Below are 57,671 nucleotides of genomic sequence, written 5' to 3' on the forward strand. Positions count from 1 at the left end.
ACCGGCCGCGGGCGGACGGCCGAAGGGAGGTTTCCCGTTCCTTCTCCGGTGTTACGCGTACAGGGCGGCGACCGCCGTCCAGGACCGAACCTCAGGAGGCACCCGTGACCACCACGGTGAAGGACATGCTCGACGCCTTCCCCGCCGATCTCGGCGAGGTGGACCGCGAGAAGCTCGTCCGCTGCGTCGAGGCGTGCCTCGCCTGCGCGCAGGCGTGTACCGCCTGTGCGGACGCCTGCCTGTCCGAGGAGATGGTCGGCGAGCTGACCGCGTGCATCCGCACCGACGCCGACTGCGCCGACGTCTGCGCCGCCACCGCCGCCGTGCTCTCCCGCCGCACCGGCCACGACGCCCGCGTCACCCGAGCGGTCCTGGAGGCCTGCGCCACCGTCTGCGGGGCCTGCGCCGAGGAGTGCGAGCGCCACGCCGGCCGGCACGACCACTGCCGCGTGTGCGCCGAGGCCTGCCGCCGCTGCGAACGGGCGTGCAACGACCTGATCGCCTCCCTGGCCTGACGGGCCGGACGACCGGTGCCGAGCGGGAGGAACGACATGGCCGTACCCGAGGACGGTCCCGTTCTGGTGGCCGACGCGGGATCGTCGAGCCTGCGCCTGACCGTGTTCGGCGGCGACGGCGAGGTCCTCGCCGAGCACCGCGACGACGGCCCGCCGGACGAGGGCGCCCCGGACGCCCTGCGGCGGCTGCTCGACGGGGCGCCCGCCCCGGTGGCCGTCGGCCACCGCATCGTCCACGGCGGGCCGGAACTGCGCGACCACACCCGGGTCGACGACGACGTCCGCGCCCGGCTGGACCGGGCGGCCGACCTGGCGCCGCTGCACGTCCCGCCGGCCCTCGCCGTCCTGGACGCGGCCCGGGACCTGCTGCCCGACGTCCCGCACGTCGCCTGCTTCGACACCGTGTTCCACCGCGGACTGCCCGCCGCCGCGCGGGAGTACGCGGTGCCCGCCGCGTGGCGCGAGGAGTACGGGCTGCGCCGCTACGGCTTCCACGGACTGTCCTACGCCTGGGCGCTGGACCGGGCCGCCGAACTCCTCGGCCGCCCGCCCGAGCGGCTCCGCCTGGTGATCGCGCACCTCGGCGGCGGTTGTTCCGCCTGCGCCGTGCGGGACGGGCGCAGCGTCGACACGACCATGGGGTTCACCCCGCTGGAGGGCCTGGTGATGAGCCACCGCAGCGGCAGCGTCGACCCCGGCGCCCTGACGTGGCTCCAGACCCGGCACGGCCTGACCGCCGACGCCGTCGAGGACGCCCTGAACCACGAGTCCGGACTGCTCGGCCTCTCCGGCACCTCGGACGACACCCGCGACCTCGTCCGCGACCGGGCGGCGGGCGACGGGCGGGCCGCGCTCGCCCTGGACGTCTTCACCCACCACTGCCGCCGTGGCATCGCCGCGACGGCCGCGTCCCTGGACCGGCTCGACGCCCTGGTCTTCACCGGCGAGATCGGCGAGGACCAGCCCGAGGTGCGCGAGGAGGTGTGCGCCGGGCTGTCCGTGCTCGGCCTCACCGGCGGTCTGCGGCCGCTCGTCGCCGAACGCCCCGAGGTCGTCAGCGAACCCGGCGCCCGGGTCCCGGTCCTCGTCGTGCCCACCGGGGAGGCCCGGCAGGTCGACCGCGAGACCCGGGCCCTCCTGGACCGCCGCTGAGCGGGACGACGGCGGGCGCGGGCGCCGGAGCCGAGGGGCGGGGAGGGGCGTGAGCGACGGAGCGCACGCCGTCCCCGCCCACGGGAAGCCGTACCGCGCGGCGGTCAGCGCCGGGCGCGGCGGCGGGCGATGAGCAGGCCCAGGGCGATCCCGGCGAGCAGGGTGACCGCGAGGACGGTCCACAGGGGGAGCGTGACCTCGGGGACCCACAGGCGGATGGTGACGGAGCCGGTGTTGGCGGCGATGAACCAGATCGCCAGGGCCGCGAGCAGCAGGAGGCCGAGGGTGCGCAGCCGGACGTCCCGCCCCTTGACCGTCACGCTCGACGGCGGGTGCTCTTTCGCCGTTTTCTCTGCCATGCGTTCAGTATCGGACGGTTTGTCCGGGCGGGCCATCCGGACGCGGCGAGGGCGCCGCCCCGCCGGTTCAGGGCGACACGCGGTCCCGCAGGGCGGTCTGCCAGGCCGGTGAGGGCGGGGCGGGCTCGGTCTCGGGGCGGCGGCCGCCCTGGGCGAAGAAGTCGACCAGGGGCAGCAGGGCCGCGCCGACCGTGACGGCCTCGGGGCCGAGGGTGCCCAGGCCGATGCCGGTGCGGCTGGCCGGGTACCGCAGGGCGTACGCGCGGGCGTAGCCGGTGACGGTCTCCAGGAAGCGGGCGCCGAGCTGGAGTCCGGCCCAGCCGCCGACGAGGATGCGCTCGGGCTGGAAGAGGTTGATGAGGTCGGCGAAACCCGCGCCGAGGAACTCGGCGGTCTCCTCCAGGACCGCGAGGGCGGTGGCGTCGGGACCGGTCCCGGCCCCGGCCGGGTACGCGGCGGCGAGCATCGCCGTCAGGGCCGTCTCCTCGTCCGCGCCCTCCGGGGGCCGCCCGCCCGCCTCCCGCCAGCGTTCCAGGAGCGCCTCCGCGCCGGCGTACGCCTCCAGGCAGCCCTGCGAGCCGCAGCGGCAGCGGCGCCCCCGCACCCGTACGGTCAGATGGCCCCATTCGAGGGCCCGGCCGGGGCCCATGGGGTCGGTGACCACGCAGGCGCCGACGCCGGAGCCGAAGAGCACGACGACGGCGCTGCGCGCGCCGCGCCCCGCGCCGAACCACATCTCGGCCTGGCCGAGGGTCTTGGCGCCGTTGTCGATCCAGTACGGCACCGAGGCGGGCAGCTCCACGTGCTCGCGCAGCAGGCGCTCCAGGGGCACGGCGTCCCAGCCGACCGTCTGGCCGTGCACGACCGCGCCGTCCTCCGGGGTCCGGGCCACGATGCCGGGCACGCCGACCCCGACGCCGAGCAGGAGCTCGGCGGGCACCTCCGCGGTCCGCAGCACCTCCGCGATGCCCTCCCGCAGGTGCGCCACGACGAGGTCGACGTCGTACCGCGCGGTGCGCGGTCCGGAGCTCGCCAACGGGCGCTCGGCGCGCGCGAGTTCGGTGAGGGCGAGGTCGAACAGCTCGATCCTGATCCGGGTCTCGCCGATGTCGACGCCGATCATGAAGCCGCTGCCGGGCGTGATGCGCACGAGGGTGCGGGGGCGCCCGCCGGCCGAGTCGACGCTGCCCGCCTCCTCGACCAGGCCCTCCGCGACGAGTTCGGCGACCACGTTGCTGACCGAGCCGGAGCTCAGCCCGGTCGCGGGGCCGAGCGTGAGGCGGCTCATCGGTCCGTCGAAGTACAGCCTGCGCAGAACGGCGGTGCGGTTCTCGCGCCGCAGGTCACGCACCGTGCGGCCACTTCTCGCGTGCACTCTGGTCCCCGTCTCTCATGTCGTTCGTTTCAACATACCCGCAGTACAAGCCTTGACGCGACCTTCTCATGGGGTTTAACTCACATCCTAAATTAAGCCGATGTCACGGAGAGCGGTCCAGGGGCTCCCCGTACCGGCCCTTCCCTCGTCCCCGAAAGGGCCCAGGAGCCATGCGCAGAATCAGAGCCGCTGTCACCGGTGCCGTCACGCTCTCCCTCGTCCTCACCGCCACCGCCTGCGGCGGGGGAGGAGACAGCGGGTCGTCCCCGAAGACCCTCACCTACTGGGCCTCCAACCAGGGCGCCAGCCTGGAGGTCGACAAGAAGGTCCTGCAGCCCGAGCTCGACCAGTTCGAGAAGGAGACCGGGATCAAGGTCAAGCTGGAGGTGATCCCGTGGTCCGACCTCCTCAACCGGATCCTCACCGCGACCACCTCCGGCCAGGGCCCCGACGTCCTCAACATCGGCAACACCTGGAGCGCCTCCCTGCAGTCCACCGGGGCGCTGCTGCCCTGGGACGCCAAGAACTTCGAGGCCGTCGGCGGCAAGGACCGCTTCGTCGACTCCGCCCTCGGCTCCACCGGCGCCCCCGGCAAGGACCCGGCCGCCGTCCCGCTCTACTCCATGGCCTACGCGCTCTACTACAACAAGAAGATGTTCAAGGACGCGGGCATAGCCCAGCCGCCGACCACCTGGGACGAGGTGGCCGAGGCCGGCAAGAAGCTCAGCGGGAACGGCAACGCCGGCATCGGGGTCGAGGGCTCCAACCTCTCCAACAACATCCACCAGGTCTTCGTCCTCGCCAAGCAGCACGGGGCCGACTTCTTCACCGCCGACGGCAAGCCCGACTTCACCTCCGACGGCGCCGTCGCCGCCGTCAAGCAGTACGTCGACCTCATGGCCGTCCAGAAGATCGTGGCCCCCGGCAACGCCGAGTACTCCCAGAACCAGTCCCTCAGCGACTTCGCCAAGAACAAGACCGGCATGGTCCTGTGGCAGACCCCGTCGCAGACCTTCTCCGCGCAGGGCATGGGCCCCGACGAGTGGGGCGTCGCCCCCGCCCCCGTCCCGTCCGGCAAGCCCGGCCAGGGCAGGCAGACCAACTCGATGGTCGCCGGCATCAACCTCGCCGTCTTCAAGAACACCAAGAACCTCGACGGCGCCCTGAAGTTCGTGAAGTACATGACGAGCGACGAGGAGCAGATCGTCCTCAACAAGGCGTACGGCTCGGTCCCGCCCGTCAAGGGCGCCCAGAAGGACGCCGCGTTCGCCGACCCCTCGCTCACCGTCATCCGCGACACCCTCTCCACCAGCGCCGCCGCCCTGCCGCAGGTCCCCGAGGAGTCCCAGTTCGAGACCGTCGTCGGCACCGCGGTCAAGGAGCTCTTCGCCGACGCCGCCGCCGGCCGCCCGGTCACCACGGAGTCCGTCCGGGCCAAGCTCGAAAAGGCCCAGCAGCAGATGCCCAAGAAGTAGGCCGCCCCACCATGACCAGAACCGCCGTCGCTCAGCCCCCCGAGCAGGCGGTGCGCAAGGCCGCACCCGGAGAGGCGCGCACCCCGCGCCGCTCCGGGCGCCGCCGCGTCGCACTGCCGTACCTGCTGCTCCTGCCCGCCCTGCTCCTCGAACTCCTCGTCCACCTCGTCCCGATGCTCATGGGCATCACCATGAGCTTCCGCGAGCTCACCCAGTTCTACATCCGGAACTGGTCCGAGGCGCCCTGGACGGCGTTCGACAACTACAGCGTCGCGATCGACTTCGACGCCCCCGTCGGACAGGCGCTCCTCAAGTCCTTCCTGACGACCTGTCTGTTCACCGTCCTGTCCGTGGGCCTGTGCTGGCTCCTCGGCACGGCCGCCGCGGTCTTCCTCCAGGAGAACTTCCGCGGCCGGGCGTTCCTGCGGACCCTGTTCCTCGTCCCGTACGCCCTGCCGGTCTACGCGGCCGTCATCACCTGGGCGTTCATGTTCCAGCGGGACAACGGCGTCATCAACCACGTCCTGCACGACCAGCTCGGCATCGGCGACAGCCCCGCCTTCTGGCTCATCGGCGACAACAGCTTCTGGGCCCTGCTGATCGTCTCCGTCTGGAAGGGCTGGCCCTTCGCCTTCCTCACCGTCATGGCGGGACTCCAGAACATCCCCCGGGACATGTACGAGGCCGCCGCCCTCGACGGCGCCGGCGTCTGGAAGCAGATCCGGCACGTCACCCTGCCGTCCCTGCGCTCCGTCAACCAGGTCCTCGTCCTCGTGCTCTTCCTGTGGACGTTCAACGACTTCAACACGCCGTTCGTGCTCTTCGGCAAGGCGGCCCCCGAAGCCGCCGACCTGATCTCGCTCCACATCTACCAGTCGTCCTTCCAGACGTGGAACTTCGGCACCGGCTCGGCCATGTCCGTCCTGCTGCTGCTCTTCCTCCTCGTCGTCACGGGCGTCTACCTCCTGCTCACCACCCGCGGAAGGAAGACCTCCGATGTCTGAGCACGCAGCCCGGCGCACGGCCGTCCGGTCGCCCATGGCGGCGCCCCGCTCGTTCCTCTGGGCCCGGCGGATCTTCCTCACCCTGCTCACCGGCTTCGTCGTCCTGCCGGTGTACATGATGGTCTCCAGCTCCCTCAAGCCCCTCGAGGACGTCTCGGGGAAGTTCGAGTGGATCCCCTCCGGGCTCACGCTCCGGCCCTACTTCGACATCTGGGAGACCGTCCCGCTCGCCGACTACTTCGTGAACTCGATCGTCGTCGCGGGCGCGGCCACGGTGTTCTCGGTGATCGTCGCGATCTTCGCCGCCTACGCCGTCAGCCGCTACTCCTTCCGCGGCAAACGGGTCTTCACGGTGACGGTCCTCTCGACGCAGATGTTCCCCGGCATCCTCTTCCTGCTGCCGCTCTTCCTCATCTACGTCAACCTCGGCAACGCCACCGGCATCGCCCTGTTCGGCTCCCGCGAAGGCCTGATCCTCACCTATCTGACCTTCTCGCTGCCGTTCTCCATCTGGATGCTGACCGGCTACTTCGACTCGATCCCGCGCGAACTCGACGAAGCGGCCAAGGTCGACGGCTGCGGGCCGATCAAGGCGCTGTTCCGCGTGATCATCCCGGCCGCGACGCCCGGCATCGTCGCGGTCGCGATCTACGCCTTCATGACGGCCTGGGGCGAGGTCCTCTTCGCCTCGGTCATGACCACCGACAGCACGCGCACCCTCGCCGTCGGGCTCCAGGGCTACGCCACGCTGAACGACGTCTACTGGAACCAGGTGATGGCCGCCTCCCTCGTGGTGAGCGTCCCCGTCGTCGTCGGGTTCCTGCTCCTCCAGCGCTACCTCGTCGCCGGCCTCACCGCGGGTGCGGTCAAGTGACGTCCCTCTCCACACCGACCACGAAGAGGTTCCCCGTGTCCGAATCCACCGGTTCCCGCCCCGCGCTCGACCTGGACGCCTTCCCGCCGTCCTTCGCCTGGGGCACGGCGACCTCCGCCTACCAGATCGAGGGCGCCGTCACCGAGGACGGACGGGCCCCCTCCATCTGGGACACCTTCTCCCGGGTCCCCGGCGCGATCGACAACGGCGACCACGGCGACACCGCCTGCGACCACTACCACCGCTGGCCCGAGGACGTCGCCCTGATGAAGGAGCTGGGCGCCGACACCTACCGGCTCTCCGTCGCCTGGCCCCGCGTCGTGCCCGGCGGCGACGGACCCGTCAACAAGGCCGGGCTCGACTTCTACGACCGGCTCGTCGACGGCCTCCTCGACGCCGGCATCACCCCCTCCGTCACCCTCTACCACTGGGACCTGCCGCAGGCCCTCCAGGACCGCGGCGGCTGGACCGCCCGCGAGACCGCCGAGCACCTCGCCGCCTACACCACCGCCGTCGCCGAGCGCCTCGGCGACCGCGTCACCCGCTGGGCCACCCTCAACGAGCCGCTCTGCTCCGGCTGGATCGGCCACCTGGAGGGCCGGATGGCCCCGGGCCTCACCGACCTCACGGCCGCCGTCCGCGCCTCGTACCACCTGCTGCTCGCCCACGGCCTCGCCACCCAGGCCCTGCGCGCCGCCGCTCCCGGCGCCCGCGTCGGCCTGGTCACCAACCACTCCACCGTCGCGCCCGCCTCCGACCGGCCCGAGGACCTCGCCGCCGCGGCCCGCATGGACGGCCACACCAACCGCTGGTGGCTCGACCCGGTCCACGGCCGCGGCTTCCCGACGGACATGCGCGAGCTGTACGGGGTCGAACTCCCCGAGAAGCCGGGCGACGCGGACGTCATCGCCGCCCCGCTCGACTGGCACGGCCTCAACTACTACTTCCCGGTCACCGTCGCCGACGACCCCGAGGGACCCGTCCCGTACGCCCGCGAGGTGCGCCTGCCCGACGTGCCCCGCAGCGGCATGGACTGGCAGATCGACGCCGGCGGCCTGGAGGCCCTCCTGCTGCGGCTCACCGAGGACTACGGCGTGCGCGAGCTGTACGTCACCGAGAACGGCTCGGCCTTCCCCGACGCCGTCGGCCCCGACGGAGCCGTCCACGACCCGGAGCGCACCGCCTACCTGGAGGAGCACCTCGCGGCCTGCGCCCGCGCCGTCCGCAAGGGCGTCCCGCTCGCCGGGTACTACGCCTGGTCCCTGCTCGACAACTTCGAGTGGGCCTACGGCTACGACAAGCGCTTCGGGCTCGTCCACGTCGACTACGCCACGCAGAAGCGGACCGTGAAGACGAGCGGCCGGCGGTACGCGGAGATCATCCGCGCCCACCGGGAGGCCACCGCCGGCTGACCCGCGCACCGTCCCGGGCCTCCGGAGGACCGCCCCGACACTACGGGGACGGACCTCCGGAGGCCGACGCGCGTTCCCCCGTCCCTCCTCCCCGCAAGGAGCGCCCATGTCCCGTCCACCGGAGCCCGGCACCGGCACCGACGACGCCGCCGAACGGCTGCGGCACGCCCTCGGACCGGTGACCGCCGTCCGGGACACCGCCCTCGGCGGGGGCCTCTTCAACTCCGTCCGCCTGCTCGAACTCGCCGACGGGCGGAGCCTGGTGCTCAAGACCGCGCCCCCGGCGGGCACCCCCTCCCTCACGTACGAGCGGGGCCTCCTCGGCACCGAGGCGCTCTTCCACCGCCTCGCCGCCGGCGCGGGCGTCCGGGTCCCCGCCGTCCTCCACCACGAGCCCGCCGGCCCCCGCACCCCCGCCGAGTGGCTGCTCCTCTCCCACCTCGACGGCACCACCTGGGACGCCGCCCGCGACCGGATCGCCCCGGCCGAACGCGCCGCGCTCCGCCGCGAACTGGGGGAGGCCCTGGCCCGTACCGCCTCCGTCACCGGTCCGGCCCACGGCTACCCGCGACCGGCCGCCGGCCTCTCCGCCCCCGACTGGCCCACCGCCTTCACCGCCATGCTGCGCGCCGTCCTCGCCGACGCGCACCGGTTCGGCGTCGCCCTGCCCGCCCCGGCCGGTGACCTCGCCGACCTGCCCCTGAGGTTCGGCCGTCGGCTCGCGGAGGTCCGCCGCCCCGCCCTCGTCCACTTCGACGCCTGGGAGGGCAACGTCCTCCTCGGCGGGACCGGGGACGGCGGATGGCGCCTGGCCGGCCTCATCGACGGCGAACGCGCCTTCTTCGGCGACCCCCTCGCCGAACTCGTCGGCCTCGACCCGCTGGGCGCGGCCGAGGACGACCCCGACCTCATGGCCGGCTACCGCTCCGTCGCGCCCCTCCCGGTCCTCGGCGCCGGAGCCCGGATCCGGCTCGCCCTCTACCGGATCCACCTCGCCCTCGTCATGCGCGTGGAGGCCGTCCCCCGGGCCTACGACGGCGGCTTCGCGACCTGGCTCGACACCTGGTCCGCCGGCCGCGTCACGGAACAGCTCGCCCTGCTGGACGCCCTGGCCCCCTAGGGCGTGTGGCCCGCCCCCCGGTGGACCGTTCCGGTCGTCGGGAGCGGGGTGACCTTTCGGACGGGGAACGGGCTCGGCCGGAACCGGATCCGCCGAGGAGTACGGAGCGGGGCTCAGTCGCCCTGCGCCTCGTCCCACTGGGCGCGGGCGAGGTCCGAGTTCGTCCGGACCAGCCGCCAGTCGTCCTCGATCATGAAGAGCGAGTAGCGGCCGGTCGCGTCCAGGGCCTCGAAGACCTGGTGCGCGAAGGCGTCCGTGTCCGTCCGGTGGGCGGTGATCCGGGCCGGGCGGGAGCGGTGGGGCTCGTCCCTGTCCGGAATCGCCGGAACCGAAACGGTCAACCAGCGGTCCCCGTCACCCCAGGTGAAGGACGAGGCGAAGCCGGTGTCGTGGTCGGTGAACCCGATCCCGAAAGCGGTTTCGAGCTCTGCCCGCAGGGCCTGCGCGAGGGCGGAGGCAGGGGCCTCCCGCTCCCGGAACCCGGCGTAGATGTTGTATGCGCTCATGATCGGCCCCAGCGTACGTGACGGGCTTGGCCGTGGCCGTGGCCGTGGCCGATCGGTCGCACGGTCCGCCGGACACCGCCCGGGGCCTGTCGGGCGGGTCACGGCCGACAGGCCCCCGGCGGTGCCCCGGCCGACCCCAGGATCCGTCAGGCGGACTCCCGCACCACCAGGGCCGGTTCGAAGACCTTCGAGGCGGGGCCGGACCGGGCGCCCTCCAGCTCCTCGACCAGGAGCCCGGCCATCGCCGCCGCCATGCCCTCCACCGGCTGGCGCACGGTGGTCAGCCGGGGCCGCGCCCCGCGCGCGACCACCGAGTCGTCGAAGCCCACGACGGCCACCGCGCCGGGGACGTCCACGCCCCGCTCGCGCAGGTACTCGCAGGCGCCCCGCGCCATCAGGTCGTTCGCGGCGAACACCGCGTCGAGGTCCGGGTGCTCCGCCAGCAGCTCGGCCATGGCGGTCCGGCCGCTGTCGACCGAGAACAGGCCCCGTACGACGGGCACGTCCGTCACGCCGCGGGCGGCGAACGCCCGGCGGAAGCCGTCCAGGCGCGCCGCCGCCGCGGGGGCGGTGACCGGCGCGGCGATGGTGGCCGGGCGCCGCCGTCCCGCGGCCCACAGGTGCTCGGCGGCCAGCCGCGCCCCCGCGTCGTTGTCGAGGTCCACGAAGCCGCACCGCTCCCCGCCGCCGGGCCTGCCGAAGAGGACCGTGGGGAGGCCCGCCGCCACGAGCATCGACGGCAGCGGGTCCTCGTCGTCGAGCGGCACCACGAGCGCCCCGTCGGCGGCCCCCTGCCGCAGGTACTCGACGAGCTGGGTCCTGGCCCGCTCCGACTCGGAGACGAGCAGCACCGGCTGGATCGCGCGCTCGCGCAGCACGGGCAGGACGCCGTCCACGACGCGTCCGAAGAACGGGTCGGAGAAGACCCGGGCGGCGAAGGCCCCGTCCGTCGCGGAGAGCACCAGGGCGACGACCCCGGCCCGCCGCGTCACCAGGGAGCGGGCGGCCTGGTTGGGCGCGTAACCGGTGCGCGCGATGGCGTCGCGCACGCTCCGCTGGATGTCGGGGGCCACGTTCCGCACCCCGTTGACGACCCGGGACACCGTGGCGCGCGACACCCCCGCCTCACGTGCGACGTCTTCCAGAGTCGGTACTCGATTCCCCACCTCCGCACTTTAACGGTGTCGCGTGTCCGGTGGGGGAACGGACCGGGTCCGGCTGGAACCCATCCGTGTCGTGACTTAATGAAAGCCAAAAGAAAAGTCGTGTCACACGCCTTGACCGTCAACTCGCCCTGCAGGCAAGGTTTCGGAGAGCGCTCTCCCACGTTTCCCCCATGTATCCCAGAGGAGACCCATGTCCTCCGTCGGGTCCCCGCCGGTCCTCCGGCGTCCCGCCCCAGCCGTCCGACGGGCCACCGTCGGCGCACTCGTCGCGTCCCTGGCCGGCGGCCTGCTCGCCCTCGCCCCCGCGACGACGGCCCAAGCGGCCCCCACCCTGCTCTCGCAGGGGAAGACCGCCACCGCCTCCTCCACCGAAGGCGCCGCCTTCTCCGCGTCCGCCGCCGTCGACGGCGACTTCGGCACCCGCTGGGCCAGCCAGTGGCAGGACGCCCAGTGGCTCCAGGTCGACCTCGGCCGCAGCGCCACGCTCAGCAGCGCCACCCTGAGCTGGGAGGCCGCCTACGGCAAGAGCTACCAGATCCAGGCCTCCGAGAACGGCACCGACTGGCGGACCGTCACCACCGTCACCGCCGGCGACGGTGGCACCGACGACGTCACCCTCTCCGGCACCGGCCGCTACGTCCGCATGAACGGCGTGACCCGCGCCACCGGATACGGCTTCTCCCTCTGGGAGTTCCAGGTGTACGGCACCACCGACACCACTGGCCCCACCCTCCCCGGCGGCGGCGACCTCGGCCCCAACGTGCACGTCATCGACCCCTCCACCCCGAACATCCAGGGCAAGCTGGACCAGGTCTTCCAGCAGCAGGAGTCGGCCCAGTTCGGCTCCGGCCGGCACGCCTTCCTCTTCAAGCCCGGCACGTACGACAACCTCAACGCCCAGATCGGCTTCTACACCCAGATCGCCGGCCTCGGACTGCGTCCGGGCGACACCACCATCAACGGCGACGTGACCGTCGACGCGGGCTGGTTCAACGGCAACGCCACCCAGAACTTCTGGCGCGGCGCCGAGGGCCTGACCCTCAACCCGGTCAACGGCACCAACCGCTGGGCCGTCTCGCAGGCGTCGTCCTTCCGCCGCATGCACGTCAAGGGCGGACTCAACCTGGCGCCCAACGGCTACGGCTGGGCCAGCGGCGGCTACATCGCCGACTCGAAGATCGACGGCCAGATCGGGAACTACTCGCAGCAGCAGTGGTACACCCGCGACAGCTCCATCGGCGGCTGGTCCAACAGCGTGTGGAACCAGACCTTCTCGGGCGTCCAGGGCGCTCCCGCCACCTCCTTCCCGGAGCCGCGCTACACCACGCTCGACACCACCCCGATCTCCCGCGAGAAGCCCTACCTCTACCTCGACGGCAACGAGTACAAGGTCTTCGCGCCCGCCAAGCGCGTGAACGCCCGCGGCACCAGCTGGGCCAACGGCACCCCGCAGGGCGAGTCCATCCCGCTGAACCAGTTCTACGTGGTCAAGCCCGGCGCCACCGCCGCCACCATCAACCAGGCACTGGCCCAGGGCCTGCACCTGCTGTTCACCCCGGGCGTCTACCACGTCGACCAGGCCATCAACGTGAACCGCGCCAACACCATCGTGCTCGGCCTCGGCCTCGCCACGATCGTCCCCGACAACGGCGTCACCGCGATGAAGGTCGCCGACGTCGACGGCGTCCGCCTCGCCGGCTTCCTGATCGACGCCGGCCCGGTCAACTCCCCGACCCTGCTGGAGCTCGGCCCGCAGAACGCCTCCGCCGACCACGCCGCCAACCCCACCACCGTGCAGGACGTCTACGTCCGCATCGGCGGCGCCCACGCCGGCAAGGCCACCACCAGCGTGGTCGTCAACAGCGACGACGCCATCATCGACCACACCTGGGTCTGGCGCGCCGACCACGGCGAGGGCTGGGGCTGGGAGACCAACCGCGCCGACTACGGCGTCCGGGTCAACGGCGACGACGTGCTCGCCACCGGCCTGTTCGTCGAGCACTTCAACAAGTACGACGTCGAGTGGTACGGCGAGCGCGGCCGCACGATCTTCTACCAGAACGAGAAGGCGTACGACGCCCCCAACCAGGCCGCCATCCAGAACGGCTCCACCAAGGGCTACGCCGCCTACCGGGTCGACGACTCCGTGAACACCCACGAGGCGTGGGGCCTCGGCAGCTACTGCAACTACAACGTGGACCCGACCATCGTCCAGGACCACGGCTTCAAGGCACCCGTCAAGCCGGGGGTGAAGTTCCACAGCCTCCTCGTGGTCTCCCTCGGCGGCATGGGCCACTACAACCACGTCATCAACGACACCGGGGCCTCCACCATCCCCGCGGGCACCTCCACCGTGCCCTCCACCGTCGTCTCCTTCCCCTGACGGTCCCGCCGGGACGTGCCCGACCGGCGCGTCCCGGCCCCCCACTCCTTCCGGGCGGCGTTCCAGGTCCCCGCCGCGCCGTCCGGAAGGCCATCCCCTCCACCGCCCGTCCAGGAGCCCCCATGACCACCGCCCCGACCCCACGGAGGCGGGCCCGCACCGCGGCCTCGCTCGTCTCCCTCGGAGCCCTCCTCGCCACCTCCGCCACCGTCCTGACCGCGGCGCCCGCCACCGCCGCCGAGACCCTCCTCTCCCAGGGGAAGACCGCCACCGCCTCCTCGACCGAGGGCGCCGCCTACGGAGCCTCCGCCGCCGTCGACGGCGACCTCACCGGCACCCGCTGGGCCAGCCAGTGGAGCGACGACCAGTGGATCCAGGTCGACCTCGGCGCGAGCGCGGACGTCAGCCGCGTCGTCCTGAACTGGGAGGGCGCCTACGGCAAGGCCTACGACATCCAGCTCTCCGACAACGGCACCGACTGGCGCACCGCCAGGTCCGTCACCGCCGGCGACGGCGGCACCGACGACCTGACGCTCTCCGGAACCGGCCGCTACGTGCGCCTCAAGGGCGTCGCCCGCGCCACCGGATACGGCTACTCCCTGTGGGAGTTCCGGGTCTACGGCAACGGCGGCACCACCCAGCCCGGCCCCGGCGGCGCCGTCCGCGTCACCGGCTCGCAGGGCGACTGGCAGCTGACCGTCGGCGGACAGCCGTACACGGTCAAGGGCCTCACCTGGGGCCCGTCGATGGCCGACGCCCCCCGCTACATGCCCGACCTGAGGTCCATGGGCGTCAACACCGTCCGGACCTGGGGGACCGACGCCTCCAGCAAGCCCCTGCTCGACGCTGCGGCGGCCAACGGCCTCAAGGTGATGAACGGCTTCTGGCTCCAGCCCGGCGGCGGCCCCGGCTCCGGCGGCTGCGTCAACTACGTGACGGACACCGCGTACAAGAACACCATGCTCACCGAGTTCGCCAAGTGGGTCGACACCTACAAGTCCCACCCGGCCACCCTCATGTGGAACGTCGGCAACGAGTCCGTCCTCGGCCTCCAGAACTGCTACGGCGGCACCGAGCTGGAGGCCCAGCGCAACGCGTACACCACCTTCGTCAACGACGTCGCCAAGAGGATCCACTCCATCGACCCCGACCACCCCGTCACCTCGACGGACGCGTGGACCGGCGCCTGGCCGTACTACAAGCGCAACGCGCCCGACCTCGACCTGTACTCGATGAACGCGTACGGCGACATCTGCGGTGTGCGCCAGGACTGGATCGACGGCGGGTACACCAAGCCGTACCTCATCACCGAGACGGGAAACGCCGGTGAGTGGGAGGTGCCCGACGACGTCAACGGCGTCCCCGACGAGCCGACCGACGTCCAGAAGGCCGAGGGCTACACCAAGGCCTGGAACTGCGTCACCGGGCACCGGGGCGTGGCCCTGGGCGCGACGATGTTCCACTACGGCCTCGAACACGACTTCGGCGGCGTCTGGTTCAACCTCCTCCCCGACGGCCTCAAGCGCCTCTCGTACTACGCCGTCAAGAAGGCCTACACCGGCTCCACCACCGGGGACAACACCCCGCCGGTCATCACGAACATGACCGTCAGCCCGGCCTCCGCCGCCCCGGCGGGACGCGAGTTCACGGTCCGCGCCGACATCCGCGACCCCGACGGGGACCCGGTCACCCCCAAGATCTACCTCAGCGGGAACTACGCCAACGGCGACAAGCGGCTCGTCGACGCGCAGTGGCGCTCCACCGGCAACGGCACCTTCGCCGTCACCGCGCCCGAGAAGCTCGGCGTGTGGAAGGTCTACGTCCAGGCCGAGGACGGACGCGGCAACGCCGGCATCGAGACCAAGTCCGTGAAGGTCGTCGCCCCGCCCGTCGCCGGCACCAACATCGCCCTCGGCAGGCCCACCACCGCCTCCTCCGCCCAGGCCTCGTACGGCGACTGCCCCTGCCCCGCGTCCAACGCCACCGACGGCAACGCCTCCACCCGCTGGGCCAGCGACTGGAGCGACCCCCAGTGGATCCAGGTCGACCTCGGCTCGGTGCGTCCCGTCAACCGGCTCCAGCTCGTCTGGGACCCGGCCTACGCCAAGTCCTACGAGGTCCAGGTCTCCGACGACGGCACGACCTGGCGCACCGTCCACACCACCACCACCGGCAACGGCGACATCGACACCGTCGAGACCGCCACCACCGCCCGTCACGTCAAGCTCCGGCTCACCGCGCGCGGCACCGGCTGGGGCTACTCGCTCCACGAGTTCGGCGTCTACAGCTGACGGAGCCGGACCCCCCTGACGGGCGGCGGGGCCCGCCGCTCGGCCCCGCCGCCCCGGCACCACCGCACGGGACACACACCCCACCAGCCGCGTGGCGTTCCCGCGCCCACGCGAAACCACCCCCACGGGCAGGAGATCCCCATGAGATCGAGTCCGAAGCGGCTCTCCGCACTCCTCGTCAGCACCGCCCTCATCGCCGGCGCCCTAGGCATCGGCACCATCGCCTCGGCCTCCGACCCGGCGGCCGGCGTCCCCTCCGCCGTCGCCGCGGCGGCCAACCACACCGGCCACCGGATGGCCGCCTCCACGCAGGCCTCGGGCGACGACGCCGACGGGGACGGCTACATCCCGGCCGTACCCCAGGTCACCGGCGTCGTCCCCTCCACGGCCACCCCGCCCCCGGCCTACCACCACGAGTTCCAGGCCGGCTGCTCCGTCACCCACACCGCGCCGGACGACCCGATCGTCTACCCGGGCCAGTTCGGGAAGTCCCACGACCACACGTTCATGGGCAACACCTCCACCGACGCCGCCAGCACCACCGGCTCGCTCTACGGGGGGAACACCACCTGCAAGGCGCCCGCGGACGCCTCCGCGTACTGGATGCCCTCGCTCTACAAGGGCGACCAGAAGATCCTGCCCGTGGGCCCGCAGGTCATCTACTACAAGGCGGGCGTGACCGACTACCGGAGCGTGCGGCCCTTCCCCAAGGGGCTGCGGTTCGTCGTCGGCAACCCGATGCAGACCGCCCAGGAGTTCCGGTCCCACAAGGGGTTCGTCGAGGGCTGGGAGTGCGGTGACAGCTTCTTCAACACCGACATCCCGGCGAGCTGTCCGAGCCGGCCCGACGTCCAGCTCAACCTGCGCATGCAGGCCCCCAGCTGCTGGGACGGGAAGTACCTCGACACCCCGAACCACCAGAGCCACATGGCCTACCCGGTGGTCAAGCCCGGCACCAACGACAACATGTGCCCGGCCTCCCACCCGGTCGCCCTGCCGATGATCGAGTTCAAGATGGCGTGGCCGGTCAACGGCGACATGAGCCAGGTCCGCCTGGCCAGCGGCCGCGGCTACTCCTTCCACTACGACTTCTTCAACGCGTGGGAGGAGCGCACCCTCAAGGCCCTGGTCGACCACTGCATCGTCGGCGGCCTGCAGTGCGACACCCGGGGCTTCGACCTCTACCGCCCCGAACGCGGTGTCGTGCTGAACGAGGACCACCGCCTGCCCTGACCCGACGACCCGCGCACACACTCCCCGCACGGCCACCGCACGGCCCGGACGCCCGTTCCACGGCGTCCGGGCCGTGCCCGTGCCGGCCCCCGTGCGGCCGGGGGAGGGGCCCGCGCATGATCCAGTACCCCCGGGGCGCCTTTTACGGGACAATTCCCGGTGAGCCGCACGTCGTCACCGGAAGGCTCGTCCCCCATGACACGAACCCGTCGCACGCCCCTCCCCGTCGCGATTGCCGCGGCGGCCCTCGTGGCCCTCGGCTGCGGCCCCCTCCCGGGCGGCCCGGCGGGCGCCACGACCGCCCCGCCCACGGTCCGCGAGCCGACGACGGCCCCCTCCGCCACTCCCCGTACCGGCCCCGTCACGGCGACGACCGCCCCCGCCGAGCCGTCTCCCCCGCCCGTTCCCGAGGCCCGTCCGCGCCGCGCCGAGCTGGACGTCCCCTCCATCGGCGTGGCCGGCCTGCCCGTCCTGCCGTACGAGGGCACCAGCGACGACCGGGCCGGTACGCGGATCCAGGACCGGGGGGTGGCGGCGAGCCCCCACGGCGACCGGGGCGGGGTCGGGCCGGGCGACGTCGGCAACTACCTCGTGACCGCGCACCGGCTCTCGGCCGGCGGGCCCCTGCGCCTGCTCCCCGAGGTCGAGGAGGGCGACACGGTCGTCGTGACGGCCGACGACGCCGTCTACGAGTACCGGATCGTCGACACCCGCTCGACGTCCTTCCGGTCCGCCGGCTCCCTCGCCGAGCAGCGCGCCCCGGTCCCCGGGAAGCCGGGCGAGAAGCCCACCCGGGCGATGATCACCCTCTCCACCTGCGCCACGCCCGAGGACGACGCGGCCGGCAACCACTGGCGGGACGCCCTGGGCAACCCGGAGCACCGCATCGACAAGATCGGCGTCCTCGTCGCCACCCGCCCGCCTGCGGACGGCCCCTAGGGGGTGTCCGTCACGTGCTGCCCGGGCCAGGTGAGCCACGCGTACGCCACCGGCTGGACGGCGTTCCACTCGGACGCCGCCTCCGGGGCGACCCGGACGAAGCCCGCCCCCTCGTAGCAGCGCAGCGCGCCGGTGTTGTCCGGGTGGACCCGCAGGAAGACGTCGTCGAAACCGGCGCCGAGGGCCCGGTCGAGCAGCGCCCGCACCAGCACCCGCCCCACGCCCCGGCCGCGCGCCTCCGGAGCCACGACGATGCGCGCCAGCTCGGCCTCGTCCTCCTCGGCGTCGGTCCACACCTCGCCGTACCCGAGCACGGCCCCGTCGTCCCCGACGAGGACGTGGCCGTGGACCTCCCGGTCCTCCTGCCATCCGGCCACCGTCTCCCCGGTCACCGGAAACTCCCGGCGTCCGCACCACAGGAGGACCTCCCGGGCCGAGGCGGGCCAGCCCGCCACCGCGGCGGCGTGGTCGGCGGAGAAGGGGAGCAGGTCCATGGCGGGTTCCTCGGGGCTTCGGTCGACGGGCGGGCCGACCCTACGCGGTCGCGGCGTCCCGTGCCGGGGCCGGGTCCCTCAGGCGCTGACCAGATGGTCCTCGTGCGACGGACGGGACTCCTCCCCGGCCCCGCCCCGGACCACGAGGACGGCCGTCGTGTCGTCGTCGAGACCGCGGGCGCCGAAGCGGGCCAGGTCCTCCTGGAGGAGGCCGGGGATCCGGTCGGCCGGCTCGGCCGCCCAGTCGCGCATCCGCCGCTCCAGGGGGTAGAAGGCGCCGTGGCGGTCCCGGGTCTCGCTGACGCCGTCGGTGAACATCAGCATCCGGTCGCCGGGGGCGAACGGCACCTCGTCCACGGTGAAGGGCGCGTCGACCGGCACCGGCAGGTGGACCGGCACGGACGGCGAGGACAGCTCGACCGTGCGCACGACCGGGCCGCGCTGGACGACCGGGGCCGGATGGCCGCAGCTCAGGAGCCGTACGACCGGCTCGTCGTCGGGGATCTCGGCGAGCAGGACGGTCGCGAAGCGGTCGGCCGCCGTCGACTCCGGCGCCCTCTCCGCGTAGCGGGCCATGCTCGCCTCCAGGCGCTCCGCGATCGCGGGCAGGCCGGAGGCCGTGTACGCGGCCTCGCGGAAGGAGCCGAGCAGCAGCGAGGCGGCCTCCACGGCCGCGAGCGCCTTGCCCTGGACGTCCCCGAGCATGATCCGCACGCCGCCCCGGACCTTCAGGGCCTTGTAGAAGTCGCCGCCGACGTGCGCGCCGGCCGCGGACGCCTCGTACAGCAGCCGCAGGCCGACGTCGCCGACGCGCCGGGGCAGCGGACGCAGCACCGCCCGCTGGGCGGCCTCGGCGACCTCGCTCACCCGGCGCAGCTCCACCTCCCGCCGCCGGCGGGCCTGGCTGGAGAGGGCCGCGGCCAGGGTGACGACGGCCAGGACCGTCTGGCCGGCCAGGAGGGCGGGGAGGAGCCGGTCGCCCCGGCCCAGGGCGAGCAGCGCGGTCGTCCCCATCGCCAGCGCGCCGACCACGAGCGTCCCCCGGACGCCCCGGGTCACCGCGGCGAGCGCGGGGGCGGCGACGAGGAAGCGGTCGAACCGCTCCTCCGGCGCGGTGAGGACGTCGGCCAGCGGGGCGGCCACCAGCACCAGGAAGGGCAGCGCCCGGCCGAGGAGGTAACGGAACTCCGCCGGGCGGCGGGGGCCGCGGTGGCCGGGGCGGGCGGGTTCGGCCGCACCGGCCCGGCCGGCCGTGTCGGCCGTCCTGGCCGTGCGGACCGCCCCGGCAGCGGGGGGCGCGCCGGTCGTACGGGCCGCCGTACCGGTGGTACGGGCCGCCGTACCGGCCGTGAGCGCCGCCGTGCCGGTCGTACGGGCCGCGTCGGCCGGTCCGGTCCGGTTCGTGTCCGGGCATCCGCGCACCTCGCCGCTCCTTCCTGGGTCTCCGGGGCCGTCGCGCGTGGCATCGGGCCGTCGTGCCCACCTTCCCCCTCCCCGCGGACCCGGCGGCAGGTACCCAGGGCCCCCGGGCCCGGGACCTTCGGACAGGTCCTTCCGGCCCGCCCCGGTCCGGTCAGGGCGCCACGTGGTAGTACCGCGTGCAGGCGAGGACCATGCCGTCGTCGGTGATGCTGAAGAAGTCGACGAAGTGCAGCTCCCGCCCGCCGGCGTCCGGGTCGACGCACCGGCCGGCGGCCACCACGCTGCGGTTCTGGGCCACCAGGCGGTCGATCTCGTGGCGGCCCCTGGGCGGGGTGTGTCCGAGCCGGGCGCGCAGGACCGCCGTACGGCCCCGGACGGGGGGCATGCCGGGCAGCTCGAACACCACGCCGTCGTGCAGCAGGGAGGCGCACGAGTCCAGGTCGCCGGCGTCGAGGTAGTCGTAGACGAGCCGGACGTGGTCGACGCCTGCGGCGGTGACCAGGTCGACCTGTCCCGGCAGACCGAGGGTCGTGTCATCGTGGCGGTTCAACGGCTGAGCCCCTTTCACTCTCGGTGCAGGATTCTGGGGGGCGTCACCAACTCCGGGTTATCACCCCTCTATCTCCGACCGGGATCTTCACGGCATGGACAGAGCGGGGGTGGATGTGGAGACTGTCCTCACTTGGGTCTCAAGTGTCAACTCATTTGTTTCGTGGGGGAATCGGTGGCTGACGGCACAGATGAGAGAGACCCGGGGCTCCCGGACGTGTCGCGCCTTCCCTTCCGGCTCCTCGGACCGCTCCAGGTGCACGGTCCCGGCGGGCCCCTGCGGGTGCCCCCCGGCCGCCAGGAGGTGATCCTCGCGGCCCTGCTCCTCGACGCCAACCGGGTCGTCGGCACCCATCACCTCGTGGACCTCATCTGGGAGGACAACCCGCCGGAGACCGCCCGTACCCAGGTGCAGATCTGCGTGTCGCGCCTGCGGAAACTGCTGGCCGGGGCCGACGGGGAGGCCACGATCACCACCCGGCCCCCGGGCTACGTCCTGCACACCGAGGCGGGCAACGTGGACGCGGCGCTCTTCACCGGCCTCGTGTTACGGGCCCGGCGGCTGCGCGACCGGGGCTCCCCCCGGGAGGCCGTGGGACTGCTGAGGAGCGCGGTGACGCTGTGGCAGGGCGAGTGCCTGTCCGGCCTCGACGGCGGCCCGCTGGCGAACCGGGCGCGCCAGCTCAACGAGGAGCGGCTGACCGCCACCGAACTCCGCATCCAGCTCGAACTCGAACTCGGCCAGTACGACCGGCTCGTGGGCGAACTCCAGATGCTCACCCACGAACACCCGCTGCGGGAGAAGCTGCGCGGCCAGCTCATCCAGGCGCTGTACTGGTCGGGCCGGCAGGCCGAGGCCCTGGAGGCCTTCCGGACCGGCCGGCGGATCCTCGCCGACGAACTGGGCCTGGAGCCCGGCCGGGAGCTCCGCGAACTGGAGTCGGCGATCCTGGCCGGCGCACTGCCCCCGCCCGCCGGTGCCGGTGCCGACGCGAGACCGGCCCGCCCGCCCGCCGGCGCGGCCCCCGGCCGGCCGCACGCCACGGCCCCCGACGCGCCCGTGGCGAACGAGGGGACCGGGGCCCCGGAGCCCGGCGGCCCGGCCGCCTCCGCGCCGGACCCCGTGCGGCACGACACCGTCCCGCACCAGCTCCCCGCCGCCGTGGCGGACTTCGTGGCGGACGGCGCCCGGACCGCCGCCCTGGAACGGGCGCTGACCGGGGGACCGGACCGCACCACCGTGGGGCTCGCCGCCATCACCGGCAAGCCGGGCACCGGCAAGTCGACCCTCGCCGTGCACGTCGCCCACACCCTGGCCGAGACCGGCTTCCCCGACGGACAGCTCTACTGCGACCTGCGCGGCACCACCGGCACCCCGGCCACCCCCGCCGAGGTGCTCGGCCGCTTCCTCCGGGCCCTCGGCATCCCCGGCCAGCTCATCCCGGAGGCCCTGGACGAGCGCGCCGAGATGTACCGCACCCGGCTCGCCTCCCGCCGGGTCCTCGTGGTCCTCGACGACGCGGCCGGCGAGGGCCAGGTGTTGCCGCTGCTGCCCGGCAGCCGGGGCTGCGCCGTCCTCGTCACCGGCCGGGCCCGCCTCACCGCGCTCCCCGGCGCCCACCGGGTCGAACTGGACGTCCTCGACGAGGACATGGCCCTCGAACTGCTCTCCAGGATCGTCGGCCGGGAACGGGTCGCCGGAGAGGCCCAGGCGGCACAGGCCCTGGTCCGCACGGTCGGGCGCCTCCCGCTGGCCCTGCGGATCGTGGCCGCCCGGCTCGCCGCGCGCCCCCACTGGACCCTCGCCTCCATGGTGCAGCGCCTCGCCAACGAACGGCACCGCCTCGACGAGCTCACGCACGGCGAGATGACGATGCGGGCCAGCCTCTCCCTCACGTACGAAGGGCTCGGCCCGGACGACCGCCGGCTGCTGCGGCTCCTCAGCATGGCCCAGGCGCCGACCCTCCCGAGCTGGCTGGCGGGCGCCCTGCTCGACGACCGCCGCCCCTTCCCCTCGGACCTCATGGAACCGCTGGTCGACGTGCAGATGCTGGACGTCGACGGCGTCGAGCGCACCGGCGGCTTCCGCTACCGCTTCCACGAGATCATCCGGGTGTACGCGCGGGAGCAACTCGCCGCGCACCACCCGCCGGAGGTGCGGCGGGAGGCGCTGGCCCGGATGGCGGGCGGCTGGATGCACCTCACCCAGCAGGCCCACCGCAAGGTGTACGGCGGCGACTTCACCGTCCTGCACGGCGAGGCCCCGCGCTGGGAGCCCCCCTCCTCGTACACCGAGGAGGTCCTGGCCGACCCGCTCTCCTGGCTCGACGCGGAGCAGACCGCCCTGTGCCGGATGGTCGAGCACGCCGCCGACGAAGGACTCCACGACCTCAGCTGGGACCTCGCCACCTCCCTCGTCACGCTCTTCGAGGTGCGGGGCCACTACGACCTGTGGGAGCAGACGCACCTCAAGGCCCTGGCCGCGGTCCGCAAGGCGGGCAACCTGCGGGGCACCGCCGCCGTGCGCGCGTCGCTCGGCTCGCTCTACATGAGCCGCAGCCAGTACGACACGGCGCGCCAGGCGCTGACCTCGGCGCTCGACGTCTTCCAGGCGCTCGACGAGCCCCGGGGCGAGGCGCTGTGCCGCCGCGACATGGCGCTCATCGCGCGCACCAACGGCGACGACGCCTCGGCGCTGGAGCTGTACCGCAGGTCCCTGGCGGACTTCGACCGGGCCGGCGACGTGGTGGGCCGGGCCATCGTCCTGACCCAGAGCGCCCACATCCGGATGCGCCAGGGGGAGATCGACGCGGCGCAGACGCAGCTGGACGAGGCGCTGGAGATCTACGAGGGGGTCGGCTACACCGGGGGCAGGGCGCGCACCCTGCGCCGGGTCGGGCAGCTGCTCCTCGAACAGGGGCGGAGCGACCTGGCGGTCCTGACCTTCACCGAAGTGCTGGAACTCTGCCGGGACTCCGGCGACGTGATCGGGGAGGGACACCTGCTGCGCGACCTCGGTCACGCGTTCGCCGTGATGGGCCGCCCCGACCGGGCCAGGGACTTCTACGACCGGGCCGTGGCCGCGCGGGAGGAGATCATGGACCTGAGCGGCGGTGCGCTGGTGCGTCTGGACCTCGCCCGGCTCGTCGAGGAGCCGGGGCGTTCCCGGGAACTGCTCGCTCCGGCCGTCGAGGTCTTCCGGGAGCGCCGGATGGGGCGGGAACTGGCGGAGGCGAAACGATTGCTCGGAGCCGGCTGACACGGCGGGGAGCCGGTGTCGCGGGGGCGGTCGTACGGGGCCGGTGGCGTATCGGGTCGGTGTCTGTACCGGGCCTGTGGCCGTACGGGGTCAGCGGCGTATCGGGTGGGTGGCCGTACGGGGCCTGTGACCGTACCTGGCCGGCGGTCGTACGGGCCGGTGGCCGTCCGGGTCGGTGTCCGCACTGGACCCGTGGCCGTACCGGGTCAGTCCCAGGGGTTGTTGTCGGTGGTGGCCGCGGTGCCCGTCGTCCCCGTGCCCGTGCCGGCGGTGCCGCCGTTCCCGTTCTCGTAGGGGGCCACCGTCGTCGTGCCCGTGGGCTCGTCCGCCCAGCCGGCCTGGGCGCCGACGCCGGTCACGAGCACGATCATCGCGGAGGCGACGGCGGTGCGGAGGGCGGTGCGGGCGGCGGTGGTCTTCGACATCGGATTCTCCCTTGTGGTGAGCGGCGCTTCCTTGTGACCACCACGCTAGGAACGACCGGATTCACGGGACCGTCCGCTGTCTTATCACCCCACTATCACGGACCCCTATCACGGGACTCGAAGACGGCCGGAGCCCGCGCCCGCCGGAGCCCGTTCCGCCGCCACGACACCCGACGCACCGCCCCCACCTGCGGGTTAGTCCGCGGGATGCCCCCTGGATAGCCCCGTCCCCACGATGGAGAACAGCAGACGGCGAGGCCTTGCGCCGGCCGGCGGCCCGACCGGGACGCCGCCAGGGCCCCGCCCCGACCCGACCAGTGGGGGCTTTTCATGGCGACGACCATTCTTTCCCCGGAGGGCACCACCGCGGCCACCGCCGCACTCGGCACCCTCATACGCGGCCACCGGCTCCGCATCGGCCTGACCCAGCGGGAGCTGGCCGACCTCTCCACCATCAGCGTGCGCGCCATCCGCGACCTGGAGAAGGGCAAGGCCCAGCGGCCGAGGACCGACACGGTCCGCCTCATCGCCGACGCCCTGCGCCTCGGGCCCCGGGCCCGCACGGCCCTGGAGGAGGCGGTGCGGCGCGGACACCGGGGCGGCGTCCCGCACCTGCCCCTGGAACGCTCGGCACCGCCCGTACCCCTGCACCCGCTGATCGAACGGCGGGCCGAGGCCGCCGTCATCGCGGAGGAGCTCCGCTCCGGGGCCGAACGGCTCGTCACCGTCGTGGGCCTGAGCGGCGTCGGCAAGACGAGACTCGCCCTGGAGGCGGCGGCCAGACTCCACGACACCGGCCTCCCCGTGCTGTGGCACACCGCCCCCGGGGCGGTCGCCGACTGCCTGCCGACCGACGACGACCCGCTCGCCGCCCCGATCGCCGACTGCGCCGGCTTCCTGCGCGGCGACGGACCGTCCGACGCCGTCCCCGCCGCCCTCACCGGCCTGCTCGGCGACCGCGGGGCGCTCCTCGTCCTCGACGGCGCCGACACCGGACGGCTCGACTTCCAGCGCCTCGGCCGGCTGCTGCGCGAACTGCCCGGACTGCGCCTGCTCGTCACCGCCGACACCCCCTGGAACGTCCCCGGCGAACGCCTCTTCCTCCTCGCGCCCCTGGAGGCGCCCGCCCCGTCCGGCGGCGCCCGCCCCGACGCCCCCGCCACCCGGTTCTTCCTCGACCGGCTCCGCCGCGTCCGCCCCGACATCGTCCCCGACGACCGGGCCCTGACGGACGTCGCGTGGGTCTGCCACCGCCTCGACGGACACCCGCTCGCCCTCGCCGCGGCCGCCTCCTGGCTCACCGTCTGCGACCTGCCCACCCTGCGCGGCATCGTCGAGTCCGACCCCGCCCCGCTCCTCGACCACCTGGCCGACGGCCGCTCCGGCTCCCACCTCAGGGAGAGCGTCGGCCGGACCCTGGCCGGGCTGCCCGCCGGCCACCGGAGCCTGATCGCCGAACTGTGCGCCGCCGACCGCGAGGAGTTCCTCCTGGAGGACGTCGTCCGGCTGACCGGCCTGCCCCTGCCGCACTGCGGGCGCATGGTCCGCGACCTGCTGGTCGGCGGCGTGATCCGGTCCAGCACGGACGGCGGCCGCTCCGCGTTCCGCGTGCTGCGCGTCGTCCGGGCCGTCGCCTCGGCGACCGCGTGCGCACCGGCGGCCGGCGCCCCCGCTCCTGCCGGAACCGCTGCCGCCTGACTGCCGCCGCGCTGCCGAACCGCTCGTGGACCGCCGGAGCAACTGCCGCTCCCGGCCCGCGCCCACGGGTTGTATGGCCACTGCCCCGCCCCCGGCCGCCACGCCCTCTCCCCAGGAGCCCTCCATGCCGTTCGACACGCCCGTCGCACCCGCTCCGGCCGCCGTCCGGTTGCCGCTCTCGGTGGCCCAGCGTGACATCTGGACGGCGCACGCCCTCGACCCGACCGGCGTGAAGTACAACGTCGCCGAGTGCCGCGAGATCCTCGGCCCGGTCGATCCGGAGCTGATGGCGGCGGCCTGGCGCCGGCTCGTGGAGGAGGCCGACTTCCTCCGCATCCGCGGCTTCGAGGACGACGGCGAGCGGGTGTGGCAGCTGCTCGACGCCGACGCCGGCACCCGCGTCCTGCCGTTCACCGACGTGAGCGCGGCCGACGACCCCGAGGCCGAGGCCTGGCGGCTGATCGACGGCCTGATCACCGCCCCCTTCGACCTCGCCCGCCGCCCGCCGGTCCGCTGCGCGCTGATCAAGCTGGGGGAGGAGCGGTACTTCTACTTCTACGGGTTCCACCACCTGGTCGTCGACGGCGTGGGCGTGTCGATGGCCCTCGCCCGCCTGATCGAGCTGTACGAGCGGGCGGTCGCGGGCGAACCCTGGGGGCCCTCCCCGTTCGGGAGCCTCGCCGACCTGCTCGCCGAGGACGCCGAGTACCGCGACTCCGACCGGGCCGCCGCCGACCTGGCCGCCTGGCGGGAGCACCTCGCCGGTGCCCCGGACGCGCCCGCCGGCCTCGTCCGGGGCACCGGCGGGGCCGCCCCCGCGCACGGCGGCCTGCCCTTCGCCCGCCGCAGCGTGCGGGTGTCCGCGGCGGACGCCGACCGGCTGCGGTCGGTCGCCCGCGGCGAACGGGCCTCCTGGTCCGTACTGCTCGTGGCCCTCTTCTCGGTCTACCTGCACCGCGTCACCGGACGCGAGGAACTGGTCGTCGCCCTGCCCGTGACGGGCCGCACGACCCGCCTGGCCCGCAGCACCCCCGGCATGCTGTCGAACGTGGTGCCGCTCCGGCTCCGGGTGCGGCCCGAGGAACCCCTCGGCGCCCTGGTCCGCTCGGCCGCCGCCGCGGTCAAGCACGGACTGCGCCACCAGCTCACCCGGTACGAGGAGCTGTGCCGGGAGGCCGGGGCCGTCGACGGCTCCCGCCGCCTCGCCGCGCCCGTCCTCAACATCATGGGCTTCCACGCGGAACTCACCGTATGCGGCCGGCCGACCCTCAACCACAACGTCAGCAACGGCCCGGTGGACGACCTGGCCGTCGCCGTCCTCGACCTCGGCGCCGAGCACGGGCTGCGGATCGACTTCGACACCCCGGTCGACGGCGTCGACACGGCGGCAGCCGCCGCCCACCAGGACCGCTTCGCCGCCTTCCTCACCACCGTCCTCGCCGCCGACCGCCCGGCCGAGCGCCGGATCGCCGACCTCGACGTCCTCTCCGGGGCCGAGCGCGCCCTGCTCACCGGCCCGTGGGCCGGACCGGTGACGGACACCGCCCCCACGACCCTCGTGGAACGCTTCGAGGAGCAGGCGGCCCGCCACCCCGACGCGACCGCGCTGATCGACGGCGAGCGGACGATCACGTACGCCGAGCTCAACGCCGCCGCCAACCGCTGGGCCCGCCACCTCAACGCACGCGGCCTGGGACGCGGCGACCTGGCGGGCGTCCTCCTGGAACGCGGCATCCGCTTCGCCACCGCCCTCCTCGCGGTACTGAAGACCGGCGCCGCCCACGTCCTGCTCGACCCCGACTTCCCCGACGAGCGCCTCCGCGCGGCGGCCGACGACGCCGGGATCCGCCACCTCCTCACCCGCCCGTCCCTCGCCGGACGCCTCGACGGCCCCTGGGCGACCCACACCGAGGCCCCCGGCGAACTCCTCTCCTACGCACCCGGCGACCCCGGCCTCCCCGTCACCCCCGACGACCCGGCCTGCCTGATGTTCACCTCGGGATCGACGGGCCGGCCCAAGGCCATCCTGTCCTCGCACCGCAACCTGGTGTCCACCCTGATCGGCCAGCCCTACCTTCCCACCGGCCCGGACCAGGTCCACCTCCAGTGCTCGCCGGTCTCCTGGGACGCGTTCAGCCTGGAGCTCTGGGGCGGCCTCCTCCACGGCGGCACCGTCGTCCTCCAGCCGGGACAGAAACCCGAACCGGCCCTCGTCGCCGACCTGGCCCGCCGGCACGGCGTCACCACGCTCCTGCTGTCCGCCACCCTCTTCAACTACCTCATCGACGAGCACCCGGAGGCCTTCGACACCGTCACCACCGCCTTCACCGTCGGCGAGGCCGCCTCCCCGGCCCACGTCCACAAGCTCCAGCGCCTCAGGCCCGGCATCACCGTCCTCAACGGCTACGGCCCCGCCGAGGTGATGATCTTCGCCACCACCCACACCGTCGCACCGGGCGAACGCCCCCACACCGTCATCCCGATCGGAACCCCCCTCGCCGACAAGCCGAGTTACGTCCTCGACCCCCGCCTGAACCTCTGCCCGCCCGGCACCACCGGAGAGCTGTACGTCGCCGGCGAGGGCCTGGCCCACGGCTACCTGGGCCGCCCCGACCTGACCGCCACCCGCTTCGTGCCGAACCCGTTCGGACCCGGCCGGCTCTACCGCACCGGCGACCTGGCCCGCTTCGACGCCGAGGGCCGCCTCGTCTACGAGGGCCGGGCGGACGACCAGATCAAGATCCGGGGCTTCCGCATCGAACCGGGAGAGACCGAGGCCGCGCTCCTGACCCACCCCGGGGTCACCCGGGCCGTCGTCACCGTCCACGAGAAGCGCCTCGCCGCGTACGTCGTCACCGACGGCGCCACCCACCCGGACCTCCACCCCGAGGAGATCCGGCGGCACGTGGCGGACCGCCTCCCCGAACACCTCGTCCCCACCTACCTGACCCTCCTCGACCGGCTGCCCGTCACCCCCAACGGCAAGATCGACAAGCGGGCCCTGCCGGCACCGACGGCCCTCCTCGCCGCCCGGCGCGCCCCGCGCACCCGGACCGAGGAGACCCTCGTCGCCCTCTTCGCCGCCACGCTGGAGACGACGGGCCCGATCGGCATCGACGACGGCTTCTTCGCCCTCGGCGGTCATTCGCTGCTCGCGGCGCGGCTGACGAACCGCATCGCGGACGTGCTGGGTGTGCGGCTGACGATCCGGGACGTGTTCGAGCGTCCGACGGCGGCGGGCCTCGCGGAGCTGGTCGCGGAGCTGCTCGCGGGCGAGGAGGGCGTACGGACGGTCCTTCCGCCGCTGGTCGCGGGGGAGTGGGACGGACCGCCCCCGGCCTCGTACGCGCAGCGGCGGCTGTGGCTCCTCGCGCAGCTCGACGGGGACAGCGCGGCCTACAACGTGCCGATGGTGGTGCGGCTGGAGGGCGGTGGACTGGACCTGGCGGCGCTGGAGGCGGCGCTGGGGGACGTGGTGGAGCGTCATGCTCCGCTGCGGACGGTCTTCGAGACGGTGGAGGGCGAGCCGCGCCAGCGGATCCTGTCACCGGACCGTGCACGCGTGAGCGTGGAGTCGCGCCGGACCGAAGCCGACCTTCTCGATGGCGAACTGGCCGCCGAGGCGGGTCGGGTGTTCGACCTGGCGGTGGAGGTTCCGCTGCGGGCGGTGGTGTTCGACCTGGGTGACGGTCCTGCGGTGCTCCTGCTGGTGGTGCACCACATCGCGACGGACGGCGTGTCGAGCGGCGTGTTCTTCACGGACCTGAGCCGGGCCTATGAAGCTCGGGTCGGGGGAGCGGAAGGGCGTGTGCTGGAGCCGCTGACGGTCCAGTACGCCGATTACGCGGCCTGGCAGCAGCGGGTGCTGGGCGAGGCCGACGATCCGGAGAGCCTCCTGGGACGGGAGCTCGGTTTCTGGCGCGGTGCCCTGGACGGACTGCCGGAGGAGTACGGGCTGAGCATGGACCGGCCCAGGCCGGCGAAGGCGTCTCACCTGGGTGGTCAGGTCGAGGTCGACCTCGGCGCGGACGTGTTCGAGCGGGTGACGGCTTTTGCCCGGAGCGAGGGGTGCACGCCGTTCATGGTGGTGCACGCGGCTCTGGTCGCGGCCCTGACCCGGTTGGGTGCGGGGTCGGACCTGGCGATCGGTTCGCCGGTGGCGGGTCGTGGGGATCGGGCTCTGGAGGAGTTGGTCGGGTTCTTCGTGAACACGTTGGTGCTGCGGACCGACAGTGCGGGTGATCCGACGTTCCGGGAGCTGCTGGACCGGGTACGTGCCGCGGATCTGGACGCGTTCGCGCACCAGGAGACGCCGTTCGACCTGGTCTTGGAGGCGGTGAACCCCACCCGCACGCTCTCGCGCCACCCCCTCTTCCAGATCTGCCTGAGCCTTGAGACCGACGGGCGCCCGGCGTTCGCGCTGCGGGGTGTGCGGACCGGACCCGTCGAAACGGTCTCCAACGGATCCGCCAAGTTCGACCTGGAGTTCTTCCTCCGCACCGACGACGAGAAGTCGCTCCGGGCCACCGTGCTCTTCGCCGCCGAGCTGTTCGACGAGGTGACGGTACGGCGCATGGTGACGGTCCTCGGCGAGGTCCTGGACCAGGTGCTGGGCGAGCCGGGTCTTCGGCTCTCGGGTCTCGATGTCCTGTCCGGTGCGGAGCGCGCGCTGCTGACCGGTCCGTGGGCCGGGGCGACGGCCGAGGTGGGTGACGCGTCGCTGGTCGAGCGGTTCGAGGAGCAGGCGGCCCGGCATCCGGACCGTATTGCCCTGGTCGACGGCGAGCGGACGATCACGTACGCCGAGCTCAACGCCGCCGCCAACCGCTGGGCCCGCCACCTGAACGCACGCGGCCTGAAGCGCGGTGACATGGCGGGCGTCCTCCTGGAACGGGGTGCGGACTTCGCGGCTGCGGTGATCGCCGTGGTCAAGGCGGGGGCCGGTTACACGCTCCTGGACCCGGACTTCCCCGACGAGCGGCTGCGCTCGGCCGCCACCGACGCCGGCATCGGCGTCCTGGTCACCGACGCCCGTCTCGCGGAACGCCTGGAGGGGCCGTGGCGGACCCTCTCCCGCGCGGACGAGGAGCGGGAAGCCCTGAGCGGCGAGAACCTCGGCATCGAGCTGACCGGGGACGACGTGGCGTGCCTGATGTTCACGTCGGGTTCGACGGGTCGGCCGAAGGGGATCTTGTCGTCGCACCGGAATCTGGTGTCGACGGTGAGTGGTCAGTCGTACGGCCGGTTCGGGCCGGGCGAGGTGTTCCTGCAGTGCTCGCCGGTCTCCTGGGACGCGTTCAGTCTGGAGTTCTGGGGGGCGCTGCTGCACGGCGGGACCTCCGTACTCCAGCCGGGGCAGCGGCCCGAGCCGGTCCTGATCAGTGAGCTGTCCCGCCGGCACGGGGTGACGATGCTCCAGCTGTCGGCGAGCCTGTTCAACTTCCTGGTGGACGAGCATCCGGAGGCGTTCGACACGGTCGCGGTCGCCTTCACCGGTGGCGAGGCCGCCTCTCCGGTGCACGTCCACAAGCTCCAGCGGCTCAGGCCCGGTATCGAGATCGTCAACGGTTACGGGCCGGCCGAATCCATGGGATTCACCACGACCCATTCCGTCGAGCCGGGCGAGCGGCCCCACACTGTGATTCCGATCGGGACTCCGCTGGTCAACAAGGGGGGTTACGTTCTCGACGCCCATCTGAACCTGTGCCCGCCGGGTGTGACCGGGGAGCTCTACCTCGCGGGTGAGGGCCTGGCCCACGGATACCTGGGCCGGTCGGATCTGACGGCCACCCGTTTCGTGCCGAACCCGTTCGGACCCGGCCGGCTCTACCGGACCGGTGACCTGGCCCGCTTCGACCGGAACGGTCACCTGCTCTACGAGGGGCGGGTGGACGACCAGATCAAGATCCGGGGCTTCCGGGTCGAGCCCGGTGAGACCGAGGCCGCGCTCCTGACCCATCCCCGGGTCACCCAGGCCGTCGTCACCGTCCACCGCGACCGCCTCGCCGCCTACGTCGTCACCGACGACGGCACCCATCCGGAAGATATCCGGCGGCACGTGGCGGACCGGCTTCCCGAGCACCTCGTACCCACGCACCTCATCGTCCTGGAGCGGCTGCCGCTCACGCCCAACGGCAAGATCGACAAGCGGGCTCTTCCCGAGCCGGCCGTCGTCACCGCCTCCGGCCGTGCGCCGCGCACCCCGCTCGAAGAGACCCTGCTCGCCCTCTTCGCCCGCGTCCTCGACACGGCCGACGACCTCACCGTCGACGACGACTTCTTCCACCACGGCGGTCATTCGCTGCTCGCGGCGCGGCTGACGAACCGCATCGCGGACGTGCTGGGTGTGCGGCTGACGATCCGGGACGTGTTCGAGCGTCCGACGGTGGCGGGCCTCGCGGAGCTGGTCGCGGGCGAGGGAGACGTACGGACTGTTCTTCCGCCGCTGGTCGCGGGCGAGGGCGCCGGCGAGGAGGGCGTACTGCCTCCGGCGTCGTTCGCGCAGCGGCGGCTGTGGCTCCTCGCGCAGCTCGACGGGGACAGTGCGGCCTACAACGTGCCGATGGTGGTGCGGTGGGAGGGCGGTGGGCCGGACCTGGCGGCGCTGGAGGCGGCGCTGGGGGACGTGGTGGAGCGTCATGCTCCGCTGCGGACGGTCTTCGAGACGGTGGAGGGCGAGCCGCGCCAGCGGATCCTGCCGCCGGAGCGGGCACGCATGAGCGTGCAGGAGCGTCGTACCCGGGCCGAGCGCCTCGACGTGGAGTTGGCCGCCGAGGCGGGTCGGGTGTTCGACCTGGCGGTGGAGATTCCGGTGCGGGCGGTGGTGTTCGACCTGGGTGACGGTCCTGCGGTGCTCCTGCTGGTGGTGCACCACATCGCGACGGACGGCGTGTCGAGCGGCGTGTTCTTCACGGACCTGAGCCGGGCCTATGAAGCTCGGGTCGGGGGAGCGGAAGGGCGTGTGCTGGAGCCGCTGACGGTCCAGTACGCCGATTACGCGGCCTGGCAGCAGCGGGTGCTGGGCGAGGCCGACGATCCGGAGAGCCTCCTGGGACGGGAGCTCGGTTTCTGGCGCGGTGCCCTGGACGGACTGCCGGAGGAGCACGGGCTGAGCATGGACCGGCCCAGGCCGGCGAAGGCGTCTCACCTGGGTGGTCAGGTCGAGGTCGACCTCGGCGCGGACGTGTTCGAGCGGGTGACGGCTTTTGCCCGGAGCGAGGGGTGCACGCCGTTCATGGTGGTGCACGCGGCTCTGGTCGCGGCCCTGACCCGGTTGGGTGCGGGGTCGGACCTGGCGATCGGTTCGCCGGTGGCGGGTCGTGGGGATCGGGCTCTGGAGGAGTTGGTCGGGTTCTTCGTGAACACGTTGGTGCTGCGGACCGACAGTGCGGGTGATCCGACGTTCCGGGAGCTGCTGGACCGGGTACGTGCCGCGGATCTGGACGCGTTCGCGCACCAGGAGACGCCGTTCGACCTGGTCTTGGAGGCGGTCAATCCCACCCGTACGCTCTCGCGCCACCCCCTCTTCCAGATCTGCCTGGGACTGGAGGCGGGCACCGCCCCCCGGCTGGACCTGGCCGGTGTCCGGACCTCCGAGGTCTCGGGAGTCGCGAACGGATCGGTCAAGTTCGACCTGGAGTTCCTGCTCCGCTCCGACGACAGCCGGCGCCTGCACGGAGCGGTCCTCTTCGCCGGGGAGCTGTTCGACGAGGTGACGGTACGGCGCATGACGTCGGTTCTGGGCCGGGTCCTGACCCAGGTGCTGGACGGGCCGGATCTTCGGCTCTCGGATCTCGACGTGCTGTCCGGTGCGGAGCGCGCGTTGCTGACCGGTCCGTGGGCCGGGGCGACGGCCGAGGTGGGTGACGCGTCGCTGGTGGAGCGGTTCGAGGAGCAGGCGGCCCGGCACCCGGAACGTACCGCCCTGGTCGACGGCGAGCGGGAGGTGTCCTACGCGGAGCTGAACGCGCTGGCCAATGGTTGGGCCCGCCACCTGAACGCACGCGGCCTGAAGCGCGGTGACATGGCGGGCGTGCTGCTTGAGCGGGGTGCGGACTTCGCGGCTGCGGTGATCGCCGTGGTCAAGGCGGGGGCCGGTTACACGCTCCTGGACCCGGACTTCCCCGACGAGCGGCTGCGCTCGGCCGCCACCGACGCCGGCATCCGCCACCTCCTCACCTGCCCGTCCCTGGCCGCCCGTGTCGACGGGCCCTGGACGACCCATGTGGAGGCCCCGGCGGAGCTCCTGTCCCTCGGAACCGACAACCTCGGTCTGCCGGTCGGCCCCGACGACTCCGCGTGCCTGATGTTCACGTCGGGTTCGACGGGTCGGCCGAAGGGGATCTTGTCGTCGCACCGGAATCTGGTGTCGACGGTGAGTGGTCAGTCGTACGGCCGGTTCGGGCCGGGCGAGGTGTTCCTGCAGTGCTCGCCGGTGTCGTGGGACGCGTTCAGTCTGGAGTTCTGGGGGGCGCTGCTGCACGGCGGGACCTCCGTGTTGCAGCCGGGGCAGCGGCCCGAGCCGGTCCTGATCAGTGAGCTGTCCCGTCGGCACGGGGTGACGATGCTCCAGTTGTCGGCGAGTCTGTTCAACTTCCTGGTGGACGAGCATCCGGAGGCGTTCGACACGGTCGCGGTCGCCTTCACGGGCGGTGAGGCCGCCTCTCCGGTGCACGTCCACAAGCTCCAGCGGCTCAGGCCCGGTATCGAGATCGTCAACGGTTACGGGCCGGCCGAATCCATGGGATTCACGACCACCCACCCCGTCGCGTACGACGACGAGCCGCACTCCCTCGTCCCGATCGGGACTCCGCTGGTCAACAAGGGGGGTTACGTCCTCGACGCCCATCTGAACCTGTGCCCGCCGGGTGTGACCGGGGAGCTCTACCTCGCGGGTGAGGGCCTGGCCCACGGATACCTGGGCCGTCCCGACCTGACGGCCACCCGTTTCGTGCCGAACCCGTTCGGACCCGGCCGGCTCTACCGGACCGGTGACCTGGCCCGCTTCGACCGGAACGGTCACCTGCTCTACGAGGGGCGGGTGGACGACCAGATCAAGATCCGGGGCTTCCGGGTCGAGCCCGGTGAGATCGAAGCCGCGCTCCTGACCCATCCCCGGGTCACCCAGGCCGTCGTCACCGTCCACCGCGACCGCCTCGCCGCCTACGTCGTCACCGACGACGCCGCCCGGCCCGGCACCCGGCCCGAGGACAGCCCCGGCAGCCACCCCGGCATCCATCCCGAGGAGATCCGGCAGCACGTCGCCGAACGGCTTCCCGAGCACCTCGTCCCGACCCACCTCACGTTCCTGGAGCGACTGCCGCTCACGCCCAACGGCAAGATCGACAAGCGGGCCCTTCCCGAGCCGGCCGTCGTCACCGCCTCCGGCCGTGCTCCGCGCACCCCGCTCGAAGAGACCCTGCTCGCCCTCTTCGCCCGCGTCCTCGACACGGCCGACGACCTCACCGTCGACGACGACTTCTTCCACCACGGCGGCCACTCCCTCCTGGGGGCCCGCCTCACCAACCACATCGCCGGTGCCCTGGACGTGCGGCTCACCGTCCGCGACGTCTTCCAGCACCCGACCCCCGCCCGGCTCGCCGCGCACGTCGAGGCGCTCAGGGCCGGCACCGCCCCGGCGAAGAAGGCCCGACCCGCCCTCCGCCGCCGTACCGAGACAGAACGGATCAGCTCATGACCTCCTTCCCGGACTCCGCCCCCGCCCCCGAAGACGTCGTCTGGGACCTCCCCGGAGACGCCCCGCACCGCCTGTCGCTCCTCGTCCTGCCGCACGCGGGAGGCAACGCCCACGCGTACAGCGCGTGGCGCGAGCACCTGCCGGCCGACGTCCGCCTGCTGATCGGCCAGTACCCGGGCCGGGGCGCCCGCTACAGCGAGGACCTGCCCGAGTCCGTCGACGACCTGGCGCTCCCCGTGGTCGACGCCCTCCCCTCGGACACCGGCCCCCTGGTGGTCCTCGGCCACAGCATGGGCAGCCTGGTCGCCTTCGAGGTGACCCGGGCCCTCCAGGCCGGCGGCCGCACCCCGTACGGTCTGATCGCCTCCGCCTGCCGGGCGCCCGTCCTGCCCAACCAGTGCCCGGTGCACCCCGAGCGGCTCGACGACGACCAGCTCGTCGCCGCCATCAAGGAGCGCGGCGGCACCGACGACGGCATCCTCGACGACCCGGAGCTCCGCGAGATCGTCCTGCCGTCCATCCGCGCCGACTTCGCCATCGACGACGTCTACCGGTGCACCGCCCCGAGCGTGCGGCTCGACTGCCCGGTCGCGGTGTTCGGCGGCGACGCCGACCCGATCGTCCCGGCCGACATGCTCGGCGGCTGGTCCCTCGTGGCCGGGCACCCGGTCGAGCCCGAGGTGCTGCCCGGCGACCACTTCTACTTCCAGCAGGACCTGCCCGGCTTCTTCGCCCGGCTGAACCCGGTCCTCGGCGCCCTGCACGCCTCCGCGACCACGGCCGCCTGACCCGCGCCGCCCGCCCCCACCACCCGAACCCCCTTCCCACGGAAGACGAGGAACCCGCCATGACCACCTTCGCCCCCAGCCCGGCCGCCACCGGCGTCACCGTAGTCCGGGAGCCGGGCAAGCCGGCCGTCCTCCACACGCCCGCCTTCGGCACCATGGCCGAGGCCTCCGCGTGGCTGTCCGACCGGCGCGCCGACGTCCAGGCCGAACTGCACCGCTCCGGCGCGGTCCTGCTGCGCGGCCTGCCCGTCACGGACGCGGCCACCTTCGCCGAGGCCCGGGACGCGCTGATCGCCGAGCGCGCGGGCTACAAGGAGAAGGCCACCCCGCGCACCGACTTCGGCGAGGGCGTCTTCTCCTCCACGGACCTGCCCGCCGCCCAGCCGATCCGCCTGCACAACGAGAACAGCTACACCCTCGACTTCCCCGGCGTGCTGCTCTTCGGCTGCGTCACCGCCCCCGAGACGGGCGGCGCGACCACCGTCGGCGACATGCGGAAGGCCCTCGCCGCCCTCCCGAAGGACCTCGTCGACCGGTTCGCCGAGGCCGGCTGGCTCCTCGTCCGCAACTACTCCGACCTCGCGGGCATGCCCTGGCGCAAGGCGTTCTCGTCGGACGAGCCGGCGGGCGCCGAGGAGTACTGCGACGCCCACGCCATCGGCTACGAATGGCTCGACGAGGACACCCTGCGCACCCGCCAGCGCCGCTCCGCGATCATCACCCACCCGGTGACCGGCGAGCGCGTCTGGTTCAACCACTTCGCGTTCTGGAACGCCCGCAGCCTCGACGAGGACGTCCGCGAGGTCCTCACCGACACGTTCGGCGAGGACGGCCTGCCCTTCCAGACCCTCCTGGGCGACGGCACCACCCTCACCGACGCCGAGGTGGACGCCGTCAACGACGCCTACCAGGCCGTCACCGTGCGGGAGACCTGGCAGGCCGGCGACCTGATGCTCGTCGACAACATCCTCTGCGCCCACGGCCGGGAGTCGTACACCGGGGACCGCAAGATCCTCGTCGCCATGGGCGAGCCGGTGCCGCTGTCCGCCTGCTCCCCGACCACCGCCCCCTCCACCGCCCCGTACGGAAGGTGAGCCCCGCCATGACCGCCGTCCTCCCCGAGCGCCCCGCCGCCCTCTCCGCCCCCCTCGCGGGGGAGCACCGCACCGCGGACCCCTGCCCCTGCGGCACGTGCGCCGCCGCCGGCACCGGCGCGGCCGACCTGCTCGCCCGGCTCGCCACCGCGCCCGGCGGACGCACCGCCGTCGTCGCGGGCGACCGCACCCTCACCTTCGACGAACTGCGCGCCGAGGCAGCCGCGTTCGCCACCCGGCTCGCCGCCCTCGGCACCGGCCCGGAGAGCGTCGTCGCGCTCTGCCTGCCGCGCGGCGCCGGCCTCGTCACCGCGATCATCGGCACCCTCACCGCCGGCGCCGCCTACCTGCCGGTCGACCCCGCCCTGCCCGCCGAGCGCCGCCGCTACCTCGTCGAGGACTCCGGCGCCGACCTGGTGGTGACGGACGGCCCGGCCGGTTCCCCCGCCCCCGGCACCCGCGCCGTGACGCTCGCCGGGCTGACGGACGTCCGCGACGCCGCCCCCGTCCCGTACGCGCCCGTCCCGGTCACCGCCGGCACCCTCGCCTACGTCATCTACACCTCCGGCTCCACCGGCCGCCCCAAGGGCGTGGAGATCGACCGCGGCGCCGTCTCCCTGCTGCTGCGGGAGCTCGAAGGGGCGGGCGCCGCCACCGGCGAGGCCCGCCGGGTCGGCTGGAACGCCTCCCCGTCGTTCGACGCGTCCGTGCAGCAGTGGGTACGGCTCTGCCGGGGCGACACCCTCGTCATGATCGACGAGGAGACCCGCCGCGACCCGGCGCTCCTCGCCGCCCTCGTCGACGAGCAGGCCCTCACCGACCTGGACATCACACCGTCGCACGCGGACCCGCTCCTCGACCTGCTCACCCCGGACGGCGGCCCGCGCCCGCTGACCCTGCTGATCGGCGGCGAGCCCGTCGGCCCGGCGCTCTGGAACCGCCTGGCCGCCGCCCACGCCTCCGGCCTCCTGCGCGCCCTCAACGTGTACGGGCCCACCGAGTGCACCGTCGACGCCACCGCCGCCCCGATCGACCGGCCGGGCGAGCCGCACATCGGCACCGCCCTGCCCGATTTCCGGGCCCTGCTCCTCGACGGGGACCTCGCCCCGGTGGAGGACGGCGAGACCGGCGAGCTGTACCTGGCCGGTCCGCGCGTCGCCCGCGGCTACCGGAACCGCCCCGGCCTGACGGCGGAGCGCTTCGTCGCCGACCCGTCCGGCGCCCCCGGCGGGCGCATGTACCGCACCGGCGACCGCTGCCGGCGGCTCCCCGACGGCCGGCTCGTCTACCTCGGCCGTGCCGACGGCCAGATCAAGCTGCGCGGACACCGCGTCGAACTCCCGGAGATCGAGGCCGCCCTCACCCGGGTGGACGGCGTCGCCGAGGCCGCCGTGATCCTCGGCGAGGACGCGGGCGGCACCCCCGGCCTCATCGCCTACCACCGGGGCGGGGACGCCGCCGCGCTCCGCACCGCGCTCACCGCCGCCCTGCCCGCGTACATGGTCCCGGCCGCGTACGTCGCCGTGGACCGGTTCGCCACCACGCCCAGCGGCAAGCTCGACCGGGCCGCGCTCCCCACCCGCGTCGAGGCGCCGGAGGAGCAGGCCGGGACCGACGGTTCCGCCGGGGGGCTGAGCGGCACGGCGGAGGAGCTGATCGCCCGCGTGTGGACCCAGGTCCTGGGCGCCGCGTCGATCGGCCCCGACGACAACTTCTTCAAGCTCGGCGGCCACTCCCTGCTCGCCATCAAGCTGGTCTCCCGGGTCCGGGCCGAGCTCTCCGTGGCCCTGCCCGTCAAGGCGGTCTACGCCAACCCCCGGCTGCGCGACCTCGCCGCCCACATCGAGGGGCTGACGGCCGCGAAGGATGCCTGACCGCGGTCCCCGTCCCCGGCCCCCGCCCGCGCCCCCGGCCCACCCACCCGCCTCCGCCACTCCCGAGGAGCAGCAATCGTGATCCCCCTGTCCTACGCCCAGCGCCGGCTGTGGTTCCTGAGCCGGCTCGAAGGTCCGTCGTCGGCGTACAACGCTCCCGTGGTGCTCCGGCTGGACGCCCGGCCCGACCCGGTGGTGCTGGAAGCGGCCGTACGGGACGTGGTGGAGCGGCACGAGGTGCTGCGGACGGTGTATCCGGCGCGGGACGGCGAGCCGTACCAGCGGGTCGTCGACGCGCCCGACGTGCGGGTGGAGACAGAGCGGGGCCTGACCGTCGGCGAGGCGGAGGCGCGGGCGACGGAGTTCGCCCGGCTCCCCGTCGACGTGACCGATGAACTGCCTCTCCGCGTCCGGCTGTTCGAGGTGGAGGACGGGACGGCGGTCCTGGTGCTGCTGGTCCACCACATCGCCACGGACGGATGGTCGGTGGACTGCCTGCTCTCCGATCTGGACCGCGCCTACCGGGCCCGTGCGGAGGGCCGCGCCCCCGACTGGGAGCCGCTGCCCGTCCAGTACGCGGACTACACCCTCTGGCAGCGGGACATGCTCGGCGACCCCGGGGACCCCGGCAGCACCGCCCACGAGCAACTGGCCTTCTGGCGGCGGGCGCTCGACGGCGTTCCGGTGGAGACGCGGCTGCCCGCCGACCGGCCCCGGCCGGCCGAACCCGGGCGGCAGCGCGGCGCGGTGGTGACCCTGGACCTGGACGCCGGCACCCACAAGGCCCTGGCCGGTCTCGCCCGTGCGCGGCGGGCGACGTTCTTCATGGTGGTGCGCTCGGCGCTGTCCCTGGCCCTGAGGGCGGCGGGCGCCGGATCGGACGTGGTGGTGGGGACGCCGGTCGCGGGGCGGCCGGAGGAGGCGCTGCACGACCTGGTCGGGTTCTTCGTGAACACGCTGGCGCTGCGGACCGACCTGTCGGGGGACCCGAGCCTCGGCGAACTGGTGGACCGGGTGCGGGACGCGGACCTGGCGGCGTTCGCGCACGAGGACCTGCCGTTCGACCTGCTCGTGGAGGACCTGAACCCCGAGCGGTCCCTCGGCCGGCACCCCTTCTTCCAGGTCGTGGTCAGCGCGCGGACCGCGCAGGACGCCCCGTACCGCCTGGGCGGCATCCCGGCCGTCCTCGACGGCGCCGACCTGGCCACCGCCAAGTTCGACCTGAGCTTCGACTGCCTGGAGCGGTTCGGCCCGGACGGCGGCCCGGACGGGCTGCGGCTCGGACTCCAGTACGCGACCGACCTCTACGACGAGGAGACCGCGCTCCTCCTGCTCGACCTGTTCCGGCGCGCCCTCACCGCCCTCGCCGAGCGGCCCGCCGACACGCCCCTCGACGCCGTCCGCCTGCTCACCGACGAGGAGGGCCGGGGGGTCGACCGCCGCCACCGGGCGCTCGCCGAGGCCCGACGGCACCGCGCCGCCACCGGAAGGGAGCCGCGCGACGGCGACCGGGCGCGCACCGCCACGGACCCGCGCGAGGAGATCCTCCGGGGCCTGTTCGCGGAGATCCTGGGCCGGGAGGAGGTGCTGCCCGGGGAGAACTTCTTCAAGCTCGGCGGGCACTCCCTGCTGGCCGGCAAGCTCACCAACCGCGTGCGCGGCGCCCTCGGCCTCCGGGCCGCCATCCGCGACGTGTTCCTCGCCCCGACGCCCCGCCAACTCCTGCGGCGGCTCGGCGAGCAGAGCGCCGGGCCCGACCGCCCGGCCCTGCGGCCGGTGCCGCGGGAGCGGCGGCCCGAGCGCATCCCGCTCTCCTACGCCCAGCGCCGGCTGTGGTTCCTGAACCGCCTCGAAGGCCCGTCGTCGGCGTACAACGCTCCCGTGGTGCTCCGGCTGGACGCCCGGCCCGACCCGGTGGTGCTGGAAGCGGCCGTACGGGACGTGGTGGAGCGGCACGAGGTGCTGCGGACGGTGTATCCGGCGCGGGACGGCGAGCCGTACCAGCGGGTCGTCGACGCCCCCGGCGTACGGGTGGAGGTCGAGGAGCGCACCCCCGTCGGCGAGGCGAAGGCACGGGCGACGGAGTTCGCCCGGACGTCGATCGACGTGACGCGTGAACTGCCGCTCCGGGTGCGGCTGTTCGAGGTGGAGGACGGGACTGCGGTCCTGGTGCTGCTGGTCCACCACATCGCCACGGACGGATGGTCGGTGGACTGCCTGCTCTCCGATCTGGACCGCGCCTACCGGGCCCGTGCGGAGGGCCGCGCCCCCGACTGGGAGCCGCTGCCCGTCCAGTACACCGACTACACCCTCTGGCAGCACGACCTCCTCGGCGCCGAACACGACGTGCTGGAAGGCCGGTCGGCCTTCTGGCGCACGGCGCTCGACGGTGCTCCGGTGGAGACGCGGCTGCCCGCCGACCGGCCCCGGTCGGCCGAGCCCGGACAGCGGCGGGGCGAAGTGGTGACCGCGGAGGTCGGCGCCGACGTGCACAAGGCGCTCGGCGGTCTCGCCCGGGCCCGACGGGCGACGTTCTTCATGGTGGTGCGCTCGGCGCTGTCCCTGGCCCTGCGGGCGGCGGGCGCCGGGACCGATCTGGTCGTGGGGACGCCGGTCGCCGGGCGGCCGGAGGAGGCGCTGCACGATCTCGTCGGGTTCTTCGTGAACACGCTGGCGCTGCGGACCGACCTGTCGGGGGACCCGAGCCTCGGCGAACTGGTGGACCGGGTGCGGGAGGCCGACCTGGCGGCGTTCGCCCACGACGACCTGCCGTTCGACCTGCTCGTGGAGGACCTGAACCCCGAGCGGTCCCTCGGCCGGCACCCCTTCTTCCAGGTCGTGGTCAGCGCGCAGACCGCCGGGGAGGCGCAGGACACGGCCCGCGCGCTCGGCGGCATACCCGGCACCCTCGACGGCGCCGACCTGGCCGCCGCCAAGTTCGACCTCGGCTTCCACTGCGCCGAGACGCTCGGCCCCGACGGCGAACCGGACGGCGTGCTGCTCGGACTCCAGTACGCGACCGACCTCTACGACCGGGAGACCGCGCTCCTCCTGCTCGACCTGTTCCGGCGCGCCCTCACCGCCCTCGCCGAGCGGCCCGCCGACACGCCCCTCGACACCGTCCGCCTGGTCACCGACGAGGAGCAACGGGACCTGGACCGGCGCCACGAAGCCCTCGCCGCCGCCGAGCGGAACCGTGCCGGGGCCGGTACCGGTGCCGGTGCCGGAAAGGGGGCGCGGGACGGGGCCCGTGCCGTCACGGATCCGCGCGAGGAGATCCTGCGCGGTCTGTTCGCGGAGATGCTGGGCCGGGAGGAGGTGCTGCCGGAGGAGAACTTCTTCAAGCTCGGCGGGCACTCGCTGCTCGCGGGCAAGCTCGCCAACCGGATCCGCACGGCCCTCGGCCTCCGGGCCGCCATCCGCGACGTGTTCCTCGCCCCGACGCCCCGCCAGCTCCTGCGGCGGCTCGGCGAGCAGAGCGCCGGGCCCGACCGCCCGGCCCTGCGGCCGGTGCCGCGGGAGCGGCGGCCCGAACGGATCCCGCTCTCCTACGCCCAGCGCCGGCTGTGGTTCCTGAACCGGCTCGAAGGGCCGTCCGCCACCTACAACATCCCCGTGGTGACCCGGCTCCACCGCCCCCTCGACCCGGCCGTGTTCGCCACCGCCCTCGCGGACGTCGCCGCCCGCCACGAGGTGCTGCGCACCGTCTACCGCTCCGCCGGCGGCGAACCCCACCAGCAGGTCCTCGACGGCGCCGTGCCCGTCCTCGAACAGGTCCGGGCCGACGGCCCCGAGGCGCTGCGGGCCGCCGTCGACGAGGCCGCCGGGCACGTCTTCGACCTGGCCGCCGAGATCCCCTTCCGGGCCCGGCTCGTCACCTGCGCCGACGGCGGCCAGGTCCTCGTGCTGCTCCTGCACCACATCGCGGGCGACGGCTGGTCCACCCCGTGCCTCCTCGCCGACCTCGACGCCGCCTACCGGGCCCGTGCGGAGGGCCGTGCCCCCGACTGGGAGCCGCTGCCCGTCCAGTACGCCGACTACACCCTCTGGCAGCACGACCTCCTCGACGGCGAACACGGCCTCTCGGGCGAGCAGTTGGCCCACTGGCGCACCGCGCTCGACGGACTGCCGCCGCTGCTCGCCCTGCCCACCGACCGGCCGCGCCCGGCGGAGAGCGACGGGGCCGGCGCCCTCACCGCCCTCGACGTGAGCGCCGCCACCCACCGGGCCCTGCTGCGCCGCGCCCGGAGCAGCGGCGCCACCCTCTTCATGGTCGTGCAGGCCGCCCTCGCCGCCCTCCTGACCCGGCACGGCGCGGGCACCGACATCGCCATCGGCACCACCGTCGCCGGCCGCGCCGACGACGCCCTGCACCCCCTCGTCGGCTTCTTCGTCAACACGCTGGTGCTGCGCACCGACACCTCCGGCGACCCCGCCTTCACCGACCTGGTGCACCGCGTCCGCGCGACGGGGCTCGCCGCCTACAGCAACCAGGACCTCCCCTTCGACCGGCTCGTGGAGCACCTCAGCCCGCACCGCTCCGCCGCCCACGCCCCGCTCGTGCAGGTGATGCTCCAGGTCCACGCCGCGACCGCCGCGCCCGCCGCCCGCACCCCGAACGTCCTGGACGGCGAACCGGTCGCGTTCCGCGCCGTCGGCGCCAAGTCGGACCTGACCTTCGCGCTCACCGAACTCACCGACGCGGACGGCGCCCCCGCCGGACTGCGCGGCGCCCTCGAATACGCCACCGCCCTCTACGACGAGGACACCGCCCGCCTGCTGGCCCGGCGCCTCGCCGAGACCCTCGACGCGTTCGCCGCCGACCCCGGACTCCCGCTGTCCGGACCGGAGTACGGCCCGGCCGCCCCCTCGGGACCGGAGGCCGTACGGGACGGGAAGGGACGCCCCGCGCCCGTACGGATCCCCGGAGAGGTGTACGCGCCGGCCCCCGGCGGCGGCGCGCGGCCCACCGGCCGGCGGGCCTTCCCCGCCGCCGACGGCAGCCTGCGGCCCGTCGCCGTCCTCACCGCGGGCGGCTACCCGGTGGAGCCCGGCCGCGTCGAGGACGTCCTCACCGGCCACCCCGGCGTGACCGGGGCGGGCGTCGCCGTCCGCGACGACCGGCTCCACGCGTACGTCACCCGCCTGCCCGGCGGCCCCGACGAGACCGCGCTGCGGGAGTGGGCCGCCGAGCGGCTGCCCGAGTACCTGGCCCCCGCCCGGGTCGTCGCCGTGGACCGGCTCCCCGCCCCCGGCGAACACCCCGCCGCCCTCCCGACCGAGGGGGAGGCGCCGGACGCGGCGGCCCCGGACGGCCGGGAGGAGGAGCTGCTCGCCCTCTTCCGCGACGTCCTCGGCGGCCGGGACCTCGGCCGGAACGACAACTTCTTCAAGTCCGGCGGCCACTCCCTCCTCGCCATCAGGCTGCTCAACCGGATCCGCGCCGAACTGGGCCGCGACCTCACCCTGCGGGACGTGTTCCGCAGCCCCACCGCGGCCTCCCTCGCCCGGCGCCTCGCCGACGCGGACCGGACGCCCGCGGACGCGCCGCCCGCGCCCGGCCCGGCGGCACCCCGCCCGCCCGCCGCCCCGGCGCTGCGGCGCCGGACCAGGGCGGGCGCGCGCCAGGGCCGCTGACGGGCCGGCACCGGCAGCTCCGGGCGGCGCCTTCTGCCGCCCGGAGCCGCCGGTCCGACTGCCCCGGGAGCGGGCGGGCCGCGCCTAGCGTGGAGGGCACGGAGGCGAGGGGAACCGTTCGCCCCGGTCTCTCGGCCCCCTACCGGAGGAACCCAGCATGCCCCCCAGCAGAACGGACGACCTGCTCGACGGCGGACCCTCTCCCGCCCCCGCCCCGCCCGTCCTCGACCTGATCGCCCACCAGGTCCGCACCCGCCCCGACGCCCCCGCCCTCGTCCACGCCGACACCCGGCTGACGTACGCGGAGCTCGCCGCGGCCGTGGACGCGAGGGCCCGGGAGCTCGCCGCCCTGGGCGCGGGGCCCGGCCGCCTCGTCGCCCTCCACCGGCCCCGCGGCACCGACGCGATCGTCGGCCTCCTCGCCGTCCTCACCACCGGCGCCGCCTACCTGCCGCTCGACGTCCAGGCCCCCGACGCCCGCAACGCCGCGATCCTCCGGGACGCCTGCGGCGACCTGGCCCCCACCCCGGCGGAGGTCGCCCGGCACGGCGAACTCGTCCTCGAAGGACCCGGCGCGGAGGCGGGCGCCGCCTACGTCATCTACACCTCGGGCTCCACCGGCACCCCCAACGGCGTCGTCGTCGCCCACGACTCCCTCGCCCACTTCGTCGCCGGCGCCACCCCCGCCTACGGCATCGGCCCCGACTCCCGCGTCCTCCAGTTCAGCCCGCTGCACTTCGACGCCAGCGTCCAGGAGGTCTTCCCGACCCTCGGCGCGGGCGGCACCCTCGTCCTGCGCACCGACGACATGCTCGACGTCGGCGAACTCCTCGCCGGCTGCGAGCGCCACGGCATCACCCTCCTCGACCTGCCCGCCGCCTACTGGCACGAGCTCGTCCACGTCCTGACCACCGGCGCCGTCCGCCTCCCGGACCACCTGCGCACCGTACTCGTCTACGGCGAGGCCGTCCTGCCCGAGCGGATCGCCCAGTGGCGCGGCCTCGCCGGCGACCGGGTCCGGCTGCTCAACGGCTACGGCCCCACCGAGACCACCGTCGTGGCCACCGTCGCCGACCTCACCCGGCACGAGTCCGGCCCCGTCCCCATCGGCCGCCCCCTGCCGGGCGTCCGCGCCGCCGTCGTCGGCGGCGAACTCTGGCTCCTCGGCGGCGGCCTGACCCGCGGCTACCTGCACCGCCCCGAACTCAACGCCCGCCGCTTCACCACCCTGGACGGCGAGCGCGCCTACCGCACCGGCGACCTCGTCACCCTCGGCGAGGACCGGCAGATCCTCTACCACGGGCGCCTCGACGACGAGGTGAAGATCGGCGGCCAGCGCATCGACCCCGCCGCGATCGACTCCGTCCTCGCCGGCCACCCCGCCGTCCGGGAGGCCGCCGTCGTCGCGCAGCAGGACGCCGAGGGCGTCAAGCGGCTCGTCGCCTTCGTCGTCACCGAGGGCGGCACCGGCGCGGAGGAACTGCGCGCCCGGGTGCGCGACCGGATGCCGCCCGCCGCCGTGCCCGCCGTCAGCACCGTCGTCGCCCTGCCCCGCACCAGCTCGGGCAAGATCGACCGGAAGAGGCTGCGCACCACCGACCCGCGCCTGCCCGTCGTCCACGAGGAGCCCCTGCCGGCCGGGGACCGGGTGCCGCTCTCCCACGCGCAGCGGCGCCTCTGGCTGGTCAACCAGTTCGACGGCCCGTCCGCCGCCTACAACATGCCGGTCGTCCTCCACCTGGACGCGGTGCCCGACCGCACCGCCCTGGCCGCCGCCGTCACCGACCTCGCCGAACGGCACGAGGTCCTGCGCACCGTGTTCCTCGCGCCCGACGACGAGCCCTACCAGCACGTCCTGGCCCCCGCCGCCGTCCGGCTCCGCACCGTCGAGTGCCCCGCCGCCGAACTCCCCGCCCGGGTCGCCGCCTTCACCGCCGAGACCTTCGACCTCTCCCGCGAACTGCCCCTGCGCGTCGCCCTCTTCGTCCCCGACGAGGGCCCCGGTGCCACCCTCGCGGTCCTGCTCCACCACGTCGCGGGCGACGGCTGGTCCCTCCGGCTCCTGATGACCGACCTGGCCCGCGCCCACGCCGCCCGCACCGGAGGCGAAGCCCCCGACTGGGAGCCGCTGCCCGTCCAGTACGCCGACTACACCCTCTGGCAGAACGACGTCCTCGGCGCCCCGGACGACCCCGACTCCCTCACGTCCCGGGGCCTGGCCCACTGGCGGGCCGCCCTCGCCGGCCTCCCGGAAGCGACCGACCTGCCCCTCGACCGGCCCCGGCCCGCCGTCCGCGACCACGCCGGCGCCCAGGTGACCACCGCCCTCGGAGCCGGCGTCCACGCCAAGCTCGTCCACCTCGCCGAGGAACACCACGCCAGTGTCCTGATGGTCCTCCAGGCCGCCCTCGCCCTCGCCCTGCGGGCGTCCGGCGCCGGCGACCGGGTCGCCGTCGGCACCCCCGTCGCCGGACGCGACGACGAGGCCCTCGACGACCTGGTGGGCTTCTTCGTCAACACGCTCGTCCTGCCCGCCGACACCTCCGGCGAGCCCGCCTTCACCGGCCTCCTGGACCGGGTCCGCGACACCGTCCTCGCCGCCTTCGACCACCAGGGGCTGCCCTTCGACCTCCTCGTCGAACACCTCAACCCGCCCCGCACGCCCGGCGTCCACCCCCTGTTCCAGGTCATGCTCACCCTGCGGACCACCGGGACCGCCGAGGAGACCTTCCGGTTCGGCGCGACCGGGGGCCGGTTCGCCGCGGACGGCCCCGTCACCACCAAGTTCGACCTCACCGCCGCCTGCGAGGAGCTCCGCGACGCCGACGGCGCCCCCGCCGGACTGCGGATCGCCCTGGAGTACGCCACGGACGTCCTCGACGAGGACACCGCCCGGCTCCTCCTCACCGCCCTGGAACGCGCCCTGCGCACCGCCGCCGACCGGCCCGGCGACCCCGTCCCGGAGACCGCGCTCGTCGCGCCCGCCGACCGGCTCGCCCTCGACGCGCGGCGCGCCCGCGCCGCCGCCCGCGCCGCCGAGACCGCCGCCGAGGAGGCCCTGTCCGCCGCGCACGCCGCCGTCGAACCGCCCCCGCCCCACCTCGACACCCTCCGCCGGCTCTTCGCCGAGGCCCTCGGCCTGGACGACGTGGGCCCGCACGAGGGATTCTTCACCATCGGCGGCCACTCCATGAGCGGCGTCCGCCTCGCCAACCGGATCCGCGCCCGCCTCGGCGCCGACGTCCAGGTCCGCGACCTCCTCCTCGCCCCCACCCCCGACGCCCTCGCCCGCCGCATCGCCGACCGGGCGACCGGGAACGGCGCCGCCGCGACCGCCCGGCCCCGGCCCGTCCCGCGCGCCGACCGGCCCGAGCGGCTCCCCCTCTCGTACGCCCAGCGACGGCTGTGGTTCATCGACACCCTCGAAGGCCCCGGCGCCTCCTACAACATCCCCCTCGTCCTGCGGCCGGCCGTGCCGCTCGACCCGGACGCCCTCGCCCCGGCCCTCACCGACCTCTCCGACCGGCACGAGGTGCTCCGCACCCGCTACCGGACCGTCGACGGCGAACCCCACCAGGAGGTCCTGACCGGCGTCCGGCCCCCGCTCGACGTCCGGCCCGTCCCGGCCGCGCTGCTCCCCGGGGCCGTCGCCGAGGCCGCCGGCCACGTCTTCGACCTGGCGGAGGACACCCCGCTGCGGGCCACGCTGCTGCTGCCCGACGGCGGGCCGGGCGAGGGACGGCCGGGCGACGGGCCGTACGACGACGGGCCGTACGGGACCGGGTCCCACGACGGCGGGCAGGTCCTCGTCCTCCTCGTCCACCACATCGCCGCCGACGGCTGGTCCACCGGACCGCTCCTCGCCGACCTCACCACCGCCTACCTCGCCCGCGCCGAGGGCCGCGCCCCCGACTGGGAGCCGCTGCCCGTCCAGTACGCCGACTACACCCTCTGGCAGCGGGACCTGACCGAGGGACCCGTCGCCCGCGACCACCTGGAGTTCTGGGAGAGGAACCTCGCCGGAGCGCCGCCCGTCCTCGAACTGCCCGCCGCCCGGCCCCGGCCCGCCGAGGCCACCCACCGCGGCGGACACGTCCCCGTCGCCCTCGACCCCGCCACCCACCGCGCCCTGGAGGACCTCGCCCGGCGCGGCGGCGCCACCCTCCTCATGGTCCTCCAGGCCGCCCTGGCCGCCGTCCTCACCCGGCACGGCGCCGGCACCGACCTGCCGCTCGCCACCATGACCGCAGGGCGCGACGACGAGAACCTGGGCGACCTGGTCGGCTTCTTCGTCAACACCCTGGTGCTGCGCACCGACACCTCCGGCGACCCCACCTTCGCCGAACTCCTCGAACGGGTCCGGCGGGCCGACCTCGCCGCCTACGCCCACCAGGAGCTCCCCTTCGACCGCGTCGTCGAACACCTCAACCCCGTCCGCACCACCGCCCACCACCCGCTGGCCCAGGTCGTCGTCCAGCTCCACCACGACTACACCCGCGACGCCCCCGGCGCCGCCGCCGCGCGCGGCCTCTTCCGGGAGGGCGGACCCGCCCTGCTCGACACCGTCTCCACCAAGTTCGACCTCACCTTCGCCCTGACGGAGCTGCGGGACGAGGAAGGACGGCCCGGCGGCCTGACCGGTGGCCTGGAGTACGCCACGGACCTGTTCGACGCCCCCGTCGCCGCCCTGCTCGCCGCCCACCTGGACCGGACCCTGCGCGCCGCCGCGGCCGACCCCGGCGTACGGATCGGGGACGTCGGCCTGCTCACCGACGCCGACCGCCTCCGGCTCGGCGCCGCGTACAACGACACCGCCACCGTGCCGCCCCCGGGACCGGACACCGTCCACGAGCGGATCGCCCGCCGGGCCGCGCGCACCCCCGGCGCCCCCGCGCTCGTCACCGACGACGAGACCGTCGGGTACGCCGAACTCGACTCCCGCGCCGACGCGTTCGCCGCCCGCCTCCGCGCGGCCGGAACGCGCCGGGGCGACACCGTCGGCGTCCTCCTCGACCGGGGCGTGCCCCTGGTGGTCACGGCGCTCGCCGTCCTCAAGTGCGGCGCCGCCTACCTGCCGCTGGACCCCCGCCTCCCCGAGGCCAGGATCCGGCTGATGACCGAGGACGCCGGGGCCCGCCTCGTCGCGACCGACACGGCGCACGCCGCCGCCCTCCCGGAGGACTTCCCCGCCCCCGTCCTCGCCGTCGACGCGCCCGCCGGGCCCGCCACGGCACCGGGAGAGGAGGAGCCCGGGGCCTCCCGCGCCACCGGGGACGACCTGATGTACGTGATGTTCACCTCCGGATCGACCGGCCGGCCCAAGGGCGTCGGCGTCACCCACCGCAACGTCCTCGAACTCGCCGCCGACCGCGACCTCGCCCTCGGCGGACCCCGGCGGATGCTGGTGCACTCCGCGACCGGCTTCGACGCCTCCGTCTTCGAGACCTGGGTGCCGCTGCTCGGCGGCGGCAGCCTCGTCGTCACCCCCGGCGACGGCACCGACCTCGCCGAGACCGCCCGCGCCGTCCACCGGCACGGCGTCACCTGCGCCTACTTCACCGTGGGCCTGTTCCACGTGATGGCCGACGAGGGCCTGGACACCCTCCGGGCGCTGCGCGAGGTGTGGACCGGCGGGGACGTCGCCTCGCCGGCCGCCGTCCAAAGGGTCCTCACCCACTGCCCCGACACCGTCCTCGTCCACTCCTACGGACCCACCGAGACCACCTTCGCCTCCCACAACCAGTGGTTCACCACCGGACGGCGCACCCTGCGGGGCGCCGGCGTCCACCTCGGCCGGCCCATGGACAACACCCGCAGCCACGTCCTCGACGACGCGCTGCGGCCCGTGCCGCCCGGTGTTCCCGGCGAGCTGTACGTCGCGGGCGCGCACGTGGCCCGCGGCTACGTCGGCCGCCCCGGCACGACCGCCGAACGCTTCGTCCCCGACCCGTTCGAGAACGACGGCAGCCGCATGTACCGCACCGGCGACCGCGTCCTGTGGACCCCCGAGGGCGAACTCCGCTTCCTCGGCCGCGCGGACGGCCAGATCAAGCTGCGCGGCGTGCGGATCGAACCCGGCGAGGTCGAACGGACGCTCGCCGGGCACCCCGCCGTCGGCCAGGCCCTCGCCGTGGTCCGCGAGGACCGGCCCGGCGAGAAGACCCTCGTCGGCTACGCCGTCCCCCGCGCCGGCCACTCCGTCACCGGGGCCGAACTGCTCGCCGCGGCCCGCGCGACGCTCCCCGAACACCTCGTGCCCTCCGCGGTCGTCGTCCTCGACGCCCTGCCGCTGACCGTCAACGGCAAACCCGACCGCGCGGCCCTCCCCGCCCCCCACCGGCCCGCCCCGGCCGAGGGCGGACGGCGGCCCCGCAACGCGCGCGAGGAGGTGCTGTGCGCCCTGTTCGCCGAGATCCTCGACGTGCCCGAGGTCGGCATCGACGACAACTTCTTCTCCTTGGGCGGCCACTCCCTGCTCGGCGTCCGCCTGGTCACCCGCATGCGCGGCGTCCTGGGCGTCGAGCGCACCGTCCGCGACCTCTTCCGCCTGCCCACCCCCGCCGGACTCCTCGGCCCGTACGACAACGGGGCCGGGGCCGGGGCCGGGGACGACGGCACGGCCGCCGCCCTGGGTGTCCTGCTGCCGCTCAGCACCCGGGGCACCCGCCGCCCGCTGTTCTGCGTCCACCCCGGGACCGGCGTCGGCTGGGCCTACGCGGGCCTCGCCCGCCACCTCGGCGACGACCAGCCGCTCTACGCCCTCCAGGCCCGCGCCCTGAGCGACCCCGGCCACCGGCCGCGCACGGTCGAGGAGATGGCCGACGACTACCTGGAGCGGATCCGCCGGATCCAGCCCTGGGGGCCCTACCGGCTGCTCGGCTGGTCGTACGGCGGCGTCGTCGCCCACACCATGGCGGTACGGCTCCGCGAGGCCGGCGAGCGGGTCGAGCTCCTGGCCCTGATGGACGCCCACCAGACCGGCCCCGGCAGCGTCTCCGTACTGCCGCCGGAGGAGCGGGCCGCCGAGGCGCCGGCCGGGGACCTCGCGGAGGCGACGGAGCGGATCCGCCGCGAGGACCCCGTCCTCGCCGGCTTCTCCGACGCGGAGCTGCACGCGGTGCTCCGCGCCTCCGAGACCCACGCCGGGCTCATGGCCCGGCACGTGCCCGGCGTCGCCGACACCGACGTGCTGTTCTTCACCGCCCGCCGGCCGGGGGAGCCCGAAGGCCTCCTCGCCGCCACCTGGATTCCCCTCACCCAGGGAATCGTCGACAACCACACCGTCGAATGCGGCCACCTCGAAATGGCCGGACCCGAACCACTCGCGCACATCGGAAGCATTCTCTCGGAGAAACTCTCCGCCCTGCAGAAGAAAGAAACGAGGAGCCAGTCATGAGCGATTCCGTCAACCCGTTCGACAACGCCGAGGGCACCTTCCACGTCGTCGTGAACGACGAGGGCCAGCACTCCCTGTGGCCGGCCTTCGCGGACGTCCCCGGCGGCTGGACCAGCGTCCACGGCCCCACCGGACGGGCCGAGGCCCTGGAGTACGTCACCGCCCACTGGACCGACATCCGCCCGCGCAGCCTCGTCGCCCAGTACGCCTGACGCCCCGCCGGGCCGGACCCGGAAAGGCGCCGCACCCCGCATCCGCTGCGGGGAGCGGCGCCTTTCCGTTTTCCGCCGACGGGATTACCGGGATGAAAGGGGGAAGCGAAAGTGCCGGTCCTTGCTGCCGCTCCGACTTCCCCTCCGGAAGCCCTTCGAAATCTATTCTTCAGGCATGAAGATTCTCTTGAGCGGAACCGCGTCGGATTCCCATACGTGGAATCTCGTGTACCTCGGCCTCTTCCTGGAGGAGCTGGGGTACGAGGTCGTCGGGCTCGGGCCCTGCGCGGACGCCGAGCTGCTCGCCGACGCCTGTCTGCGGCACGCCCCCGACGCGGTGGTGCTCAGCAGCGTCAACGGACACGGCTACCGCGACGGCCTCGCCGCCGTCCGCCGGCTGCGCGCGGAGCCCGCCCTCGCCGGGCTGCCCGTGGTGCTCGGGGGAAAGCTCGGCGTCGCCGGCCACCGCCAGGAGGCGGACGTCGCGCGCCTGACCGGGGCCGGCTGCGACGCCGTCCTCGGCGAGGACCTGGACGCCCTGCGCGCCTTCCTCGCCGCCGGACCGCGCCGGGAGACCACCGGACCGCGCCGCGAGGCCGCCGAGCCGTTCCGGGAGACCGCGGGACCGTTCCGGGGGGCCCGGGGGTCGCGCCCGGAGGCCGCCGGAACGCGCCGGGAGGTGCCGGCTTGACCGCCGCAGCCCACGCCGCCGCCCCCTCCTTCGGGGCGTTCGTCGCGGCCTCCGCCGCCGCCGGCCGGCTCGTCGTCCAGCCCCGCATGGGCTTCGGCGACCCGGTCCGGATGCGGGCCGGACTCGCACGGACGCGGGCCGCCACCGCCCACACCGTCGGCACCCTGACCGTCGACAGCTACACCCGCGTCGGCGACCTCGCCGCCGCCCGCGCCGCCGTCGCCGAGGGCGCCCCGCTCAACGGCTACCCGATCGCCACCCACGCGCCGGACACCACCCGCGCCCTCCTCGAAGGACTCCACGACGACGCCTTCCCCGTCCAGGTCCGCCACGGCTCCGCCCGGCCCGCCGCCATCGTCGGGGCCCTCACCGCCGCCGGCCTGACCGCCACCGAGGGCGGCCCCGTCTCGTACTGCCTGCCCTACGGCCGCACCCCCCTGCGGGACTCCGTCGAGGCCTGGGCCCGCGCCTGCGAACTGCTCGCCGGCACGGCACGGCCCGGCACCACCCCGCACCTGGAGAGCTTCGGCGGCTGCCTGCTCGGCCAGCTCTGCCCGCCCGGCCTCCTGGTCGCCACCAGCGTCCTGGAGTGCCTGTTCTTCGCCCAGTACGGGCTGCGCAGCGTCTCCCTGAGCTACGCCCAGCAGACCGACCCCGGCCAGGACGAGGAGGCCGTGCGGGCCCTGCGCCGCCTCGCCGCCGAGTTCCTGCCCGCCGGCGTCGAGCACCACGTCGTCCTCTACACCTACATGGGCGTCTTCCCCCGCACCGAACGCGGCGCCACCCGCCTCCTGGAGGCCTCCGCCCGCCTCGCCGTGCGCTCCGGAGCGGGCCGGCTGATCGTCAAGACCGCCGCCGAGGCGCACCGCATCCCCACCGTCGAGGAGAACGTCCGCGCCCTGGAGACCGCCGCCGCGGCCGCCGCCCTCGCCGGACCCCCGGCACCGGACCCCGGGGCGAGCCCGGACGGCGGAGCGCCCGGAGGCGCGCGCGGCGGAGCGTACACGGGCGCTCGCGGCGAGACGTACGGAAGCCTCGGTGGTGAGACGTACGGAAGCGTCGGCGGCGAGGTGTACGGAAGCGTCGGCGGCGAGGTGTACGAGGAGGCCCGCACCCTGATCGAGACCGTCCTCGGTCTCCACCCCGACCTCTCCCGCGCCCTCCCGGCGGCCTTCGCCCGGGGCCTCCTCGACGTCCCGTTCTGTCTCCACCCCGACAACCCCGGCCGCTCCCGCGGCTTCATCGACCCCGCCGGGCGGCTCCGCTGGGCCCGCACCGGAGCCATGCCGATCCCCGCCGACCCCGCGGCCGACGCCACCCCCCTCACGGCGGACGGCCTGCTCACCGCCCTCCACCACGTCGCGGGCCGCTACGACGACCCGTGGCGGCACGACGACGAGGACGGGGACGGCGACGGCTGCGACCGCCCGCGGGCCGCCCCGCTCACCGTCTGAACGCCCACCGCCCGGCCCACCCGCACCCACCACGAACAGGAGCCCCGCCATGGACCAGCCCCTCGCCGCCGACGCGCCGGCCGCACCGCCCGTGCCGCCCCCGCTCGGCGAACACCTCCGCTCGCCGCGGCTGCGGACCGCCATGCTCGTCCAGCAGGAGGCCCTCCGGGCCGCCCGCGACTTCCTGTACGGCAAGGGCTTCACCGAGCTCCTGCCGCCGCTCGTCGGTCCCGTCACCGACCCCGGCGGCCGGGGCGCCAAGGCCCTGGACGTCGACTACTACGGCCACCCCTACAAGCTGATGACCAGCGCCATCCTCTACAAGCAGGCCTCCCTGCGCGGCTTCCCGAAGCTCTTCTACATCGCCCCCAACGTCCGCGTGGAGCCCGAGGAGACCGCCACCACCGGCCGCCACCTCGTCGAGTTCCACCAGATCGACGTCGAGATCGCCGGCGCGAGCCGCGAGGACGCCCAGGAGGTCGCCGCCGGCCTGCTCACCCACGTCGCCGAACACGTCTGGACCACCGTCCCCGAGCTCCTCACCGGACTCGGCCGCCAAGAGACCGACTTCGCCGAAATCCGCGCGGGCAAGTACGACGTCCGCACCCACGACGAGGCCGTGGCCCGCCTCCTCGCCGCCGGCCACCCGCAGAACCCCGACGGCGAGATCGACTGGACCGGCGAGCGGATCCTCTCCCTGGAGAGCGACCGCCCCTTCTTCATTGACGACTACCCCAAGGGCTCCCGGGGCTTCTACGACCGCGAGGACCCCGAACGCCCCGGCGTCCTGCGCAACTTCGACCTGATCGCCCCGCACGGCTACGGCGAACTGGTCTCCGGCAGCGAGCGCGAGTCCGACTACGCCACCATCGTCACCCGCATGCGGGAGAGCGGCGAGAACCCGGCCAAGTACGCCTGGTACCTCAAGGAGGCCCGCGAGGGCATCCCGGCCAGCGCCGGCTTCGGCATGGGCCTCCAGCGCCTGGTCCGCTTCCTCACCGGGCTCGACGCCCTCTGGCAGGTCAGCGCCTACCCGAAGCTCCCCGGGGCGGTGGCCCCGTGACCGGCCTCGACGCCCCCGGCTTCCCCGAGGAGGCCGTACGCGCCCGGGCCCGGGGCGGCACCGCCGCGGTCTTCCCCGACCCCGCCGCGTACGGCACGCGCCTCTTCGGCCCGAGCGGCGCCGGTGCCGGTCACGGCCCCGGGTCCGGTTCCGGCCCGGGGGACGCCCTCGACCGGGCCCGCATCGTCCCGCCGGTCTTCATGCCCGAGCGCCTGGAGAAGCTCATCGACCTCGCCCGTGAACCGGAGTTCACCGACGTCGACCTCACCACGCGCACCGGCGGCTTCACCGCCCGGCTGCCCCTCTACCTGTCCGCCTTCGGCTCCACCCGCGCCGGCAGCGGCGACCTCGCCGTCCACGCGAGCCGGCAGGCCGCCCGCCTCGGCATCCCCATGGTCATCGGGGAGAACATGATCCCCGTCCACGGCTACCGCCGGGCCGGCGACGCCACCCGGTCCGCCCTCCTCACCCGCATCGAGGCCTATCTCGACGCCGCGCCCGACGGGACCGGCGGCGTCGTCGTCCAGCAGTCCACCGAGGACGCCGACTCCGAGGTCTGGAACCTCCTCTACAGCGACCCCGCCATCCGCCCCCTCCTGGAGACCGGCCGCCTCGCCTTCGAGCTGAAGACCGGCCAGGGCGCCAAGCCCGGCCTCGGGGGCATGACCGTCGTCGACCGGGCCGAGGCCGAGCAGCTCGCCCGCCGCTTCACCGTGCGCGAGGTCTTCGACCCGGAGGGCGCGCGCCAACTGCGCTGCGCCACCCCCGGCACCTTCACCGACGAGATCCTCCGCCAGCAGCTCCGCTTCATGCGCAACAACTTCCCCAAGGCCCGCACCTGGGTGAAGTTCCACCCCGGCCGCGACATCGCCGACGCCGCCCGCACCGCCTGGGCCGCCGGGGCGGACGCCGTCACCGTCGACGGGGCCGAGGGCGGCACCGGCTGGGCCCCGGGCGTCTTCCTCGACCAGGTCGGCCTGCCCCTGGCCGAATGCCTGCGCCGCATCGGACGCCCCGCCGGGTGCCTCCTCGCCACCGGGGGCATGTGGGAGGGCGGACGCGTCCTGCGCGCCCTCGCCCTCGGCGCCACCGCCGCCGGCCTCGGCCGGGCCGCCCTCGTCGCCGTCGACGAGGACCCCGAACACGGCCTGGAGCGCCTCGTCGAGAGCATCGCCCTCGAACTGCGTCTGCTCGTCAGCGCGTTGGGCAAGTACGCCGTCACCGCCCTCGGCCCCGAGGACCTGTGGTGGCCCGACGGCCCCCACGCCGGCCACCCCGCCGCCCTCCCGGCCGGGGCGGCGCCGTGACCGCCCGCCGGTCGCGGGGCGACGGCCGTACGGTGCACGCCCGCTTCTCCGTACGGGAGCTCCCCGGCATCGCCGTGACCGCCCCCGACGAGGGCGCCGCCGCCGCGGCCCGGCGCAGCGCGCAGCGCGCCCTCACGGAGGCGGGCCGGGGCCACCTCGGCGGCCGCGTCGAACTGCGCACCCCCCGCACCGCCGTCCGGGGCCCGCGCCGGCGGCGCGCGGTGCGCCGGGCCGCCGACCGCGCGGTGGCCCTCGCCGTCGCGGCGGGCCTCCGCGGCGACACCACGGGCGTCCACGTCCCGATCCGCCCGCCCGCCCCGACCCGCACGTCCCCGCCCTGACCCGCCCGGACCCGCTCCGGCTCCGTCCCGGCCTCGCCCTGATCCGCCCCGCTCCTGATCGTTCCGTGCCGGACCCGCCCCGTCCGACCCGGGCCGACTCGCCCCGGCTCAACCCGCTCCGCTCCGGACCGTCCTGACCTGCCCGGCCCCGCTCCGCCCCGTCCCACCCGCTTCAACCTGGCCCCGCTTCAACCCGGCCCCGCTCCGCCAGGGCAGAGCCGCCCCGACCCCGCGACCGCTCCCGTCCCCCTTCCGCGCCCGCTCCGCGCCCCGTCCGGCGCCCACCCGCCCCGCTCCGCGCCCCGCCCGGAGCCCACCCGCCCCGCCCGTACCTCCGCGTGCCCGCATCCGCCCCGCGCCCCTCGACGACAGAAAGCCGACCCCATGGGAACGACGACCCCCGCCCCTCCCGCGCCGCCCGGCGCCAAGCCCTTCGTCGACTGGCCGCGCGTCAGCAGCCTCGTCG

The 57,671-nt window shown here is 74.5% G+C and carries 33 protein-coding genes and 1 pseudogene (1 of these 34 only partly in view); 26 read left to right on the forward strand and 8 right to left on the reverse strand.

The annotated features are described in order from the left end of the window. The first annotated feature begins 104 nt into the window (after window positions 1-104). Together ACIQKA_RS03715 and ACIQKA_RS03720 are read left to right on the forward strand one after the other, a co-directional pair. Complete coding sequence (locus ACIQKA_RS03715) at window positions 105-515, forward strand: four-helix bundle copper-binding protein (RefSeq protein WP_383153267.1); 411 nt, start codon at window positions 105-107, stop codon at window positions 513-515. 36 nt (window positions 516-551) lie between these two features. Next, on the forward strand, window positions 552-1,667 hold the full coding sequence (locus ACIQKA_RS03720; protein WP_390106824.1) for an acetate/propionate family kinase: 1,116 nt from the start codon (window positions 552-554) through the stop codon (window positions 1,665-1,667). Between the two features lie 104 nt (window positions 1,668-1,771). Here the strand turns inward: ACIQKA_RS03720 and ACIQKA_RS03725 are convergent, their stop codons facing one another. Both ACIQKA_RS03725 and ACIQKA_RS03730 read right to left on the reverse strand, forming a co-directional pair. Then, window positions 1,772-2,026, reverse strand: coding sequence for a lipopolysaccharide assembly protein LapA domain-containing protein (locus tag ACIQKA_RS03725; protein WP_383430762.1), 255 nt, complete (start codon window positions 2,024-2,026; stop codon window positions 1,772-1,774). Between the two features lie 67 nt (window positions 2,027-2,093). After that, complete coding sequence (locus ACIQKA_RS03730; protein WP_383444533.1) at window positions 2,094-3,401, reverse strand: ROK family protein; 1,308 nt, start codon at window positions 3,399-3,401, stop codon at window positions 2,094-2,096. Window positions 3,402-3,571: 170 nt separating this feature from the next. On the opposite strand from ACIQKA_RS03730, the gene ACIQKA_RS03735 reads away from it, so the two are divergent. From ACIQKA_RS03735 to ACIQKA_RS03755, 5 genes are all read left to right on the forward strand, one after another. Then, the gene (locus ACIQKA_RS03735; RefSeq protein ID WP_383153257.1) at window positions 3,572-4,876 is read left to right on the forward strand and encodes an ABC transporter substrate-binding protein; all 1,305 of its coding nucleotides are present in this window, start codon (window positions 3,572-3,574) and stop codon (window positions 4,874-4,876) included. Between the two features lie 11 nt (window positions 4,877-4,887). After that, complete coding sequence (locus ACIQKA_RS03740; RefSeq protein WP_383444535.1) at window positions 4,888-5,880, forward strand: carbohydrate ABC transporter permease; 993 nt, start codon at window positions 4,888-4,890, stop codon at window positions 5,878-5,880. A 34-nt stretch (window positions 5,881-5,914) separates the two neighbouring features. Further along, window positions 5,915-6,754 (forward strand): carbohydrate ABC transporter permease, encoded by an 840-nt coding sequence (locus ACIQKA_RS03745; RefSeq protein WP_402540243.1) that lies wholly within the window; start codon window positions 5,915-5,917, stop codon window positions 6,752-6,754. Between the two features lie 35 nt (window positions 6,755-6,789). After that, window positions 6,790-8,166, forward strand: a complete 1,377-nt coding sequence (locus tag ACIQKA_RS03750) for a GH1 family beta-glucosidase (RefSeq protein ID WP_383153253.1) — start codon at window positions 6,790-6,792, stop codon at window positions 8,164-8,166. Between the two features lie 106 nt (window positions 8,167-8,272). Beyond that, the gene (locus tag ACIQKA_RS03755) at window positions 8,273-9,286 is read left to right on the forward strand and encodes a phosphotransferase (RefSeq protein ID WP_390106819.1); all 1,014 of its coding nucleotides are present in this window, start codon (window positions 8,273-8,275) and stop codon (window positions 9,284-9,286) included. A gap of 113 nt (window positions 9,287-9,399) precedes the next feature. Here the strand turns inward: ACIQKA_RS03755 and ACIQKA_RS03760 are convergent, their stop codons facing one another. Both ACIQKA_RS03760 and ACIQKA_RS03765 read right to left on the reverse strand, forming a co-directional pair. Continuing rightward, entirely contained in the window at window positions 9,400-9,792 is a 393-nt protein-coding gene (locus ACIQKA_RS03760) for a hypothetical protein (RefSeq protein ID WP_383153248.1), read from the reverse strand. A gap of 146 nt (window positions 9,793-9,938) precedes the next feature. Then, a complete protein-coding gene (locus ACIQKA_RS03765) occupies window positions 9,939-10,958 on the reverse strand; it encodes a LacI family DNA-binding transcriptional regulator (protein ID WP_383153245.1) in 1,020 nt (339 codons plus the stop codon). Between the two features lie 190 nt (window positions 10,959-11,148). Between ACIQKA_RS03765 and ACIQKA_RS03770 the strand changes: the two genes are divergently transcribed. The 4 genes from ACIQKA_RS03770 (at window position 11,149) to ACIQKA_RS03785 (ending at window position 17,804) form a co-directional block, all read left to right on the forward strand. Continuing rightward, complete coding sequence (locus tag ACIQKA_RS03770) at window positions 11,149-13,341, forward strand: discoidin domain-containing protein (protein WP_402539857.1); 2,193 nt, start codon at window positions 11,149-11,151, stop codon at window positions 13,339-13,341. 122 nt (window positions 13,342-13,463) lie between these two features. After that, window positions 13,464-15,632, forward strand: coding sequence for a discoidin domain-containing protein (locus ACIQKA_RS03775; protein WP_402539858.1), 2,169 nt, complete (start codon window positions 13,464-13,466; stop codon window positions 15,630-15,632). Between the two features lie 141 nt (window positions 15,633-15,773). Then, window positions 15,774-16,865 (forward strand): DUF1996 domain-containing protein, encoded by a 1,092-nt coding sequence (locus ACIQKA_RS03780; protein WP_383153238.1) that lies wholly within the window; start codon window positions 15,774-15,776, stop codon window positions 16,863-16,865. Between the two features lie 195 nt (window positions 16,866-17,060). Continuing rightward, on the forward strand, window positions 17,061-17,804 hold the full coding sequence (locus ACIQKA_RS03785; RefSeq protein WP_383153235.1) for a class E sortase: 744 nt from the start codon (window positions 17,061-17,063) through the stop codon (window positions 17,802-17,804). On the opposite strand, the gene ACIQKA_RS03790 is transcribed toward ACIQKA_RS03785, so the two are convergent. The 3 genes from ACIQKA_RS03790 to ACIQKA_RS03800 all read right to left on the reverse strand — a co-directional run bounded on the left by ACIQKA_RS03790 (window position 17,801) and on the right by ACIQKA_RS03800 (window position 20,270). Further along, entirely contained in the window at window positions 17,801-18,298 is a 498-nt protein-coding gene (locus tag ACIQKA_RS03790) for a GNAT family N-acetyltransferase (RefSeq protein WP_390106814.1), read from the reverse strand. The genes ACIQKA_RS03785 and ACIQKA_RS03790 overlap by 4 nt on opposite strands. A gap of 78 nt (window positions 18,299-18,376) precedes the next feature. Further along, window positions 18,377-19,720, reverse strand: coding sequence for a PP2C family protein-serine/threonine phosphatase (locus ACIQKA_RS03795; RefSeq protein WP_402539859.1), 1,344 nt, complete (start codon window positions 19,718-19,720; stop codon window positions 18,377-18,379). A gap of 151 nt (window positions 19,721-19,871) precedes the next feature. Then, window positions 19,872-20,270: a nuclear transport factor 2 family protein gene (locus ACIQKA_RS03800; RefSeq protein WP_383153227.1), complete on the reverse strand. Its 399-nt coding sequence runs from the start codon at window positions 20,268-20,270 to the stop codon at window positions 19,872-19,874. 216 nt (window positions 20,271-20,486) lie between these two features. Between ACIQKA_RS03800 and ACIQKA_RS03805 the strand changes: the two genes are divergently transcribed. After that, on the forward strand, window positions 20,487-23,528 hold the full coding sequence (locus tag ACIQKA_RS03805) for an AfsR/SARP family transcriptional regulator (RefSeq protein ID WP_402539860.1): 3,042 nt from the start codon (window positions 20,487-20,489) through the stop codon (window positions 23,526-23,528). A gap of 206 nt (window positions 23,529-23,734) precedes the next feature. Here the strand turns inward: ACIQKA_RS03805 and ACIQKA_RS03810 are convergent, their stop codons facing one another. Further along, a complete protein-coding gene (locus tag ACIQKA_RS03810) occupies window positions 23,735-23,953 on the reverse strand; it encodes a hypothetical protein (protein WP_383430784.1) in 219 nt (72 codons plus the stop codon). Between the two features lie 330 nt (window positions 23,954-24,283). On the opposite strand from ACIQKA_RS03810, the gene ACIQKA_RS03815 reads away from it, so the two are divergent. From ACIQKA_RS03815 to ACIQKA_RS03880, 14 genes and pseudogenes are all read left to right on the forward strand, one after another. Continuing rightward, window positions 24,284-25,651, forward strand: coding sequence for a helix-turn-helix domain-containing protein (locus ACIQKA_RS03815; protein WP_391093761.1), 1,368 nt, complete (start codon window positions 24,284-24,286; stop codon window positions 25,649-25,651). 124 nt (window positions 25,652-25,775) lie between these two features. After that, complete coding sequence (locus tag ACIQKA_RS03820; protein WP_402539863.1) at window positions 25,776-35,348, forward strand: amino acid adenylation domain-containing protein; 9,573 nt, start codon at window positions 25,776-25,778, stop codon at window positions 35,346-35,348. After that, complete coding sequence (locus ACIQKA_RS03825) at window positions 35,345-36,136, forward strand: thioesterase II family protein (protein ID WP_383153215.1); 792 nt, start codon at window positions 35,345-35,347, stop codon at window positions 36,134-36,136. Before ACIQKA_RS03820 ends, ACIQKA_RS03825 begins: the two co-directional genes overlap by 4 nt. Before the next feature lie 59 nt (window positions 36,137-36,195). Beyond that, window positions 36,196-37,230, forward strand: a complete 1,035-nt coding sequence (locus tag ACIQKA_RS03830) for a TauD/TfdA family dioxygenase (protein ID WP_383153213.1) — start codon at window positions 36,196-36,198, stop codon at window positions 37,228-37,230. Between the two features lie 8 nt (window positions 37,231-37,238). After that, entirely contained in the window at window positions 37,239-39,104 is a 1,866-nt protein-coding gene (locus tag ACIQKA_RS03835; RefSeq protein WP_383430792.1) for an amino acid adenylation domain-containing protein, read from the forward strand. Between the two features lie 78 nt (window positions 39,105-39,182). Further along, a complete protein-coding gene (locus ACIQKA_RS03840) occupies window positions 39,183-44,741 on the forward strand; it encodes a condensation domain-containing protein (protein WP_402539866.1) in 5,559 nt (1,852 codons plus the stop codon). 157 nt (window positions 44,742-44,898) lie between these two features. Beyond that, entirely contained in the window at window positions 44,899-52,137 is a 7,239-nt protein-coding gene (locus ACIQKA_RS03845; protein ID WP_402539867.1) for an amino acid adenylation domain-containing protein, read from the forward strand. Further along, entirely contained in the window at window positions 52,134-52,349 is a 216-nt protein-coding gene (locus ACIQKA_RS03850; RefSeq protein ID WP_383153204.1) for an MbtH family protein, read from the forward strand. Before ACIQKA_RS03845 ends, ACIQKA_RS03850 begins: the two co-directional genes overlap by 4 nt. A gap of 175 nt (window positions 52,350-52,524) precedes the next feature. Further along, a pseudogene (locus ACIQKA_RS03855) lies at window positions 52,525-52,917 on the forward strand (cobalamin B12-binding domain-containing protein); the annotation flags it as partial. Window positions 52,918-53,036: 119 nt separating this feature from the next. Beyond that, entirely contained in the window at window positions 53,037-54,494 is a 1,458-nt protein-coding gene (locus tag ACIQKA_RS03860) for a methylaspartate mutase (RefSeq protein ID WP_391093754.1), read from the forward strand. A 49-nt stretch (window positions 54,495-54,543) separates the two neighbouring features. Beyond that, entirely contained in the window at window positions 54,544-55,557 is a 1,014-nt protein-coding gene (locus ACIQKA_RS03865; RefSeq protein ID WP_402539869.1) for an asparagine synthetase A, read from the forward strand. Further along, window positions 55,554-56,864: a glutamate synthase-related protein gene (locus ACIQKA_RS03870; protein ID WP_383153993.1), complete on the forward strand. Its 1,311-nt coding sequence runs from the start codon at window positions 55,554-55,556 to the stop codon at window positions 56,862-56,864. Before ACIQKA_RS03865 ends, ACIQKA_RS03870 begins: the two co-directional genes overlap by 4 nt. Then, window positions 56,861-57,205: a hypothetical protein gene (locus ACIQKA_RS03875; protein WP_383153990.1), complete on the forward strand. Its 345-nt coding sequence runs from the start codon at window positions 56,861-56,863 to the stop codon at window positions 57,203-57,205. The genes ACIQKA_RS03870 and ACIQKA_RS03875 overlap by 4 nt, the downstream gene beginning before the upstream one ends. A 384-nt stretch (window positions 57,206-57,589) precedes the next feature. Further along, a protein-coding gene (locus tag ACIQKA_RS03880) for an MFS transporter (protein ID WP_402539870.1) crosses the window boundary here: on the forward strand, window positions 57,590-57,671 show its 5' portion. Its footprint extends 1,274 nt past the window's final position; only the first 82 of its 1,356 coding nucleotides appear in the window; it begins with the start codon at window positions 57,590-57,592; the stop codon falls past the right edge of the window.

Origin of the sequence: Streptomyces sp. NPDC092045 (assembly GCF_044756005.1) — a bacterium.
Classification (GTDB): domain Bacteria; phylum Actinomycetota; class Actinomycetes; order Streptomycetales; family Streptomycetaceae; genus Streptomyces.

Excerpts from the sequence above, each read along its gene's own strand:
- ACIQKA_RS03720 (WP_390106824.1), top strand. The coding sequence starts at position 552 with ATGGCCGTACCCGAGGACGGTCCCGTTCTGGTGGCCGACGCGGGATCG.
- ACIQKA_RS03725 (WP_383430762.1), bottom strand. The coding sequence starts at position 2,026 with ATGGCAGAGAAAACGGCGAAAGAGCACCCGCCGTCGAGCGTGACGGTC.
- ACIQKA_RS03735 (WP_383153257.1), top strand. The coding sequence starts at position 3,572 with ATGCGCAGAATCAGAGCCGCTGTCACCGGTGCCGTCACGCTCTCCCTC.
- ACIQKA_RS03740 (WP_383444535.1), top strand. The coding sequence starts at position 4,888 with ATGACCAGAACCGCCGTCGCTCAGCCCCCCGAGCAGGCGGTGCGCAAG.
- ACIQKA_RS03745 (WP_402540243.1), top strand. The coding sequence starts at position 5,915 with ATGGCGGCGCCCCGCTCGTTCCTCTGGGCCCGGCGGATCTTCCTCACC.
- ACIQKA_RS03755 (WP_390106819.1), top strand. The coding sequence starts at position 8,273 with ATGTCCCGTCCACCGGAGCCCGGCACCGGCACCGACGACGCCGCCGAA.
- ACIQKA_RS03760 (WP_383153248.1), bottom strand. The coding sequence starts at position 9,792 with ATGAGCGCATACAACATCTACGCCGGGTTCCGGGAGCGGGAGGCCCCT.
- ACIQKA_RS03770 (WP_402539857.1), top strand. The coding sequence starts at position 11,149 with ATGTCCTCCGTCGGGTCCCCGCCGGTCCTCCGGCGTCCCGCCCCAGCC.
- ACIQKA_RS03775 (WP_402539858.1), top strand. The coding sequence starts at position 13,464 with ATGACCACCGCCCCGACCCCACGGAGGCGGGCCCGCACCGCGGCCTCG.
- ACIQKA_RS03780 (WP_383153238.1), top strand. The coding sequence starts at position 15,774 with ATGAGATCGAGTCCGAAGCGGCTCTCCGCACTCCTCGTCAGCACCGCC.
- ACIQKA_RS03785 (WP_383153235.1), top strand. The coding sequence starts at position 17,061 with ATGACACGAACCCGTCGCACGCCCCTCCCCGTCGCGATTGCCGCGGCG.
- ACIQKA_RS03790 (WP_390106814.1), bottom strand. The coding sequence starts at position 18,298 with ATGGACCTGCTCCCCTTCTCCGCCGACCACGCCGCCGCGGTGGCGGGC.
- ACIQKA_RS03810 (WP_383430784.1), bottom strand. The coding sequence starts at position 23,953 with ATGTCGAAGACCACCGCCGCCCGCACCGCCCTCCGCACCGCCGTCGCC.
- ACIQKA_RS03815 (WP_391093761.1), top strand. The coding sequence starts at position 24,284 with ATGGCGACGACCATTCTTTCCCCGGAGGGCACCACCGCGGCCACCGCC.
- ACIQKA_RS03820 (WP_402539863.1), top strand. The coding sequence starts at position 25,776 with ATGCCGTTCGACACGCCCGTCGCACCCGCTCCGGCCGCCGTCCGGTTG.
- ACIQKA_RS03825 (WP_383153215.1), top strand. The coding sequence starts at position 35,345 with ATGACCTCCTTCCCGGACTCCGCCCCCGCCCCCGAAGACGTCGTCTGG.
- ACIQKA_RS03830 (WP_383153213.1), top strand. The coding sequence starts at position 36,196 with ATGACCACCTTCGCCCCCAGCCCGGCCGCCACCGGCGTCACCGTAGTC.
- ACIQKA_RS03835 (WP_383430792.1), top strand. The coding sequence starts at position 37,239 with ATGACCGCCGTCCTCCCCGAGCGCCCCGCCGCCCTCTCCGCCCCCCTC.
- ACIQKA_RS03845 (WP_402539867.1), top strand. The coding sequence starts at position 44,899 with ATGCCCCCCAGCAGAACGGACGACCTGCTCGACGGCGGACCCTCTCCC.
- ACIQKA_RS03850 (WP_383153204.1), top strand. The coding sequence starts at position 52,134 with ATGAGCGATTCCGTCAACCCGTTCGACAACGCCGAGGGCACCTTCCAC.
- ACIQKA_RS03865 (WP_402539869.1), top strand. The coding sequence starts at position 54,544 with ATGGACCAGCCCCTCGCCGCCGACGCGCCGGCCGCACCGCCCGTGCCG.